The sequence below is a fragment of the Marinococcus sp. LNHM3E3-2.2 genome (genome assembly GCF_056034385.1).
Window position 1 is genome coordinate 230,687 of the sequence record NZ_JBQLIC010000002.1, and the last position, 57,671, is coordinate 288,357.

The 57,671-nt window shown below is 50.1% G+C and carries 53 protein-coding genes and 1 pseudogene (2 of these 54 running past the window's edge); 35 read left to right on the forward strand and 19 right to left on the reverse strand.

What is annotated here, in order from left to right; translation table 11 throughout:
* Nucleotides 1-159 carry the start of a DUF418 domain-containing protein gene (locus ACTRXF_RS03730; RefSeq protein WP_474277835.1) on the reverse strand. 1,041 nt of this gene lie to the left of the window's left edge, so only the first 159 of its 1,200 coding nucleotides appear in the window; it begins with the start codon at nucleotides 157-159; its stop codon lies beyond the left edge, outside the window.
* A gap of 227 nt (nucleotides 160-386) precedes the next feature.
* On the opposite strand from ACTRXF_RS03730, the gene ACTRXF_RS03735 reads away from it, so the two are divergent.
* From ACTRXF_RS03735 to ACTRXF_RS03745, 3 genes are all read left to right on the forward strand, one after another.
* Nucleotides 387-716 (forward strand): hypothetical protein, encoded by a 330-nt coding sequence (locus ACTRXF_RS03735; RefSeq protein ID WP_474261335.1) that lies wholly within the window; start codon nucleotides 387-389, stop codon nucleotides 714-716.
* Nucleotides 717-1,183: 467 nt separating this feature from the next.
* Entirely contained in the window at nucleotides 1,184-1,903 is a 720-nt protein-coding gene (locus tag ACTRXF_RS03740; RefSeq protein ID WP_474277837.1) for a Na-translocating system protein MpsC family protein, read from the forward strand.
* Between the two features lie 342 nt (nucleotides 1,904-2,245).
* Nucleotides 2,246-3,529, forward strand: a complete 1,284-nt coding sequence (locus tag ACTRXF_RS03745) for an Nramp family divalent metal transporter (protein WP_474277839.1) — start codon at nucleotides 2,246-2,248, stop codon at nucleotides 3,527-3,529.
* Nucleotides 3,530-3,970: 441 nt separating this feature from the next.
* Here ACTRXF_RS03745 and ACTRXF_RS03750 read toward each other — a convergent pair whose 3' ends face one another.
* Nucleotides 3,971-5,686, reverse strand: coding sequence for a bifunctional metallophosphatase/5'-nucleotidase (locus ACTRXF_RS03750; protein WP_474277841.1), 1,716 nt, complete (start codon nucleotides 5,684-5,686; stop codon nucleotides 3,971-3,973).
* 209 nt (nucleotides 5,687-5,895) lie between these two features.
* Nucleotides 5,896-7,104, reverse strand: coding sequence for a multidrug effflux MFS transporter (locus ACTRXF_RS03755; RefSeq protein ID WP_474277843.1), 1,209 nt, complete (start codon nucleotides 7,102-7,104; stop codon nucleotides 5,896-5,898).
* Between the two features lie 205 nt (nucleotides 7,105-7,309).
* On the opposite strand from ACTRXF_RS03755, the gene ACTRXF_RS03760 reads away from it, so the two are divergent.
* Both ACTRXF_RS03760 and ACTRXF_RS03765 read left to right on the forward strand, forming a co-directional pair.
* Complete coding sequence (locus ACTRXF_RS03760) at nucleotides 7,310-8,008, forward strand: TVP38/TMEM64 family protein (RefSeq protein ID WP_474277845.1); 699 nt, start codon at nucleotides 7,310-7,312, stop codon at nucleotides 8,006-8,008.
* A 35-nt stretch (nucleotides 8,009-8,043) separates the two neighbouring features.
* On the forward strand, nucleotides 8,044-8,835 hold the full coding sequence (locus ACTRXF_RS03765; protein ID WP_474277847.1) for an SDR family oxidoreductase: 792 nt from the start codon (nucleotides 8,044-8,046) through the stop codon (nucleotides 8,833-8,835).
* 3 nt (nucleotides 8,836-8,838) lie between these two features.
* Here ACTRXF_RS03765 and ACTRXF_RS03770 read toward each other — a convergent pair whose 3' ends face one another.
* Nucleotides 8,839-10,068, reverse strand: a complete 1,230-nt coding sequence (locus tag ACTRXF_RS03770) for an NADH:flavin oxidoreductase/NADH oxidase family protein (protein WP_474261341.1) — start codon at nucleotides 10,066-10,068, stop codon at nucleotides 8,839-8,841.
* A 78-nt stretch (nucleotides 10,069-10,146) separates the two neighbouring features.
* Nucleotides 10,147-11,166 carry a zinc-dependent alcohol dehydrogenase family protein gene (locus ACTRXF_RS03775; RefSeq protein WP_474277849.1) on the reverse strand — a complete coding sequence of 340 codons (1,020 nt, stop codon included), beginning with the start codon at nucleotides 11,164-11,166 and terminating at the stop codon, nucleotides 10,147-10,149.
* Between the two features lie 191 nt (nucleotides 11,167-11,357).
* On the opposite strand from ACTRXF_RS03775, the gene ACTRXF_RS03780 reads away from it, so the two are divergent.
* Both ACTRXF_RS03780 and yidA read left to right on the forward strand, forming a co-directional pair.
* Nucleotides 11,358-11,669 (forward strand): hypothetical protein, encoded by a 312-nt coding sequence (locus ACTRXF_RS03780; RefSeq protein ID WP_474277851.1) that lies wholly within the window; start codon nucleotides 11,358-11,360, stop codon nucleotides 11,667-11,669.
* Between the two features lie 18 nt (nucleotides 11,670-11,687).
* Nucleotides 11,688-12,503, forward strand: coding sequence for a sugar-phosphatase (yidA, locus tag ACTRXF_RS03785; RefSeq protein WP_474277853.1), 816 nt, complete (start codon nucleotides 11,688-11,690; stop codon nucleotides 12,501-12,503).
* 62 nt (nucleotides 12,504-12,565) lie between these two features.
* On the opposite strand, the gene ACTRXF_RS03790 is transcribed toward yidA, so the two are convergent.
* The gene (locus ACTRXF_RS03790; RefSeq protein WP_474277855.1) at nucleotides 12,566-13,531 is read right to left on the reverse strand and encodes a Gfo/Idh/MocA family protein; all 966 of its coding nucleotides are present in this window, start codon (nucleotides 13,529-13,531) and stop codon (nucleotides 12,566-12,568) included.
* A 98-nt stretch (nucleotides 13,532-13,629) separates the two neighbouring features.
* A complete protein-coding gene (locus tag ACTRXF_RS03795) occupies nucleotides 13,630-14,667 on the reverse strand; it encodes a potassium channel family protein (RefSeq protein ID WP_474277857.1) in 1,038 nt (345 codons plus the stop codon).
* Between the two features lie 144 nt (nucleotides 14,668-14,811).
* On the opposite strand from ACTRXF_RS03795, the gene ACTRXF_RS03800 reads away from it, so the two are divergent.
* From ACTRXF_RS03800 to ACTRXF_RS03820, 5 genes are all read left to right on the forward strand, one after another.
* Nucleotides 14,812-15,990 (forward strand): galactokinase, encoded by a 1,179-nt coding sequence (locus ACTRXF_RS03800; RefSeq protein WP_474277859.1) that lies wholly within the window; start codon nucleotides 14,812-14,814, stop codon nucleotides 15,988-15,990.
* Between the two features lie 17 nt (nucleotides 15,991-16,007).
* Nucleotides 16,008-17,516, forward strand: a complete 1,509-nt coding sequence (locus tag ACTRXF_RS03805; protein WP_474277861.1) for a UDP-glucose--hexose-1-phosphate uridylyltransferase — start codon at nucleotides 16,008-16,010, stop codon at nucleotides 17,514-17,516.
* A 15-nt stretch (nucleotides 17,517-17,531) separates the two neighbouring features.
* Nucleotides 17,532-18,533 (forward strand): LacI family DNA-binding transcriptional regulator, encoded by a 1,002-nt coding sequence (locus tag ACTRXF_RS03810; RefSeq protein ID WP_474277863.1) that lies wholly within the window; start codon nucleotides 17,532-17,534, stop codon nucleotides 18,531-18,533.
* Between the two features lie 89 nt (nucleotides 18,534-18,622).
* On the forward strand, nucleotides 18,623-19,192 hold the full coding sequence (locus ACTRXF_RS03815) for a DJ-1/PfpI family protein (protein WP_322525474.1): 570 nt from the start codon (nucleotides 18,623-18,625) through the stop codon (nucleotides 19,190-19,192).
* A gap of 99 nt (nucleotides 19,193-19,291) precedes the next feature.
* On the forward strand, nucleotides 19,292-20,089 hold the full coding sequence (locus tag ACTRXF_RS03820; protein WP_474277865.1) for a sulfite exporter TauE/SafE family protein: 798 nt from the start codon (nucleotides 19,292-19,294) through the stop codon (nucleotides 20,087-20,089).
* A gap of 42 nt (nucleotides 20,090-20,131) precedes the next feature.
* Here ACTRXF_RS03820 and ACTRXF_RS03825 read toward each other — a convergent pair whose 3' ends face one another.
* From ACTRXF_RS03825 to ACTRXF_RS03850, 6 genes are all read right to left on the reverse strand, one after another.
* Nucleotides 20,132-22,138 (reverse strand): methyl-accepting chemotaxis protein, encoded by a 2,007-nt coding sequence (locus ACTRXF_RS03825; RefSeq protein ID WP_474277867.1) that lies wholly within the window; start codon nucleotides 22,136-22,138, stop codon nucleotides 20,132-20,134.
* A 137-nt stretch (nucleotides 22,139-22,275) separates the two neighbouring features.
* Nucleotides 22,276-23,064, reverse strand: coding sequence for an ABC transporter permease (locus ACTRXF_RS03830; protein ID WP_474277869.1), 789 nt, complete (start codon nucleotides 23,062-23,064; stop codon nucleotides 22,276-22,278).
* A 4-nt stretch (nucleotides 23,065-23,068) separates the two neighbouring features.
* The gene (locus ACTRXF_RS03835) at nucleotides 23,069-23,698 is read right to left on the reverse strand and encodes an ABC transporter ATP-binding protein (RefSeq protein WP_474277871.1); all 630 of its coding nucleotides are present in this window, start codon (nucleotides 23,696-23,698) and stop codon (nucleotides 23,069-23,071) included.
* A 104-nt stretch (nucleotides 23,699-23,802) separates the two neighbouring features.
* The gene (locus tag ACTRXF_RS03840; protein ID WP_474277873.1) at nucleotides 23,803-24,894 is read right to left on the reverse strand and encodes a copper resistance D family protein; all 1,092 of its coding nucleotides are present in this window, start codon (nucleotides 24,892-24,894) and stop codon (nucleotides 23,803-23,805) included.
* Complete coding sequence (locus ACTRXF_RS03845) at nucleotides 24,891-25,451, reverse strand: copper resistance CopC family protein (protein WP_474277875.1); 561 nt, start codon at nucleotides 25,449-25,451, stop codon at nucleotides 24,891-24,893. Before ACTRXF_RS03845 ends, ACTRXF_RS03840 begins: the two co-directional genes overlap by 4 nt.
* 164 nt (nucleotides 25,452-25,615) lie before the next feature.
* Nucleotides 25,616-27,547: a BglG family transcription antiterminator gene (locus tag ACTRXF_RS03850; protein WP_474277877.1), complete on the reverse strand. Its 1,932-nt coding sequence runs from the start codon at nucleotides 27,545-27,547 to the stop codon at nucleotides 25,616-25,618.
* Nucleotides 27,548-27,777: 230 nt separating this feature from the next.
* Between ACTRXF_RS03850 and ACTRXF_RS03855 the strand changes: the two genes are divergently transcribed.
* The 9 genes and pseudogenes from ACTRXF_RS03855 (at nucleotide 27,778) to aroA (ending at nucleotide 34,891) form a co-directional block, all read left to right on the forward strand.
* The gene (locus tag ACTRXF_RS03855; protein WP_322525480.1) at nucleotides 27,778-28,089 is read left to right on the forward strand and encodes a PTS sugar transporter subunit IIB; all 312 of its coding nucleotides are present in this window, start codon (nucleotides 27,778-27,780) and stop codon (nucleotides 28,087-28,089) included.
* Nucleotides 28,090-28,101: 12 nt separating this feature from the next.
* The gene (gene celB / locus ACTRXF_RS03860; RefSeq protein WP_474261358.1) at nucleotides 28,102-29,421 is read left to right on the forward strand and encodes a PTS cellobiose transporter subunit IIC; all 1,320 of its coding nucleotides are present in this window, start codon (nucleotides 28,102-28,104) and stop codon (nucleotides 29,419-29,421) included.
* 21 nt (nucleotides 29,422-29,442) lie between these two features.
* The gene (locus ACTRXF_RS03865; RefSeq protein WP_079474600.1) at nucleotides 29,443-29,748 is read left to right on the forward strand and encodes a PTS lactose/cellobiose transporter subunit IIA; all 306 of its coding nucleotides are present in this window, start codon (nucleotides 29,443-29,445) and stop codon (nucleotides 29,746-29,748) included.
* Between the two features lie 95 nt (nucleotides 29,749-29,843).
* Nucleotides 29,844-31,238, forward strand: a complete 1,395-nt coding sequence (locus ACTRXF_RS03870) for a glycoside hydrolase family 1 protein (protein WP_474277880.1) — start codon at nucleotides 29,844-29,846, stop codon at nucleotides 31,236-31,238.
* Nucleotides 31,239-31,310: 72 nt separating this feature from the next.
* The gene (locus ACTRXF_RS03875) at nucleotides 31,311-32,639 is read left to right on the forward strand and encodes a 6-phospho-beta-glucosidase (protein ID WP_474277882.1); all 1,329 of its coding nucleotides are present in this window, start codon (nucleotides 31,311-31,313) and stop codon (nucleotides 32,637-32,639) included.
* Between the two features lie 120 nt (nucleotides 32,640-32,759).
* Complete coding sequence (locus ACTRXF_RS03880; protein ID WP_474277884.1) at nucleotides 32,760-32,888, forward strand: hypothetical protein; 129 nt, start codon at nucleotides 32,760-32,762, stop codon at nucleotides 32,886-32,888.
* Between the two features lie 12 nt (nucleotides 32,889-32,900).
* A pseudogene (locus ACTRXF_RS03885) lies at nucleotides 32,901-33,101 on the forward strand (YolD-like family protein); the annotation flags it as partial.
* A 68-nt stretch (nucleotides 33,102-33,169) separates the two neighbouring features.
* Entirely contained in the window at nucleotides 33,170-33,466 is a 297-nt protein-coding gene (locus ACTRXF_RS03890) for a hypothetical protein (protein WP_474261362.1), read from the forward strand.
* Between the two features lie 78 nt (nucleotides 33,467-33,544).
* Nucleotides 33,545-34,891 carry a 3-phosphoshikimate 1-carboxyvinyltransferase gene (aroA, locus tag ACTRXF_RS03895; RefSeq protein WP_474261363.1) on the forward strand — a complete coding sequence of 449 codons (1,347 nt, stop codon included), beginning with the start codon at nucleotides 33,545-33,547 and terminating at the stop codon, nucleotides 34,889-34,891.
* A gap of 45 nt (nucleotides 34,892-34,936) precedes the next feature.
* On the opposite strand, the gene ACTRXF_RS03900 is transcribed toward aroA, so the two are convergent.
* On the reverse strand, nucleotides 34,937-35,266 hold the full coding sequence (locus tag ACTRXF_RS03900) for a four-helix bundle copper-binding protein (RefSeq protein ID WP_474261364.1): 330 nt from the start codon (nucleotides 35,264-35,266) through the stop codon (nucleotides 34,937-34,939).
* A gap of 111 nt (nucleotides 35,267-35,377) precedes the next feature.
* Entirely contained in the window at nucleotides 35,378-36,469 is a 1,092-nt protein-coding gene (locus tag ACTRXF_RS03905; protein WP_474277886.1) for a nitric oxide synthase oxygenase, read from the reverse strand.
* A gap of 193 nt (nucleotides 36,470-36,662) precedes the next feature.
* Here ACTRXF_RS03905 and ACTRXF_RS03910 point away from each other — a divergent pair, with 193 nt between their 5' ends.
* Nucleotides 36,663-37,637, forward strand: coding sequence for an NAD(P)H-quinone oxidoreductase (locus tag ACTRXF_RS03910; protein ID WP_474277888.1), 975 nt, complete (start codon nucleotides 36,663-36,665; stop codon nucleotides 37,635-37,637).
* A gap of 36 nt (nucleotides 37,638-37,673) precedes the next feature.
* On the opposite strand, the gene uvsE is transcribed toward ACTRXF_RS03910, so the two are convergent.
* Nucleotides 37,674-38,633 (reverse strand): UV DNA damage repair endonuclease UvsE, encoded by a 960-nt coding sequence (uvsE, locus tag ACTRXF_RS03915; protein WP_474278111.1) that lies wholly within the window; start codon nucleotides 38,631-38,633, stop codon nucleotides 37,674-37,676.
* Nucleotides 38,634-38,801: 168 nt separating this feature from the next.
* On the opposite strand from uvsE, the gene ACTRXF_RS03920 reads away from it, so the two are divergent.
* The 10 genes from ACTRXF_RS03920 to allB all read left to right on the forward strand — a co-directional run bounded on the left by ACTRXF_RS03920 (nucleotide 38,802) and on the right by allB (nucleotide 51,005).
* On the forward strand, nucleotides 38,802-39,701 hold the full coding sequence (locus ACTRXF_RS03920) for an ABC transporter ATP-binding protein (RefSeq protein ID WP_474277890.1): 900 nt from the start codon (nucleotides 38,802-38,804) through the stop codon (nucleotides 39,699-39,701).
* Between the two features lie 2 nt (nucleotides 39,702-39,703).
* On the forward strand, nucleotides 39,704-41,302 hold the full coding sequence (locus ACTRXF_RS03925; RefSeq protein WP_474277892.1) for an ABC transporter permease: 1,599 nt from the start codon (nucleotides 39,704-39,706) through the stop codon (nucleotides 41,300-41,302).
* Nucleotides 41,303-41,329: 27 nt separating this feature from the next.
* On the forward strand, nucleotides 41,330-41,938 hold the full coding sequence (locus tag ACTRXF_RS03930; RefSeq protein ID WP_474277894.1) for a TetR/AcrR family transcriptional regulator: 609 nt from the start codon (nucleotides 41,330-41,332) through the stop codon (nucleotides 41,936-41,938).
* A 147-nt stretch (nucleotides 41,939-42,085) separates the two neighbouring features.
* A complete protein-coding gene (locus ACTRXF_RS03935; protein ID WP_474277896.1) occupies nucleotides 42,086-43,705 on the forward strand; it encodes a PucR family transcriptional regulator in 1,620 nt (539 codons plus the stop codon).
* A gap of 157 nt (nucleotides 43,706-43,862) precedes the next feature.
* Nucleotides 43,863-45,173, forward strand: coding sequence for a nucleobase:cation symporter-2 family protein (locus ACTRXF_RS03940; RefSeq protein WP_474277898.1), 1,311 nt, complete (start codon nucleotides 43,863-43,865; stop codon nucleotides 45,171-45,173).
* A 14-nt stretch (nucleotides 45,174-45,187) separates the two neighbouring features.
* On the forward strand, nucleotides 45,188-46,768 hold the full coding sequence (gene pucL / locus ACTRXF_RS03945; protein ID WP_474277900.1) for a factor-independent urate hydroxylase: 1,581 nt from the start codon (nucleotides 45,188-45,190) through the stop codon (nucleotides 46,766-46,768).
* Entirely contained in the window at nucleotides 46,769-47,119 is a 351-nt protein-coding gene (gene uraH, locus ACTRXF_RS03950) for a hydroxyisourate hydrolase (RefSeq protein ID WP_474277902.1), read from the forward strand.
* Nucleotides 47,120-47,146: 27 nt separating this feature from the next.
* Nucleotides 47,147-48,388: an allantoate deiminase gene (gene allC / locus ACTRXF_RS03955; protein ID WP_474277904.1), complete on the forward strand. Its 1,242-nt coding sequence runs from the start codon at nucleotides 47,147-47,149 to the stop codon at nucleotides 48,386-48,388.
* 14 nt (nucleotides 48,389-48,402) lie between these two features.
* Nucleotides 48,403-49,656: a pyridoxal-phosphate-dependent aminotransferase family protein gene (locus ACTRXF_RS03960; protein WP_474277906.1), complete on the forward strand. Its 1,254-nt coding sequence runs from the start codon at nucleotides 48,403-48,405 to the stop codon at nucleotides 49,654-49,656.
* A 14-nt stretch (nucleotides 49,657-49,670) separates the two neighbouring features.
* Complete coding sequence (allB, locus tag ACTRXF_RS03965) at nucleotides 49,671-51,005, forward strand: allantoinase AllB (RefSeq protein WP_474277908.1); 1,335 nt, start codon at nucleotides 49,671-49,673, stop codon at nucleotides 51,003-51,005.
* A gap of 20 nt (nucleotides 51,006-51,025) precedes the next feature.
* Here the strand turns inward: allB and ACTRXF_RS03970 are convergent, their stop codons facing one another.
* The 3 genes from ACTRXF_RS03970 to iolG form a co-directional block, all read right to left on the reverse strand.
* Entirely contained in the window at nucleotides 51,026-51,178 is a 153-nt protein-coding gene (locus ACTRXF_RS03970) for a hypothetical protein (RefSeq protein ID WP_474261377.1), read from the reverse strand.
* A gap of 107 nt (nucleotides 51,179-51,285) precedes the next feature.
* Complete coding sequence (iolB, locus tag ACTRXF_RS03975; protein WP_474277910.1) at nucleotides 51,286-52,083, reverse strand: 5-deoxy-glucuronate isomerase; 798 nt, start codon at nucleotides 52,081-52,083, stop codon at nucleotides 51,286-51,288.
* A 15-nt stretch (nucleotides 52,084-52,098) separates the two neighbouring features.
* Nucleotides 52,099-53,124 (reverse strand): inositol 2-dehydrogenase, encoded by a 1,026-nt coding sequence (iolG, locus tag ACTRXF_RS03980; protein WP_474277912.1) that lies wholly within the window; start codon nucleotides 53,122-53,124, stop codon nucleotides 52,099-52,101.
* A 258-nt stretch (nucleotides 53,125-53,382) separates the two neighbouring features.
* Here iolG and iolC point away from each other — a divergent pair, with 258 nt between their 5' ends.
* The 3 genes from iolC to iolD form a co-directional block, all read left to right on the forward strand.
* Entirely contained in the window at nucleotides 53,383-54,384 is a 1,002-nt protein-coding gene (gene iolC / locus ACTRXF_RS03985) for a 5-dehydro-2-deoxygluconokinase (protein WP_474261381.1), read from the forward strand.
* An 87-nt stretch (nucleotides 54,385-54,471) separates the two neighbouring features.
* Nucleotides 54,472-55,923 carry a CoA-acylating methylmalonate-semialdehyde dehydrogenase gene (locus tag ACTRXF_RS03990; RefSeq protein ID WP_474277914.1) on the forward strand — a complete coding sequence of 484 codons (1,452 nt, stop codon included), beginning with the start codon at nucleotides 54,472-54,474 and terminating at the stop codon, nucleotides 55,921-55,923.
* A 114-nt stretch (nucleotides 55,924-56,037) separates the two neighbouring features.
* Nucleotides 56,038-57,671 carry the 5' portion of a 3D-(3,5/4)-trihydroxycyclohexane-1,2-dione acylhydrolase (decyclizing) gene (gene iolD / locus ACTRXF_RS03995; protein ID WP_474277916.1) on the forward strand. Its footprint extends 286 nt past the window's final position, so only the first 1,634 of its 1,920 coding nucleotides appear in the window; it begins with the start codon at nucleotides 56,038-56,040; the stop codon falls past the right edge of the window.

The following is a 57,671-nucleotide window of genomic DNA, read 5'->3' on the forward strand; positions in this document are numbered from 1 at the left end:
TGTAGTTTCCGTCAGACTGGTATTTATCATATCTGCGTACTGGCTGAAGCCTAAAGCTTTAAAGGCGGCCATATTTGCCAGTATAATGCCGAGCAGGGCAAAGCCTCTCAGCATATCGATCGTATGTATACGTTCTTTTAGAGATACCGCCTGGGCCATCTGATTTCCTCCTTCTTAGGAACTGGATCCAGTATACCAAACCTACGTACAGAGAAAGGAAAGGTTGCGGTAATTCTTTAAAGAAAGATTACACGGGAAAAAATGAGGGTAGTAAAGAAGTATGGTAAATATGTTATTTCTCTACAGCTCTGTATAACGTTAAATGTACAGGGCTTTTATTCATAAATAACTATCAATCAAAGTAAATACAGAAAAGGAGAGATACATTGAGAACAATAGAAATTAATATTCAGGAAGATGAAATGCACGGCACGATTGATGAAACACACAAGTTCACGTTCAGAAAAATGGAAAACCGGTCTAAAAAAACATTTCCCTTTGGTTTATTTAAAGGACATGCAAAGGAACATTCAAATGCTGCGTACCTTGAAATTTATCAGGAAGAAAACCGGATGCTTTACTGGGAGCTTGAAGATTTTCAGGATAAGGACTCTCTTGTTTTTACCCGGGAAGGACTGCTCGAAGAAGGGGAATGGAAGCCGGAAGAACTTACGCTTGAGGGACTCCGTGTAGAATTTTACGAACCGGAATTATAACGCTTCGTACATAACAGGAAACAGCTTCTAAAGCTATACCTCCGCGTTCTTGTTATAGTAGTGGTTTGATACTTGGTTTTTTGGTTGGACTGCTGATCGGAGCTGTTTTTTGCCGTGATTTTTTTCATAAAACCCAGCCGGCTGCTCGCCGGTGAACGCAGGAATCGTTTCGATGTACGGAGTATGAAATGAATATGGAAAAAGAACCGGTGCTAAAAACAGTCTCCGGTTTTTTCTGTAGGTTTATTTTAATAAAATGCAAATTAAACGCAGATTATCGAAATTAAATGATTGAATGAAGCGCATGGGCGGGAAAGAGATAATAGAATATCATTTATCAAGGTGGTATTTTGTAGGCACAATGGCCGGCCTTCCCGGGGAGGTAGGCCTTTATTTTGCAATTCATACATAGATCTTTTTTTGAGATCTTTAAATTTAGCCGATATATATTAAGAGGAGGAGAGGGCATGGCGGAAAATTACTCAAGTGAAGACCTGCAGGAGCAACAGAAGCAGTTGGGAAGCTACCTTGGAAAGTTATTAAGGGATCACTTTGGGAAGGGACCTGAATCGGTCTACGTCAGCATTGATCCTCATTGCATCGTAATGCATATCCGTAAATTTCTGTCTCCGATGGAGCAGGTTATCATGGGACAGAGAAACCAGGAAGCTGTCGAAGAGCTCCGGGAGACAATGATGGAGCAGATCCTTCCTGAAGTGAAGCATTACCTGTCAAGGATCGCAGATATAGACGGCTGGGAGTTTTATTTTGACTGGAATATCGAAAACCGGTCGGGCATGATTACTGCCCTGAATTCGCAGGAATTAAAAATTAATAAAGACCAAAAACGACCGGAATACGAAGAAAATATCAAAAGAAAAGTAAACGACGTCAGTGCCAAAACAGAAAAAATTCCTGATGACATCGCGATGTACCAGATCAATGAACGAACATTAATAGCTGCTAGGACAGGCATTTTAATACTGATTGAAAAAGAATTAATCAATCAGGGTCACGGAGCGAATCTGAAAACGGCGAAGCGCCACCTGGAAAAACAGCTGTTAAACGAAATACGCTTTGATCGTCTGTTCGGGACGAAGGTACATGATATTTTTGTGGACTGGGATTTTTACAACGACACAAGTGTCGTAGTGTTTGTTACGGACCCGGTGACGGAAGCGAAATAACTGTAGGATATATGTAAAAGGCCATGCTGGAATAATCCGGCATGGCTTTTTTGTATGTCTGTCGGATTAATGGGCGGGACGCTCGACAGTACCAAGTCTTAGCAGGTTGCTGCCTTCTTTGTTCAATGGGGAGCCGGGACGAAGAGTGCCACGGAAACATTACTCAAGGGGGGAAGTAATAGTTTTTCCTATTATAAAAAAAATGTAAATTAAAATAAATTGAATGTAAGAACTGAAATTTGAATATATAAAAAAGAATGTAAGGTTCTCTCCCATAAATACAATCTTAGTGGTTTTTATATGGTTTTATATAACATATAAAAAGAAAATGGGAGTGGGGAAATGAAAGAAATAAAAGATTTACAGGAGTCTGTACCAGCAGACAGTGCAGAAAAAGTCTCTATAACTTGGGGAGAAAAATTGAAGGCTCTCGGCCCAGCTGCTATTGTAGCTGCTTGCATTTTAGGTCCGGGAACAATTACTACTGTCTCTGTAGCGGGGGCGAGTTATGGTTTTCAAGTAATGTGGATTTTAGTCATAGCATCTTTAGCAGCTTATTTTTTTCAGCGGCCAGTAGTGAAATTTACAGTGCAAACCCGAATGGCAGCGATGGAAGGTATTCGCGAATATATGGGAAAGGGATGGGCAATAACGCTTTACATAGCACTTCTTTTAGGTGCAATCGCATTTCAGGCGGGAAATTTTACTGGTGCTGCTCTTGCCTTAAATTTTTTTCTTCCCTCTATATCTGTAGTAGCTTGGGTCAGTATATTAGCTTTAATGGCTTTAGCTATTTCTTGGATTGGCGTTTATAAACTGTTAGAAAATATTAATAGAGTTTTCATCGGGTTGATGGTAGGAGCATTCGTATTGACCGTTTTTGTTTCAGGGCCAAGTATCACTGAGATATTTACTACCGGATTTTCATTTCAAATACCGGAAAGTAATTATTGGTTAATTTTAGCTTTAATTGCGACAACTCTACCGCCAAATACTGCTCTTGGGCTTTCAGCGTTTATTAAGAAAAAATACGAAAATGATTATGTAACCCCGCGAGCGAAACAGATGGCTCTTTCTTATTTCGATCTTCGTACTAATGTAGCAATAACTGCGATAGTAGCTATTTCTATATTAATTTGTGCCGGAGGAGTCATTTACGGCACAGGTGCTGTAATTGAAGGCGCTGGAGATATGGCTTATCAATTAACACCACTACTTGGTCAGTATGCAGGTGTGCTATTTGCAGTTGGACTTTGGGCAGCTGGTTTCTCTTCAGGGTTATTTAATATTTCTGTACAGCCGGCGCTTCTTGGTCAGGCAATGGGCCATTCAGAAGAACCTAAAGCTGTTGCAAATCGACTTATGATGTTGGTGGCAGGCGTCACACCGATTTTGATCGTTTTTGCTTTTGGAGAGACACCTATCCAGTTGATTATGACAGCCCAAGCTTTGAATGGGTTATTGCTTCCAGCTATTGTTGGTTCTATATGGATTTTGTGTAATAAACGTAGATATTTAGGTAAATTAGCTAATAATACATCACAAAATATTATTTATGGTTTAGTAATGTTAATGGTTTGTTTTTTAGCTATTCGCGTATTCTTAAATATCTTTGGTGTTATTTAAGTAAATTAGCCTGTATCGCAAAGCGGTGCAGGCTTTAAATTGCCCGAAATACACTTTTGCTGTGCCCGCACTGCCTGCACTTATAAATGAATTTTGAATTGCTTTCTGGGTCCCGGGCCAACGGCCTGGTATTTATGCAGTTGAATGCGGCAAAGTAAGCTTCTTTCTGTGTTCTTTTTTATGGAAGTAAATAAAAGCAGCAACGATCCAATGATAAATACCAATAGAGCAAAAATATAACCATTTCCGTGTTGAGTAAATAAATATCCAAAAAGCACGAAGCTGATAATAATGAACAAAAATCCCAGGGAATGCAGTCTTTGAATCATAAATATCACACCTTAAATTAGAATATATTTAATATGAATTATCTTCCGTCAAAAGCAGCTTGCAGTAAAAAATCAGGACCGGATTTCCCCGGCCCTGAAGAGTGTTACATTATTAATCCGCTTGAGCCTGATCTATGCATTCCTTTGCCGGCTCTGCTGCAGCAGGAACTTCCACATCTTTGCCGTTTTTATACTTTTGAAGTATAGAAATCAGCTGACCGCGGTTAAAGTCAGAGTCATTGTTGTTTGGATTGCCGTTTGGTACCAGTTCATGGACTTCATCGATAATACATTCTTTTGTGACGTTTTCAACGGGAGCTTCCGGTTCTTCAGCGGCCGGTTCCCCGGCTTCAAGGCTGATCCGCCCCTCTGTTTCATAATCCACGGCGCCTTCCGTTTCCATTAAGAATTCAGCATAGGTGATCATGCTGTTAGTCACAAGCCCGGCATCCGGCTGGATAATTTCCCCTTCGAAATTATAGCCGTCCCCGCCGTCCGCGAGGAAGTTTGGCAGCGCGACCGAGTAGGTTTCCGTGCTTTCGACTGGCTCTCCGTCAATAGTTAGTCCGGCTCCGTTAAATGCTCCGTCTTCGGTCGTATAAACGGTATAGTTCAGCCCGGACGTCTGCAGATCCACCTGCTCATTTCGGTTGTAGGACTGCTCGATTACATTTTCAAGAGCTTCTCCGGTCATATTCATTTCAACGATATTATTTCCAAATGGTTCAATGGAATAAATATCTCTTGCAGTAATATCTCCAGGGTCGATGCCAGCCCGCAGGCCTCCGTTGTTATAAACGGCAACGTCTGTATCTGTGGTGTAGCGCATGGAGTCGGTCCAGAAGTTACCAAGCGGGGCGTCTTCCTCATAGCGGCTGTCTCTCGACAGGCCGGTATTTGTTTCCCCAATCACTTCTCCGAGCAGTTCATCCGCTTCTGCTATATAATCATCTGCTTTCGCCTGAACGTCTTCATTTACCGCTTCTATGTTCTCGATGTCGTGCAGCTGACCTTCAGTGTTTGTTACTTCTCCGGTTTCATCATCAAGGGTAAAGGTCATTTCTCCGATAAAGTCGAGGCTGGAGCCTGCCTGGGCAATAGGTGTGCCATTCACAACGGCCGGCTCTTCAAGGACAGTATGCGTATGGCCGCCAATAATGGCATCAAAAAAATCTACGTCCTCTGCCAGCTGCTCATCTTCACTGTAGCCTATATGAGTAAGGCCGAGAAAAAGGTCTGCGTCTTCTCCAAGGCTTTCGTATGACTCCGCCACCCCTGCGTAATCATTGTCAAAGCTGAGGCCCTCGATGCCATCAGGCGCTGTGGCAGGCGGCGCCTGAGTCAGCCCAAGAAGAGCGATATCGACACCGTTAACGTTAATTTCATCATACGCGGCGGGTTCTTCAATAGGGATCGAGCTGTCTTCGATTGATGTATTGGCACTAATCCACGTGAAATCACTGTCTTCCTCATTTTGGGCGAAGACCTCCTGGCCATAATCGAATTCGTGGTTGCCGATCGTCATAGCTTCAAGTCCGACATCATTCATTAAGTCGACCATAGGAGCCCCATCCTGTAAATCGACTACCGGGTCTCCGCTGAAAATATCCCCGGGGCTGACAAAGACCACGTGATCAGATTCTGTTTTTTTCTCATCAATGTAACCGGCAAGCTTTCCCATATCCTCAATGGAAGAATGAATGTCATTGGCATGAATGACTGTTACCTCTGTTTCCCCCTCTGCTGCACCGGCATGAGCTGCGGGCAGTGCGAAAAAAGCGGCAGAAGCGCTGGCAGCAATCCCCCATCGTAAATATGAATGGTTCATGTAATTCCCCCTATATGTATAAAAGATCTTATTAAAATGTAAGAAAATTTTGATCTTTTGCCAATAAGCAGGAGTTACTGCTTGTAAACAATGAGAAAAAGAGAGAGCATGTACCCATGGCGCTGACAGACTTATACGACAGTATTTGACAAAACTCATAACCGTGCCCTCTATTTTTTTACATCCAAAGTCGTGATTCTTTTAGATTATTAAGCCGGCTTTTCTGTCGGTCCGCCTCGCTTAGCCATGAATACGTATGTTACGAGAGCCAGTGCACTCATCAAAAAGATGGTGAGCCCCATCGGAACGGCTGTCTCTTCACCGGCAATCCCGACCATAGGAGCCGTTACGGCACCGAGTACAAACGGCAGAAGACCTAAAAGCGCAGAAGCACTGCCGGCGATATGACTCTGGGTTTCCATCGCAAGGGAAAACGAAGAAGTAGCGACAAAGCCGATAGAAGTAACAAAAAACAGGATAGGCAGCACTATTCCCCAGAGCGGTCCTTCAAAAATAACGACTACAAGCAGGGCCAGTCCGGCCGCAAACGCCATTACAAGACCGGTTTCAAGAAATGTTTTTTCAGGAATAACAGAAGCAAAACGGCCGACCATAAACGTTCCCAGCAGAAGGCCGAGTCCGTTTAAGCCAAACAGAATACTAAATACCTGTGGGGATACGCCGTATATATTTTGATAAATAAACGGAGTGCCGGCTACGTAAGCGAAAATCCCACCGATCATAAATCCCTGGGAGAGAGCGTATCCCGAAAATTGCCGGTCTTTAAGAAGAGAAATAAAATTGCTGAAGGTAGCACCGAGGTTGCTTGGCACCCGGTCGTCTACAGGCAGCGTTTCGCCTAACCGAAACGCCGTAATCAGCAGCAGAATAGTACCGAGTACAGAAAGTGTTAAAAAGATTCCGGGCCAGCTGGTGAAAAGGAGCACTCCGCTCCCAATAGAAGGAGCGAGCAGCGGCACGAGATTGTTGACGAGCATCAACAGGGCAAACAGCTTCGTAAGTTCAGCGCCGTTGCTGACATCGCGGACTATTGCCCGGGAAATAACGAGTCCGGCAGATGCGGCAAAGCCCTGAATAAAACGCCCTGCAATCAATATGAAAATATTCGGTGCAAAAATACAGGCAGCTGAAGCAGCAATATAAACGATCAGGGCGACGATCAGCGGACGGCGGCGTCCGTACACGTCACTGAGGGCTCCGGCGACGAGCTGGCCAACGCCGAGCCCGAGCAGACAGGCTGTTAAACTCAGCTGTACAATAGAGGCACTGGTTTCGTAGGAAGCGGTAATATCAGGAAGGGCGGGAAGGTACATATCAATAGTCAAAGGAATCAGTGCTGCAAGTGCTCCGAGCAGGATAACAAAACGGGCCCGCTTGAAGCCGGTTAATTGGTTCATATGTAGACCGCCTTTCTAAGCGAAAATATAAATAAAGGAAAAAGATTAAACCTGCTTCAGCTTACCTAAAAAAAGTAGAGATGGAAAGTTTTTTGCCCGTCCTCATAAAAAGAGGCCGATTCTACAAGCATAATTTTTTGGAAAATAAGGCGTATGAAGCCGCTTCTCCGTTATAATAAAGATAGATATTGAGGAGGAAAGCGCCATGAAAACAAAATTAAAACACTACGCTCTGCGGCTGACAATTACGGTGAGTGCCGCTATTTTGATTTTGCTGCTTTCACGCTTTTATCTGCATCTCGATCCTGAAGATGTGAAAGGGTGGATGGAAAGCATTGGATTTTTAGGACCGGTCGTTCTGCTGCTTTTATTTGCGATCCGGCCGTACCTGCTGATTCCTCTCCCCGTGTTCGCCATAGCTTCCGGGTTTTTGTTTGGGCACTGGCTGGGCGCCCTCCTTATTTTTCTTGGGGCCGTTCTGGGTGCCTCCGTATCTTTTTTTACGAAAAGACGCAAGGCGGGAGATTTAAACTTAGACGATAAAAATATGGAGGAGCTCGATAAAATCAAGGAAGAGCTCGAGGAACACGGCTTCAAATTTTTATTAATGCTCCGGCTCATCCCGGTGCTTCATTATGATTTATTAACCTCCCTCAGCGCCCGCCTGGATGTAGAATGGCGGCAGTATCTGGGCGCCACTCTGATAGGTACTATACCGAGAGCTGTACTGCTCGGCTTTTTTGGTTCGAGTATTCTTTCCTTTGAGCCGATGAAAATGATTATCCTGGGAATCCTTGCGGTAGTGATAGCTGTGCTCGGCTATGTGCTTAAACGAAGGGTAGAGGACGAATTTAACACCGAAGAGCTAAAAGAAGAAACTAAACAGATGCAGCCGCCGGTATGAATGCAGCCCGGAGGCAGTAAAAAGGAGAGAAAAATATGGATCTGCAGCTTGCAGGAAAAACGGTGCTCGTACTGGCATCAAGCCGGGGCCTTGGAAAAGCATCGGCTGCCGCATTCGCAAAAGAAGGCGCCGACGTCATGATTACTGGCCGCTCGGAGGAAAGTCTGAGAGGAGCAGAAAAAGAGCTTCTGTCTCTAAGCGGCCACGGCCGGGTGGGTTACTATGTGTGCGACATTACGAAAGAGGCGGAGATAAAAGCGCTTGTGGAATACACTGTGGAAGCATTCGGTCCGGTCGATGTGCTCGTTAATAACGCCGGCGGTCCTCCTGCCGGCACGTTTGATGATTTTGATGACGATGACTGGCAGCAGGCGTTTGATTTAAACCTGATGAGCTTTGTACGCGCAATACGCGCAGTGCTGCCTTCAATGAAGCAGAGCGGAGGCGGACGGATTGTCAATATTACGTCTTCTTCGATGAAACAGACGCTGGACAATTTAATTTTATCGAATACATTCCGGGCCGGCCTGATGGGTCTGGCCAAAAGTCTCTCCCAGGAGCTCGCTCCGCACGGCATTCTCATTAATTCCCTGGGTCCTGGAAAAATAGCTACAGACCGGGTGGCAGAGATTGATAAAAAAAAAGCCGGACAGATGAATAAAGGCGCGGAGGAGGTGCGCAGGGACTCGGAAGCAGGCATTCCGCTCGGTCGATACGGGCAGCCGGCAGAGTTTGCTGCGCAGGTCGTTTTTTACGGATCCTTTGCCAACACCTATGTGACCGGCCAGACACTGCTCGTGGACGGCGGGCTGATAAAGGCGCTGTAAAGCTTATACTCTGCGCTGCCGGATAACATTTAAGCCATTTTTCATCAGAAGAAGTCCTAAAGAAAGAATGGGTGGGAAACCAGGGGCGGTTTTCCGGCCTTTACTAAGCCGGGCGAGCTGCTGGTTATACCAGGCAAGCTCCATAATCCCGAGGTTATCAATAAACGGAAGACCGGTTTTGACAGGAACAATCCGTGGGACCGGAGCTTTTGAAAGAAGCCTGGCCGGATAGTCCGGGCACGCAGCCATTGGTCTTGCCAGGCCGATGAAATCGGCTGCACCTGACTGGAGCGCGTTGTCCATCGCGGGACGGGTGCGGAAGCCTCCGGTTAAGATTACCGGCACCTCTGTGGTCTGCTTCAGGCTTTCGGCATATTCGAGGAAATAAGCTTCACGCCGAAGCGTAGAGGCAGAAGCATTTTTTCCGAATAACTCCGGACGTTCGTAAGTGCCTCCGGAGATTTCAATCATATCCACTCCAAGGCGTTCGAGCTCTTTAATTACATACCGGGATTCTTCCTCCGAGAAGCCGGCTTTCATAAAATCCGCACTGTTAATTTTTACTCCAACAGGAAATTCTGGTCCAGTAGCCTCACGAACAGCGTTAAAAATTTCGCGTAAAAAGCGGAAACGGTTGTTAATCGAACCGCCCCATTCGTCGGTCCGCTGATTATGACGGGGCGAGAGAAACTGGCTGATCAAGTAGCCATGGGCGGCGTGAATCTGAACGCCGGTAAAGCCGGCATGTTTGGCCAGGGAGGCGGTATGGGAAAACTGCCGGATGATTGTTTTTATTTCTGGATGCGTTAGAGCCCGGGCGTCGGGAAAGAAGCGCTGAATCCCTGAGTCAAACGGTACAGCCGAAGGGGCGACGGCTTCACGGGCCACGCCTTTTGGTACCTGTTTGCCCGGGTGATTAATCTGCATCCATAAATGGGTATCATTATGCGTGCCGGCACGGGCCCAGGCGCGGAACAGGCCAAGCTGCTTTTCGCTCTCAAGCACGACGTTTCCCGGCTCCCCAAGCGCCTGCTGATTTATCATCACGTTCCCGGTAATCAGTAAGCCTGCCCCTCCTTTAGCCCATGTGTGGTACAGCCGGAAGATGTCAGCATCCGGCAGGTGGGCTCTTGTAGCGAGGCCTTCGCTCATGGCTGATTTAACGAACCGGTTTTTAAATGTCACATTTTTATTATGTAATGTAAACGGGGAAGCGGCGGTAACGTCTGTCAACGAGATCCTCTCCTTACTATTCGAATGGGTTGGGAAAAATTAAGCGGAGCGCGTCACAGATGCGCTCCGCTTGTTTTATTACTGCTCGTGGGAAATAACAATTTTGCCGAAAAAGTTTTGGCTCTTCATATGGCGGTAGGCCTCCTGGGCCTGTTCAAATGGATAGACCGTATCAATGACCGGTGTCAGCTGATGGGCAGCGATTGCACGGTTCATGGATTCAAACATGTCCCGGCTGCCGACACCGATCGTTCTTGTGGAAGCTTTTCCGAACAGGTCGAAGTAATCAATTTTCTCCCCGGTTCTTGTGAGCACGCCGATTAAAGAGAGTTCCTCGCCGGGGGCGACTGCTTCAATGGACTGATGGAATGAAGCGGGACCAACCACTTCGACGACCCGATTGACGCCGCCGTTGGAAAGCTCTTTCGCACGTTTTCCCCAGTCCGGGGTATCGTTGTAGTTGATGATGTTGTTAGAGCCGAGTTCCTCGAGCTTTTCCTCTTTCCAGCTGCTCGAGGTGGTGGAGATAACGCGCAGGCCGAGGATTTTCGCCAGCTGAACGGCGAAGACGGAAACGCCACCGGTGCCAAGCGTCAGAACGGTATCTCCGGGACCGGTTGGAGACGGTCCGTGAAGGGCGTTCCAGGCAGTGACGGCCGCGCATGGAAGCGTGGCTCCCTGCTCGTACGTAAGATGATCAGGCAGACGCACAAGCTCTTCCGGATTGATGACTTTATAATCCGTCAGCCAGCCGTCACTGTGTGTGCCATACGGCTCCATATAGGAAGGACGCTTTCCTCCGAACCATTCCCGTGTGAAATTACCGGCTACCCGATCTCCAACGCGGAAGCGGCGAACGTCTTCGCCTGCTTCGACAATTTCACCGGCCCCGTCCGACAGCTGTACGAGATTATCCCGCAGCTCGCCCGGATAGTTTCCTTCGATCATCGCGAGGTCGCGGTAGTTTAAGGAAGTAGCTTTCACCCGGATAAGCACTTCTCCCCGCTGCACCTGCGGCATGGATTCTTCTGTCATCTCCAGATTTTCTATGCTTCTCGACTCCCGAAGACGAAAAGCCCGGTTTTGTGCTGATGCCATTGTATAGCCTCCTTGGATGTTTGGACTCCTTACTGTTCATTCCCCGGGGAATGATTTTTTAAAAGAGGCGGGCGTGATTTTCAGCAAAAAGTTATACTAAAAGCATGACCGGATATTTTTCTGTGAAAAACAGAGATATTATTACGTTTAATAAAGAAGAAGTCAGTCCCCTATAAAAAAGGAGGTCCGGGGTGCGGAAAAACACAGCTATGACCGAAGTAGAAAATGTGATTGTACACAAGGCAGCAGAGTTCCAGGGGTATACTGTTTTATTTTCGATCCACGGCCAGCGCTTTCAGTTTTTAATAGCCGATGGAAAGCCGCTATTTCCGTTAAATGTCCTTCATACGTTTACTGAAAAGGATATATGCGGCCAGTGTGGAAAAAAGGTGCTGCAGGTGCCGGTAGGCCAGCAGGTATGCAGAGCTCTTCAGCACCGGAAAAAAGAACTGCTCGCCTATATGGAGGAGCATTTCCTGTGGGGACCGGCAGGACATATTTAAATACGCAGGAGGATTAGTATGTACAAACTAATAGCCGTAGATATGGATGGGACTATGCTGAATGATCAGCATGAACTGACGCCGGAGGTGATTCAGGCGGTCCGGAAAGCGAAAGCAGCCGGCATCAAAATCGTCCTGTGTACCGGACGGCCGCTCCCGGGTGTCCAGCGTTATGTCGATCAGCTGTCACTTCGGGAAGAGGGGGACTATATTGCTGTATTTAACGGCGCGCTTGTCCAGGAGACATTCGCAAGCCGGGTCGTCAGTCAGCTCGATATGCTGTATGAAGACGTTATGGAGCTTGAGCATCTGAGCCGGGAGCTGCCCATAGCTATGCAGTACTTTAGTGAAAAGCATATTTACACGCCGCAAAAGGATATTGATAAATACACGGTGCTTGACGCTTACTTAAATAATATACCTTTACGCGTGCGCATGCTTGAAGAGGTCGGACCATCTGTGGCACTGCCGAAGGTGATGTTTGTCGGCGAGAAAGATGACATTGACCAAACAGAGCTTTTACTGCCGGAGAAAATTAAAGCGAGAAATGAAATCATGCGCAGCACACCACATTTTTTGGAATTTCTCCATCCAAAAGCAAGTAAGGGCAACGCAGTGATGGATCTGGCGGCCCGGCTCGGCATCGCCCGGGAGGAGGTAATGTGTATCGGAGATAACGGCAACGATTTATCTATGATAGAGGCAGCAGGGTGCGGGGTGGCGATGGGAAATGCCATTCCGGAAATCAAGGCAGCAGCTGATATTATTACACTGACAAACAATGAAAATGGGGTGGCAGAGGCCATTAACAATGTGCTGCTGGAGTCCCGTTAAGTAAAAAAGCCTTTATTCCGCGCGGAATAAAGGCTTTACTTGTATTTCCCGGGAAATCGGGATTATTCGAATGGATAGCGGAAATTCCACTGCCGCCGGGATTCGTCCATAAGTGCCATCACATCAGAGGAGTACTGCAGAATAGAGGCATAGTCCCGGCTGGAGACGGACCGTTCCATTTCCCGGATTTCATAATGCAGGGCTTTTGACGTCTCGCCCTGAGTAACGCGCTCGCTTTCTCCGCTTGTATACTCGATGACTGCCTCGTCGGCCCGCGGAAAGTTGTCGACAGTAATTGAGCCTTTATCGCCGGCAATAATCCCTCTCTTAGGAAGCCTGGAGCTGAAGGAAAGCTGGACTGTGGCCATCTGGCCCCGGCTGTTTTTTAAAACGATGCCTGACTGGTCATCGACGCCGCTTCCAGCCATTTCTCCAATGGTAGTTACCTCCTGCGGCTGCTCCTGCAGGAAAAAACGGGCAAAAGATAGGGCGTAAACGCCGATATCAAGCATTGCGCCCCCGGCAAGGTCCGGGTTAAAGAAGCGGTTGGTGGTGTCGTACTCTTTAATAGTACCAAACGTGACGTTAATAGAGCGCACGCTGCCGATTACCCCGTCTGCGATTTTTTGCTGCAGCTTACGGTGAAGCGGATGATAATACAGCGTCATCGCTTCAAGCAGCACCAGGTCCCAGTCTGAAGCAAGTGCCGCCAGTTCATCGAGCTGCTGCTTGTTAACAGTAATGGCCTTCTCGCAAAACACATGCTTCCCGTTTTCAAGGCACTGCCTGGCAATCTCGTAATGATTCGTGTGGGGAGTGGCGATATAGACGATATCAAGCGCTTCGTCTTCTATGAATGTCTCCAGCGAATCAAACGGATGTCCAATGTTAAAATCATCTGCAAAGCCTTTGGCTTTATCCATGGTGCGGGAGCAGACGGAATGAATGCTGCCGTGTTCCTCGTTCAATGCTTCGGCAAATTTTCCGGCAATATTGCCGGTGCCAATGATGCCCCAGTTAAAGCTCATATGCGTCACACCTTTTCGTTTAGTTATTTTACCCGGCTATTATAACGCAGCCGAAGGATGATAAGGAGATAATTTCCAGTTAAACAGTGCAGAATAATTTATTTTGTCTGTTTTCCGCTAATTTTATGGTACGTATCTTCGTGGCAGATAACGAAAAGCTGGGCGTCCTCCGGAATACGTTCGTCGAGCTTATGATTGATATTTAAATCATCGTGGTCTGAAACGAGCGTGGCACCTTCTTCGAGCAGATCCATGTAGGCTTCCCGGTATGTTCCCCACGAGGGGCGTTTAGGTATTTCATACAAATCCTCTCCGTGCTTCTTTGACAAAAGCTGTGACACGATCCTTGAGGTGCCCCGGCTGAAAGCCGAACGGACGGCCAGCTGGGAGATCATTTCTGAGCTGACGATAAATTCATCCACGTCCACATGGGTGAAGTTGTGAATATTATTTCGCTCCTTAACCTCTACGATGGTATAAATACCTTTAAAGTGACGCTGGATATTGGTGGCAATTAATAATGATTTGCCGTCGATATAGGAAGGATCATGAATATATTCTCCGCTGATGGTGATTTCATTGGGGAAAATAAATACCGCCCGGGCTTCACTGATATTTGCCTGCTCGAGTACTTCTTTTTCGGCCGGATTGCCGCGGACGTAAAACAGGCGGTCATGGTGATACGGTGTTTCTTCGTACTGATCGATAAGTACGATCTCAATATTTTTTTCCGTGTTTAAAATTTCCTGAATCGCGATTTTCGCGTGCTTGCTCCAGTCCGCAATGACGATATGATTTTTGCCGTTGTAATCCAATTTTCCCCGCTCCTTTCTGCGGTTGTATACATATATAAAATCAATAATTTTACTGATCACGATAGAGATCAGACCAATGCCGATCATGTACAGAAAAATTCCGTACAGCTTTCCGGGCACTGTCTGCGGAACGTAATCACCAAAGCCGACAGTAGTGACAGAAGTCATGACCCACCAGAAGCCGTTGAACGGGCTGCCGAATTCTTCAGGCTCTATGTAATAGATAGCAAAGGAACTTCCCCCAATCACGAGGGCAGTAATCATAAAAATAACCGCTGTATTTACATTAACCAGACGTTCAAACAATTTATTAAAAAACACCCGGGCCGCCTCCTCTCTGCTAAATTACCATTACCCCTATTCAGGCTGTGAAAATCTAAAATTTTAAAGTAAAAATTTTAGTAAAATATTTATTTCGACTTAGCTTTCCGCTATACTGATAAAAAGAATGAAGGAGGCTATTTCATGGATGCATCGGTATTGAAAGAATTTGAACAACAGTTTTCCCGTCTGGCGGAACGGCTGTTTTTTGCTCCTGGCCGTATTAATGTCATTGGTGAACATACAGATTATAACGGGGGATATGTGTTCCCGTGTGCGATTACAAACGGCACATATGCAGCAGCGGCCGGCCGTAGTGACCGAAAGCTGCGGCTGGTGAGCGGCAATTTTTTAAACGACGGAATGGTAACGCTCTCATTGGACGAGCTTTCGTTTCAGGAGGAACACGGCTGGGCGAATTATCCGAAAGGGATGTTTGCCATTCTGGCAGCGGAAGGCTATCAAGTCGAAACCGGCTATGATATTTATTTTTCCGGTAATATTCCAAACGGGGCCGGCCTATCATCGTCGGCGTCAATTGAGCTGGTTACAGCCGTACTGCTGAATGAGTGGGAGGGCTGGGGACTTCCCGTTAAAACCCTTGTGCAGTACGCCCAGCAGGTGGAAAACGAGTATATCGGCGTTCAGACCGGTATTATGGATCAGTTTGCGATCGGATTTGGCAAAGAAGGACATGCCATGCTGCTTGACTGTGGAACGCTTGAATATGAATACGCTCCGCTTCCGACAGATAAATATACTATTTTGATTATGAACACGAACAAGTCCCGGGAGCTTGCAGGATCAGCCTATAATGAGCGGCGGGCGGAATGTGAAGAAGCACTGGCAGAAATGCAGCAGCACCGGGACATTACGAGCCTTTGTGAGTTAACGGTAGAGGATTGGAATCAGCTCAGCCGGGAGGTAAAAAATGAAACAGTCCGAAAAAGAGCCCGGCACGTTATTCATGAGCACGACCGCACGAAGCAGGCAGCAGCAATGCTGAAGGCGGAAAATTATGAAGCATTTGGCCGGCTGCTTAATGAGTCACACCGCTCGTTAAAGGAGGATTATGAGGTGACCGGTCCCGAACTCGACGCGCTGGCTGAAGCCGCCCAGAAGCAGCCCGGCGTGATTGGTGCCCGGATGACCGGAGCAGGGTTTGGCGGATGCGCGATCGCTTTTGTGGAACATAGCCAGGCCGAAGAGGCAGAGAAAAGTATTGCAGAAGCCTATGAAAAAGAGATAGGCTTCAAACCTTCGTTCTACAAAGCTACTGCCGGCGGGGGAGCACGGGAGCTGGCACGTGCCGGACAAAAGTAAGCGAAAGGAGAGGTTTTATGGCTATACAGGTGGATTCAGCTGTCATGTCGCTCGTCGACTGGGCAGAGGAAAATAAATTAATTCATGCAGAGGATAAGGTGTATGCACGCAATCAACTGCTGCGGGAGCTTCACCTCGAAGCGATTGATGAAAATGCAGCTGGCGGGCCAAAGCCGTTTGAGGAACTGCTCGGGCAGCTCACCTCCTACATGGTGGAGGCAGGGATCGTGGAGGATTTGCTCGACAGGCGGGAACAGGCCAAAGCAGACATCATGAATATTTTCCTTCCCCGGCCTTCTGACGTCCAGCGGACCTTTGAAGAAAAGCACCGCCGGGACCCGGTCGAGGCCACCGATTATTTTTACTGGCTGAGCCGGTTCTCCAACTACATTCAGATGGACCGGGTAGCCAAAAACGTTCATTTCCCGTATGCATCTTCCTATGGGACGGTCGATATTACGATCAATCTCTCCAAACCGGAAAAAGATCCGCGTGATATTGAAGCGGAAAAGCAGAAAAGTGCGCCGGTGTCGTACCCGAAGTGCGTTCTGTGTAAAGAAAATGAAGGATATCCGGGACGGCTCGGCCATCCGGCCCGGTCGAACCACCGGTTAGTCCGGACAGAGCTTGAAGGGGAAACATGGTACCTTCAGTATTCCCCGTATATTTATTACCCGGAGCATTCCATTCTTCTCAGCGAATATCACCGGGATATGAAAATCAACCGGGAAACATTTACCAGGCTTCTTGGGTTTGTTGAGCAGTTTCCGCATTATTTTATGGGTTCAAACGCAGACCTTCCAGTAGTGGGCGGCTCGATTTTATCCCACGATCACTACCAGGGCGGAAGGTATACCTTTGCTTTGGAAAAAGCAGAGCCGGAAACCGTTTTTGAATCAACGAAATATCCGGATTTAACCGTGGAAATTGTTCACTGGCCGATGAGTGTGCTGCGGCTGCGCTCAGAGGAGCAGAAAAGCGTGGTTGAGGCTGCGGAGGCTGTCCGGAAAACATGGCAGGACTATACTGACGCGGAGCTTGAGATAGAAGCCTACTCCAACGGAGAACCGCACAATACAGTAACACCGATTGCACGGAAAAACGGTACGGTCTGGGAAATGGATATAGTGCTGCGCAACAACCGGAAGACAGAGCAGCATCCGTACGGCCTGTTCCATCCCCACGAGGAAGTGCATCATATTAAAAAAGAAAACATCGGACTGATTGAAGTTATGGGACTGGCTGTTCTCCCGGCCAGACTCCTCGGTGAACTCGATCAGATCACTGAATTTGCCGCCGGGCTTGGAGAGCGTGTGCCCGAACAGCACGAAACGTGGGCTGAAGAGCTGCGTGATAAGCTGCAGGGCCAACCGGAAGCTGAAGTACGGCTGGGAGTAGAACAGGCCGTAGGTGAAAAATTTATGGAGGTGCTGCACCATGCCGGCGTTTTCAAGCAGGATGCTTTTGGACGCCGCGGATTCCTCCAGTTTTTGTACACGCTCCCCTTAAAGCTCAAAGAAAAATAAAAGGAAGCTGATGACATGGCAACGATAAAGGATATCGCAAAAGAAGCCGGCGTATCGATAGCCACGGTCTCCCGGGTGTTGAACTATGATGACACACTGTCAGTAGCGGAAAGCACGAAGCAGCGTATTTTCCAGACCGCCGAAGCGCTGAACTATACAAAGCACGCAAAACGCAAACAGGCCGTTCAGGCCCTTACTATCGTTTACTGGTACACCGAACAGGAAGAGCTTGAAGACCTGTATTACCTGTCGATCCGCCTGGGCATTGAAAAGCGCTGCGATGAGCTGGGCATTCGGGCACGGCGCCTGCTGCTTGAAGAATTTTTGGAGCAGGAAACGGCTGAAAGTGAACCGGTCATCGCTGTTGGCAAATTCAGCCCGGAGCAGGCGGCACGTCTGCAGCATGTGAGCACGCAGCTCGTCTTTGTGGATTCTGCTCCTGACGAAGAGACGTTTGACGCCGTTATTGCCGATTTTCAGCGTGTAACGGAAAAAGTTCTTTCTTATCTTCAGGAGCTGGGGCACAAGCGTATCGGCTATCTGGGCGGGCGGGAGTCCTACCCGTCAGAAACCGCAACGATTCCGGATCCGCGGGAAGAGACCTTCCGCCGGCTGATGACTGAAAAAGACCGCCATACGGTGCCCTGGATACGAACGGGCCGCTTTACGGTTCAGGATGGCTATGATTTAACAAAAAACGAACTGGCCGCTGAGGCCGCAGAAACGAGACCGACAGCTCTGTTTGTGGCTAATGACACGATGGCAGTAGGATGCCTGCGCGCGCTTCATGAAGCGCAGATCAGAGTGCCGGAAGACATCAGTGTGGCCAGTGTCAATGATGTCAGTGTCGCTAAATTTGTTTATCCGCCGCTTACGTCCGTGAAGGTTTACACAGAGGTGATGGGGGAGACGGCGGTGGATCTTCTGCTTGAAAGGCTCGATGGACGAAGAACGGTTCCCAAAACGGTGCTTGTAGCCACCGAGCTGCAGAAAAGAGAAAGCTGCGGCCGTGCTTAAACTTTTATGCAGAAAACATATTTCTATTACATCAAAAGGGGTATAAAATAAAAGTAAGCTTTCCATCAATCAGAAAAGGAGCGTGTACGATGAGTGCGAAAAGAGTATTGATCGTGGCCGGTGATGCCGTGGAAGCGCTGGAGGTGTATTACCCTTATTTTCGGTGCATGGAGGAAGGTTTTCATGTGGATCTGGCAGCTGCCAGTGTCAAAAAGCTGCATACGGTAATTCACGACTTTGAAGACTGGGAAACGTATACGGAAAAACCGGGGTACGGCATCGAAGCGAATATCGCTTTTGAAGATGTAAACGTCTCTGATTACGATGCGCTGATCATCCCGGGAGGAAGAGCACCGGAGCACATCCGGATGAACAAGGACCTGCTCGAAATTGTGAAGCATTTCTTTGAAAAGGATAAGCCAATTGCGATTATGTGCCATGGAAGCCTTGTGCTGACACCAATCGCAGAGGTGGCAAAAGGAAGAAAATTGACCGCTTACCAGGCGTGCAAGCCGGAAGTGGAAAGCATGGGCGCAGAGTATATCAATGAAATGGATTATGTGGATAAAAACCTGGTTTCCGGACACGCATGGCCGGATCTGCCTGCCATTATGCGGGAGTTTGTGAAACAGGTAAATGATGCCCCGGTAACAACGTAGGACGGGGCTCGGGCGGGCCGGCTGGATAAGCCGGCTTTTTTTAATGGCTATTCATGCTAAAATGGAGCTGAATTACATAGAAGAAAAGAGGACAAGGAAATGATGGAAGCTGTTTTACTGCTGCTCACAGGCATATTTGCCGCTGCCTGCGGCTCGCTGGTCGGACTCGGCGGAGCGTTTATTATTGTACCGATACTTGCACTGTTCTTTCCGATGCCGGCCTCGGATATTGCCGGCACCTCGATGGCAGTTCTTTTGTTTACTGCCATTTCAAGCACTTGGACGTATTCGAAGCAAAAAAGGATTGATTATAAAAGCGGTGTCTATTTTGCGCTTGCCATGATGCCGGGCGCAGTCTTTGGCGCGTGGCTGACCCAGTTTTTTGATACAGATACGTTTTATACTGCGTTTGGCATCTTTTTGTTCTGTATGGCCCTGTTTTTGCTGTTCCGTCCGAAAAACAAACAGCGGAGCGCCGGCAGGCCGACGACAAGCCGGACGTTTACAGACCTTACCGGACATACATATGAATACTCATACAATCGATGGATTGGTCTGTCGATTGCGCTGGCTGTCGGCGTTATTTCAACGTCGTTTGGTGTCGGGGGAGGCTCTGTTATGGTGCCTACCATGGTGATGCTTCTAGCTTTTCCGCCCCATATTGCGACGGCGACCTCGATGTTTTTGATGGTGCTTTCGGCGGCAGTAGGAACGGCGGCGCATGCCTGGTTCGGCCACGTGCAGTGGGAGAGTGTGCTCTGGCTGGCGATTGGGGCTGTAGTCGGCGGCCAGATTGGTTCTGCGCTTGCGGCAAAGCTGCCGGGGGCTATTATTCTGCGCGTGCTGGCCATCAGTCTCATCTTTGTTTCGTTAAGGCTGATTTTCGGAAGCTCATAAAAAAAGATCCCCGCTCGCATCGAGCCGGGATCTTTTTAGCGTTTAGTCGTTTTCCGTTTGGAAATGGGAAACGATGGTATTTAATTCTTTGGACATCATATTCAGTGCTTCCGCGAGAGCGTCGATCTCTTCTACCGCCTGAAGCTGCGTTTCCGAGGCTGAGGCCACGCTTTGGGAGGTACCGGCATTGTGTTCAGAAATTGCCGAGATTTCGTCAAAGGAAGCGGTTATTTCCTGAGAGCTTGCCGCCATTTGCTCCGAAGTGGCTGCCACACTTTCAAGGCGCACGCTGACTTCGTTCGTATAATCCGAAATTTCCTGAAAAGCCGCCTTTGCCTGCTCGGTCATCTGCAGACCATCCTGAACCTCGCCGGTGACCTGCTCCATGGAGACGGCGGAATCCTGGATTTCCGTTTGAATCGTTGAAATAATCGAAGCAATCTGGGAGGAAGAGTCCCGGGACTGCTCGGCGAGCTTTCGTACCTCTTCGGCGACGACGGCAAACCCTTTGCCGTGCTCTCCGGCCCTGGCTGCTTCAATAGCAGCGTTTAAGGCAAGCAGGTTAGTCTGCTCTGAAATGGCAGTGATGACATTTAAAATGTTTTCAATTTCCCGGGAGCGGGCACTCAGCGTCTGGTTTACTTCATTGGAACGTTCGACAGAGGCATGAATGGAGCGCATTTTTTCCAGGGCGTCGCTCACCGTAACGAGGCCGCCGTTCGCTTTTTCTGTCGTCGAAGCCGCATGTTCGGAAATGGAGGTCGTGCTGCCCGCTACCTCCTGGACACCTTTGGAGACTTCCTCCATGGCCCCGGCGCTTTCTTTAATACTTACAGACTGCTGCTCCGAGCCTGAGGCTACCTGCTGCAGGGAGGCATTGACTTCGGTAATGGCCTGGCTGGATTTGCTGGAATTTGACAAAAGCTGTTCTGATGAGTCCTGAAGAAGACGGGAGCTCATATCAAACTGTCCAATCAGCTCCTTCAGCCTGGTGCTCATGCGGTTAAAATGCATGGCAAGCTGGCCGATTTCATCCCGCTGGTTCAGCTCAATATCATCACCGGTTAAATCATCATCGGCTACCTGCTTCACCCGATCGGTAATTAAACGGATCGGCTTTGTAATACGGCCGGCGATCAGAACGGCAGCACCAATAATGAGCAGAGCTGCCACGCCGATAATCGTAAGCACTGTCCACTTGAGGGCGTTTGTGGCTGCGAGGATCTCCTCCATTGGCGTCAGAAAGAAAATTTTATAGCCTGCTTCCTGAACCGGGGCAGCGGATACGAGTAATTGTTCATTGCCGTTTTCTATTGTCGTGGAGGATGCTTCCTCCTGATCCTGGGCAAGCAGCGACTGCCATTCACCGCTGATATCAGCCTGGCCGACCGGCTGGCCGATAAGGTCTTCCTGCGGATGAAGCTGAATGACGTTTTGATTATCCACGAGAATAGGCATAGCGCTGTTTTCCTTTTCGCTGCCTGTATAACGCTCCATTAAAGCATCAAAATTAACAGAGGCAGACATGACGCCGGCAATCTCCCCATTAGAGGCGGTTACCGGTGAAGCCACAACCACAATGCGGTTTCCGGTGGCATTGGAGTTAAGGACGTCGGAGATCGTAGTCTCCCCGTTCATCCCATTCTTAAAGTAGTCCCTGTCGCCGAGATCGAGCTCCCCTATGTTTTCTTCAGTAGTATGCGCCTCTACGATTCCACTTTTACCGGTAAATACGACCGTTTCAAACGTTTCATCGCGGTCAATGATCTGATTCATCAGGCTGAGGCGGGTATCGGTATCACCGCTGCTCATATCCTGCGTTCCTGCAGCGAGTACAATTTCATCAAGCCGTTTGACGAGCCAGCGGTCCATCTCCTCTGCTGCGACTTCAGAAGTCATGGTCAGTTTTTCTTCTTCTTCAGCCACTACGACACTGCTGCTTTCCTGAAAGACAAAAAAAGCGACAGCCGCAGCCGGAAGCAGGCCAATCACTAAAAACCATATGAGTAATTTTTTTCGAAGATTCGGCTGTAATAACTTTTCCTTCACGTTCATCCACTCCCCCAATATGTAAACAAATACCTTCTCTTACTTCATATCGGGTAAATGGAAAAAAAGTGAAGCCTTTCGAAAAAACAGCCTGAAGGAATATATGCCTCCGGCGTACAGCTGAAGCAGCCGCTCTATTACTCCTTCAGCTGCATACGGTCGTTAAAATACGTCTTGTAGCCGAACTGGGTAAATAAAATAACGCTAAGAGCGACAGCCCCGGTAATACCAAGAAGGATAGCGATCTGGTAGCCGATCGCTGTCACGGGGTTGACGCCGGAAATAATCTGTCCGGTCATCATTCCGGGCAAAAACACGATTCCCGCGCCGACCATATTATTAATCGTTGGGAGAATGGCCGCGTCAAAGGATTGATTTACAATTTTACGGGTGGCCTGGTTTGGTGTTGCGCCGAGCATAAGTGCTGCTTCCACCCGCGAGCGCTGGCTGTGCAGGTACTCTGTCAGCGTCTGGACCCCAAGGGTAATACCAGTCATGGAATTGCCGATAATCATGCCTGCAATTGGAATGAAATAGCGGGGGTTAAACCACGGAGCAAATTGAATGACTACGAAGTTGAAATACAGCAGGCTCAGGATGGTGCCGATGCTCATAGATACAGCAATTGCCCGCTTCATTTCCCGGGTTAAGGGGCTGCGGACGCGCTGAAAGATATTCCAGATCGCAAAGCCGAGCATCAAAAGGACAATCAGCGACGTAAGCCAGGGGCTCGGATTTTCAAATAAAAACATAAGCACGTAGCCCATTAACAGCAGCTGAAACGTCATGCGGAGCGAAGAAATGAGTATTTCTTTTTCCCGTGGGATTTTCCGCCAGCGCACAATGGCGAGAAGAAGAACGATAAACACGTAGGCGGCAAGGATCTGCCAGAACGACAGCTCGATAATAGAGGTGTTTTCTGTCATAGTGTCACTCCTCTCCCCGGGCAAATGAATCTGACTGAATAATGTGGTCGGCAAAGTGATCGGCCATCGCCGTCGCATGGCTGATAAAAATAATTCCTTTGGCAGAACGGCGTGCCTCAGCCAGGAATCGCTCCATAACGTTCCATTCCATATCTTCATCGAGCGCTGACGTCGGCTCGTCCAGTAAGTAAACATCGGGACCGGCAAGAAGCAGGCGGGCAAGAGAGAGACGCTGCTGTTCTCCGCCGGACAGATTTTCGGCAGGGTCACTAAGTTTTTTATCAAGCATGCACTGCTGTGCTGCTGCGGTAAGCTCTTCCTCAGAAGCTTCTTCCCTGTCGCTGAACAGTATTCCGGCCTGAAGGTTTTCAGCAACCGTTTCTCCAAACAGCACCGGCTGCTGGGGAAGCATCATCACCTGCCTGCGCAGTTCTATGGGCTCCCAGTCGGAGAACGCCTTCCCCTGATAGGAAACGGTGCCGCGTTCCGGGGTGATCAAATAATTAAGAAGACGCAGAAGAGTTGATTTTCCGGAGCCGCTCGGACCAGTAACGGCAGTGATGGTATCTGTCGGTATGGTCAGCTTTTTTGTGTTAATAATATTTTTGTATTTTACGTCGTTCAATTGAAACATAAAACAGCTCCTTTCATTAACATTAATTATTACCCGGAAATAATCGGTGTGCAAATAAAAAAGCACCCATGAACATTCCATGAGCACTTGGACAGCATGACTGTTCAGGCAAAATCCAGAATATATACGAGACCGGTATATGCACTCAGCACGAACATACAGCCGAGAACGAAAACGCTGAAAGGCGAGCGTCCGCGATGAAAGCTCTGCACCATCAGGTATAAAAATCCAATGGATAACAGCACGCTTAAAATGGTGATGGGATGCAGCTGCAGCTGAAAAAAAGGATTGTCCGTTATAGAAGCAGGGTAGAGCACGTGAAACAAAAAGGCCGGGTTTTCATAATGCAGACTGCCGCCCGGCTCCTGCTCGGTCATAAAAGCTGTAATCACAAAGATGAGCATGGCGGTCAGGCTTTCTGCCCGAAGCCACTGCCGCGGATTGTAATCCTTGACCTGCTGCAGACGTTTGCGGATAAATATGCCGTTAAAAAGAGCAAAAATGAGAATAACAATATAAAACAAATGCTTCCATATGAGCGCTTCGCCGTATGGAAGAGCCCACGAACCGATAAAAGGGTCTGTCAAAAGCTGTCCCATGATTACGCCAGTAAAGGCGATAATAATGACACACATGACAGCGATCAGCGTGAACCATTCCAGAAAAGAAGCCCACTGTTTATAGGAAACGGCAAACCAGCTGACCATCAAAAGCGTGCCGATCCACAGACTCACGGCAAGCAGATGGAAAAAGTGAAGCGTTCCGCCGATGAGCGGGATTGCGTTGGCAGCGTGTCCGGATGCTCCCAGAGCGCCAATCATTCCCATAATAAGAACGAGTCCGACCACAGCAGCAGCACGAGGCATGCCGGTGGAATGGAAGAAAAGAATAAATATCCCGAGCAGAAAAAAGCTCAGCACAAACAGTACTACCCAGCTCTGGCCTACTTCGTACTGGAACAATATGCGCTCGAGGGCTCCGAAAAAAGGCATGTCCCTGCCCGCAGCTACCGTGCGGGTGAGCTGGGCGATGGGGACGAAGGAAACGAGAGGCAGCAGGGCTGCAGCTGCTGCCGGAACGAAAAACGGAATAGAAAGAGCCGGCCGGTGCGTAGAAGGAATAAGCTGAAGTAAAAGCGTACCGGCGAGTACAGCGAAAAACAAATACTGCAGAGCGTTGCCTGCTGCAAGAATCATGTCCGGCGTTTCAGGCGGAAGAGAAACAGTGCAACGATGGCGGCGACGAGACCGAGGCCGATGAGGCCGATGGTTATGCCGAATCCGGAGCCGGCTTCTTCTTCATTAATGGCGCTTTCGGTTTCGCCTTCGGCGTTTTCTTCCGCTCCTTCCGCGTTGTTTTCAGAAGAGGAGTTGTCACCGGAGGCAGCCGCCTCTTCTTCGGATGCTTCTTCTACAGTGAACGAAGAGCTGTCCTCCATAATGTGGCCGTCTTCACTGACAATATCAAAAGAGGCTTCATATTCTCCTGCGTCAAGCGGCTCTTCCATGGTTACATTCAATTGGTCCTCTGGTTCGATGGAAACGTCGGCGGTCTCCACGTCGTTTCCTTCGGCATCTTTGACCGTGACCCCGTTGTAGTCTTCGATAGGGCCGTCAAAATAAAACGTGATGTCTTCCGGTGCCTCTACCGTGGCTCCGTCTTCAGGGTCGGAGCTTTCGAGGTGTGTATGTGCTTCAGCCACTGTGGGCGAAAGCAGGAAGCCTGCAGCTAAGCAGGCGATTAAACGGCGCATAGGTTTTTCCTCCTTTTATATGAACGAGAACGTGATTATAAACTTCTTCTTCCTTTATAACAAAGAATACGTTCAGAAAGGAGGAGAGGATGTGAATAATTTACGAAAATCGTTTTTGAAGAAGGAAAAAGGCAGAAAAAGATTATTTTCTCTGCCAGATCGACTCATGAGGAGGCGAGGAGCTGGAGAAACCCTTCAGAAGTTTCTGCTTTTAACAGCCTTTGAATTAATTTCGGCTGTTCAATCACCCGGCCGAGCAGCTCATACATCTCCTGAAGGTCTTCGGTGCTGTCTTTTTTAACATTTAACAGGCAGACAAGCTGCACAGGCCGCTCACCCCAGCGGACAGGTTTATCAAGCGTGCAGAAGGCCAAGAAGGTCTCCTCGGTCTTTGGCGTGACCGGATGAGGAATGGCGACAAGGTTGCCGAAGGCAGTTGAGGCCACATGCTCCCGTTCGAGGACAGAATCGAGAAAACCATCATCAATTAAGCGCCGGGAGGAAAGCTCCCGCTCGAAAAATTCGAGCACTTGCTTTGAGTCAGAAAGAGGCTGGTGTAAAAAGACCAGCGAGTCCCGTAAATACGTGCGGACGGCAGGCTCCTGGGAAATAAAGCTTTCAATCGTACGCAGGTCGGTTTCGCCGAGAATTGTATTTACCTGCAGGACTGGTACAGGAAGCTCATCATAAATAGGGACGGAACTGATGATCACGTCTATGTGGTCAAAATTCATCTCCCGCAGGCGGTAGTATTCTGTCGTCCCCATGATGTGGAGGCGTTTTCCGAATTTTGACTGGAGCCGGTAGTAGAGCAGCTGGGCGCTTCCGCGTCCGGAGGCGCAGACGATCAGGCAGCGGGCAGGCGTCGTTTCCATTTTACTGCGCTCAAGAGCAGCACCGATATGGAGAGCCAGATACCCAATTTCATTTTCATCAATGCGAATATCGTAATGCTCTTCGAGAGCGATACCGGCGATTACCCCGGCTTCAAAGGCGAGCGGGTAGTTGGCCTTAATATCGGCAAGCATCGGGTTACGAACGTTCATATTGTAACGGAACCGGCTGATGGCGGGCTGCAGATGAAGCGCAAGGGCGATGATAAGCTCCTGATCGTGCTGGAGCTTCAGATGCAGCTCGTTGTCAATATGAGAGAGCAGAAAAGCGACCATGTCATACGTATCGGTATCTAAGGAGTTTTTAACCGCCTCAGCAGTGCCTTCTTCGTTGTCAAACAGGCGGGTGCCGAGCAGGTGAAGCGTAATATAGGCAATCTCTTCTGCCGGGAAGGACACCTGCCAGGTCTGGTTGATTTCTTCAACAATGTTTTTGGCTACCTGATATTCACGCTTTTGCGTCAGTTCATCAAATTCTGCGTGATACATCGATACGTAATGCTCGTCCTGGATGCGCTGGTAGGCAATAAGAATATGGTTGAATAAATTGTGCAGGGCAATATCGGATAAAGAAATGTGCTGCATTTTAATCTGCTCTAAAATAATGCTCCAGATGCTTTTTCGTTCTTCTTCGGAAAGGTGAAGAAAAGGCAGCGACTGATCGTGGCGCGGCTGCTCGTTCTGCCGGTCGAAAATATATTCAGCGATGCAAAAGCGCATACGCATCTCGCTTCCCTGAAGATGCAGGCCGTCATTGGCTGTCCGTTCGAGAGCAATATTATACTCCTTTAAAATCTCCCTCACCTTTTTCAGGTCATTCTGTACCGTGGAACGGCTTACAAACATCTCATCGGCAAGCTCATCCAGCTTGATAAAGGAACTGGCAAGAAGCAGCCGCTGAATTAGATACGCGACCCGTTCTTCGGGCAGATTGGGGAGAGCCTGTGAATCAGGGGATGCCGGCTGCAGGTACTCCTTTACATATGCACGGAACTTATCATTGTCGATGATCTTCAGCTGGTAACCCCTTCCTTTAATGGCTTCAATTTCTGCTCCGTGCGACTGAAGCGTTGTCTGAAGCCCTTTGATGTCCTCCCGGACGGTCCGGCTCGACACCTGTTGCAGAGATGCGAGGTAGCTGCCGGTCACAGGGACGCCGCTTGCAACCAATTCTCTTAAAATGCTGTTGCTCCTTGTAGTCATGTCTCTTTAACCCCCTTAAAAGGTAAACATGTATGTAAGCGCTGCAGAAAAATTTCATGGCCTGCAGTGCGCAATTAGGGATACTATAAAAGTAGCACAAAAGAAACAGGAAGGAAGTGCAAATCATTTCCGCTTCCTAACGGAAGAACATTCTCTATCTGTGAAAGCGCTATTTTATTATATTGAATATATCAACCGCACATCATTTTATTTTAATTGGAGGAATATCAATGAATATTTTATTAGCATGCTCCGCCGGAATGTCGACAAGTCTTCTTGTTTCAAAAATGAAAGAAGCAGCCGAAGAGCAGGGGGTCCAGGCAGAAATATGGGCAGCAGCCCAGGACAAAGCACCGGAAGAAATCAAAAAGGCGGATGTCCTTTTGATCGGCCCGCAGATGCGTTTTATGAAGAAAAAATTTGGTAAGGTTGCCGATGAACAGGGGATTCCGCTTGATATTATTGATTCTGTCGCTTACGGACGGGTAGACGGAAAAGCTGTACTTGATCACGCCATGAAGCTGTTAAACGAGCAAAAATAGGGGGGGAGACACATGAATCGTTTTATGGAGGTATTGGAAAACATTCTAATGCCAATCGCAGAAAAGTTAAATAACAACCGTCATCTGACGGCCTTGCGCGACGGGTTTTTGATTGCCCTGCCGTTAATCATTTTTGGCTCCATTTTAGTTGTTCTCGCCAATTTTCCTTTTCTTGACCAGTTGATCGGGGAAGACGCCTATGCAGCCTATCAGGCAGCGCTTGGTCCGGCTTCGGCATCCACGCTAAGTATTATGGGACTTTTTGTTATCATTGGTATAGGGTATAAATTAACAGCCTCTTACGGCGTGGAAGCACTCTACGGCGGGGTTGTTGCTCTGGCTGGTTTTATCATATTAACACCGCAGACCTTCGAAGACGTTGAGGGAGTTATACCTACTTCCACTCTCGGGGCGGAAGGCATGTTCGTCGGTATACTGACCGCGTTTCTCGCAGCCGAGCTGTACCGCTACTTTGTACAGAAAAACCTGACGATCAAAATGCCGGCCGGAGTTCCGGAGGCTGTCTCCAGATCGTTCAGCGCCTTAATCCCAGTGTCATTGACCTTATCAGTATTTCTCGCTATCCGTATTTTGTTCAGTCTTACCCCGTTTGAGTCTGCCCAGAACTTTATTTACACCGTGTTACAGGAACCGTTAACCGCGCTTGGCAGCGGGCTGCCGGCTACGATCATAGCTGTTCTTATGATTCAGGTATTCTGGTTTTTCGGCCTGCACGGACAGATTCTGGTTAACTCCGTGTTCGACCCGATCTGGTACGCGCTGAACGAGCAGAACCTGAGCGCATTCCAGGCTGGAGAAGAGCTTCCAAACGTTGTAACAAAGCAATTTATTGATACATTTATTGTAGGAATGGGCGGCTCCGGCATGACCCTTGCGATTGTGCTCTGGCTGTTCATGCTCGCACGCAGCAAACAGGCAAAACAGCTCGGTAAAGTCGGTGGGCCTCCAGGATTCTTTAACGTTAACGAACCGATTATTTTCGGTCTGCCGATCATTATGAACCCACTGGTATTAATTCCGTGGCTGGTGGCTCCGGTCGTGATCGCAGTCATCACATATGTAACGATGTCGATCGGTCTCGTGCCAAAGCCGGCAGGAATTATCGTTCCGTGGACCACCCCGATTTTCTTAAGCGGATTTCTGGCTACTGGGAACGCCTGGCAGGGGGCAGTCCTGCAGCTGTTTAACCTGGCTGTGGTGTTTATCATCTGGTTCCCGTTCCTGCGTATTCTGGACCGTCAGTATTTCCGGAACGAAGTAGAGGCAGAAAAAGAAATGACAAATGCAGACAACAAGCAAAAAAGCGGTTAAATCAGGATAGGAGTGGAGAATATGGAAGCGTTAACAGAAACGGCGTTTCAGATTATATTATACGCCGGCAACGGCAAAGCAAACGCCATGGAAGCGATCCAGGAAGCGAAGGCGGGAAATTTCGACCGTGCAGAAGAACTGATTAAGGAAGCAGGGGAAGAACTTGGAAAAGCACATTCCTATCAGACTAACCTGCTCACGAAAGAAGCAAGCGGCGAAGATTTTTCCGTTAATGTCATGCTGATTCATTCGCAGGATCATTTGATGACCTCCATGACGGTCAGAGATCTGGCGGAGGAGATCGTGGAAGTGTACCGCACTCGTTAACTATGAAAAAGGAGCCTGGCAAAAAGAAAAAGAGGGCCGGGTTCCTGCTTATTATAAAACATATTCAGGCCCAACCATTTTAGGAGGTACCATCTATGGCAGAACAGTTCACGTTTCCAGAAGGATTCTGGTGGGGGGCGGCCACATCCGCCACTCAGATTGAAGGCGCCGCGAAGGAAGGCGGTAAAGGGAAAAATATTTGGGATCAATGGTTTGAAGAAGAGCCGAATCGTTTTTTTAACGGGGTCGGCCCCGGCACCACGTCCGACTTTTACCATCAGTACAAGGACGACATCGCCCGGATGAAGGACATTAATTTTAACTCCTTTCGCCTGTCGATCTCCTGGTCCCGGCTGATACCAGACGGCTCCGGGGAAGTGAATCCGGAAGCCGTTGATTTTTACAACAACGTTATCAACGAAATGATTGCGCAGGACGTGGAGCCATTTGTCTGTTTATATCATTTTGATATGCCGATGGCGATGCAGAAGATTGGCGGCTGGGAAAACAGGGAGACGGCGGAATACTTTGGCCGTTATGCCGGCATCTGCTTTGATCTGTTTGGCGACCGGGTAAAAAAATGGTTCACGCACAATGAGCCGATTGTTCCAGTGGAGGGCGGCTACATGTATGACTTTCACTATCCCAACGTCGTCGACATGAAGCGGGCGGCCCAGGTAGGCTATCATACGCTTCTTTCCCACGTATTTGCGGTGAAGGCTTTTCGCGAAAAGGACCGCGCTGGCGGGGAAATCGGCATCATTTTAAACCTGACGCCCTCGTACCCACGAAGCAGCCATCCGGCAGATCTGAAGGCTTCCCGGATTGCAGATTTATTTTTCAACCGGAGCTTTCTTGATCCAACGGTGCTCGGGAAGTATCCGCAGGAGCTGATTGACCTGCTCGGGGAGCACGGGGTGCTTCCGCACACCGAGAGCGGGGACAAGGAGCTGATTCAGGAAGGGAAAGTCGACCTGCTGGGTGTGAACTACTATCAGCCTCGCCGGGTTAAAGCGAAGGAAAATCTCCCGAACCCAGGTGCTCCGATACTGCCGGAATGGTTTTTCGACCACTACGAAATGCCCGGCCGGAAGATGAACCCGTACCGCGGATGGGAGATTTATCCGAAAGGGGTCTATGACATCATGATGAATCTCCGGGATAACTACGGGAATATTCCGTCGTTCATTTCTGAAAACGGCATGGGGGTACAGGATGAAGCCCGATTTATGGAAGATGGGATGATTCAGGATGATTACCGAATTGAGTTTATTCAGGATCATCTCGAATGGCTGCACCGGGCCATCGAAGAAGGAGCTAACGCCAAAGGCTATCATCTCTGGTCGTTTATCGATAACTGGTCCTGGATGAATGCATATAAAAACCGCTACGGTTATTTTTCCGTCAATATTGATACAAAGGAGCGCATGCCGAAAAAGAGTGCCTACTGGATCACGGCCGTTCACAAAAATAATGGATTTGAAAAATAACATTACGGGGCCGTCTGTCTACACGCAGGCGGCCCGGTCTATATAAATATATGCATAAAAAGGAGTGGGACGATGAAGGAAGGTATTAAGATTGTAACGATCGGCGGGGGCTCGAGCTACACGCCGGAGCTTGTGGAGGGATTTATTAAAAGACACAGCGAACTGCCGGTGAAGGAACTGTGGCTCGTTGATATTCCGGAAGGAAAAGAAAAATTGGAGATCGTAGGAAGGCTCGCCCAGCGCATGACAGCCGAAGCAGGAATTGATATGACAGTACATCTTTCCTACAGCCGGGAGGAGGCGCTTCCGGGAGCTGATTTTGTCACCACCCAGTTCCGGGTCGGCATGCTTGAAGCACGGGCGAAGGATGAGCGGATACCGCTTTCCTATGGCGTGATTGGCCAGGAGACAAACGGGCCGGGGGGTCTGTTTAAAGGACTGCGGACGATTCCGGTTATTATTGACATTGTGCACGACATCGAGCGGCTTTGCCCGGACGCGTGGCTCGTCAACTTTACGAATCCAGCCGGCATGGTAACAGAAGCGGTGCTGCGCTATACAAACCATGAACGCATTGTTGGCCTCTGCAATGTGCCGGTGGGAATGCAGATGGGGGTGGCCGAAGCGCTTGGAGTAGATGGCAGCCGCATACAGATTGATTTTGCCGGGCTGAACCATATGGTGTACGGGCTGAATATTTACCTTGATGGCGAAGATATAAAGCAGCAGGCGCTCGAAGCAGTGGCAGACCCGGCGAATGCCTCCACAATGAAAAATATCGCAGCGCTTGGCTGGGAGCCCGAATTTATACGGGCTCTGCAGGTGCTCCCCTGCCCTTATCACCGGTATTATTATAAAACAGAAGAAATGCTGGCTGAAGAACAGGAGGCTGCCAAAGAAACCGGCACCCGGGCCGAAGTTGTCCAGGGAGTGGAGGAGGAGCTTTTCACCCTCTATGCCGATGAAACGCTCCGGACGAAGCCCGAGCAGCTTGAGCAGCGCGGCGGGGCATATTACAGCGAAGCGGCCTGCAGCCTGATTAATTCGATATATAATGACACCCGGGACATTCAGCCGGTTAATACGAAAAATCGCGGTGCGATTGCAGGGATTCCAGCGGAGTCGGCGGTGGAAATCAGCTCCGTCATTACGAAGGACGGTCCGAGGCCGATTGCTGCCGGAGAGCTGCCGGTGGCAGTCCGGGGGCTCGTGCAGCAGATCAAGTCGTTTGAACGGGTCGCTGCTGAAGCGGCGGTAACAGGAAACTACCAGACGGCTCTTCTGGCGATGACGATTAATCCACTCGTTCCGTCCGATACGAAAGCAAAACAAATTCTTGATGACATGCTCGAAGCCCATAGAGAGCATTTGCCGCAGTTCTTCCAAACAGAAAAGGCTTGAAATGATTAAGGTCTCCTAATGCAGGAGGCCTTTTTTATCAGAAAAAATTTCCACATTTTGAAGATAAACCACAAAAAGAACAAACGTTCGTGTATACTAAAGCGAAAGGGGGCGTTACGGATGAAAGAAAACAAATTAACCCCGGGGTCGAATATGCGCTGGGAATCCAGCCGGATGATTCTGCCGGAGCACCGGGAAATGTGGCTGCGTCATCAAAAAGAGGACCGGATGAAGTTCAGGCCGCTCTGAGATGAGCAGCAGCTTGAGGAATTTTCCCATTGCCTTCAGGAAGCTCTGACGGCTGGGACAGAAGTGACGCTTCACGTATTTGATCCTTATGCAGAAATAAAAATGACCGGAAAAATTCTGCATCTGGATGCGCTGAACAAAGCAATCAAGATAGAGGCAGGTGGGGACGTCCGGCATGTGAGCGTGGAGGATATTATGGATCTGGAAACGTAACCGCACGTTTTTGAAATACGCGTAAGGGAAAGGAAGACAAGAAAAGAACTCAAAAGGGAGAGGATGAAATGAAGGATAAAAAATTCAGCAGAATTTCTTTAACGTCTTCTCTGGGAGGTCTCGGACTGATTGCTGTATCGATTATTGTTTCAGCGGTATTTTCCCTTCCCGACAACAGTCCCTTTGTACCGTTATTCGGTTCGCTGCTGACGATCGGCATTCTGCTGCTTGCGCTCAGTGCATTTATGAGCATGATTGCTTTTTCGCGCCGTGAGCCGGGATGGATGAAGCTGAGCGGCTGGATTGTTATGGCGGTGCTTCTGCTCTGGTTTATGGTCAGTCCGGCACTTACCGGGGTGGTATAAGCCTTCGGAAAAACGCTGGTTGCGCGCAGTACTGGTTCATGGTGTAATGTAGAAAAAGATGCAGAGGACGGATGTTTTATGAGTACACCAGATTTTCGGGCCCGCTCGCCGTGGGCCTCATTAACGGATGTAGACAAAGTACACGTTTCCCCGGTTTCGCCAGGGTCGATCCAGACCTCTTTAACAGTGCCTGGGAGTAAAAGCTTTACGAATCGGGCACTGATCATGGCCGCGCTGGCAGAAGGCACGTCCACCCTTTCAGGCATTTTAAAAAGCGATGATTCGTACTGGTGTCTTGGTGCGCTCCGGGCGCTTGGCGTGAAGTCCGAAGTGGAGGGCGATACGGTTACGATTCATGGATGCGGAGGCCGGTGGCCGGAGGAGGACGCAGAGCTTTACATAGGCGCTGCCGGTACTACGGCCCGTTTCCTCCCGGGCCCGCTTGCAGCAGCGGGGAGCGGGGTTTACAAGGTGGAAGCGAGCAAACGAATGAGTGAACGTCCGGTGGAGCCGTTAATGGAAGCCCTGGAAACGCTCGGGGCCGACGTTCATTACATAGATAAAAAGGGGTTTTATCCGCTTGAAATTCATGCGGGCGGGCTCCCTGGGAAAGAAGTGACCATTTCCGGCAAATTATCGAGCCAGTTTATCAGCGGCCTGCTGCTCACGGGTGCCTATACAGAGGAAGGCCTGCGTATCCGGATTCCGGATTACATTGTGCAGCACGCCTATGTACACATTACGCTTGATTTAATGAATCAGTTCGGGGTACCGGTCACGTACAACGAGGATTTAACCGATATGCAGGTGCCGGCAAAAAGCTTTCAGGGCCGGAGCATGGCGCTTGAAGCAGATGCGTCGACGGCCAGTTACTTTATGGCCCTTGCGGCACTAACGGCCGGAACGGTCCGCATTAATAATTTAACAATGGACACCAACCAGCCGGATATAGGAATGGTGGATGTGTTTGAAAAAATGGGCTGCCGTGTGGAAAAAGGTGACACCTACATTGAAGTCACAGGTCCCGAACAGCTTTCGGGAGGATTTGAGCTCAGTATGAAGGAAATGTCCGATCAGACGCTGACCGTTGCTGCCCTGGCCCCGTTTGCCGATGCACCGATTACGATCCGGGACGTAGAGCATATTCGTCATCACGAATCAGACCGCATTCACGCAGCGTGTACAGAACTTCAGAAAATGGGCATCCGGGTGGATGAATACTCGGACGGGCTGAAAGTATATCCGGGGACGCCGATCGGCGTGTCGCTTCACTCATACGATGATCACCGGGTGGCTATGGCCCTTTCGCTGATTGGAGCAAAGGTGCCCGGAATTCATATTGAAGACCCGGGGTGCGTGTCGAAAACGTGTCCGACCTTCTACGATTTGTTTGAAGCAGCCGGTGTACCGGTGAAATTTTCATAAAAAAGAAGCCCTCTCCATTTTTAGGAGGGGGCTTTTGTGCAGAAATTATGATGCGGCAAGCTCCCGGCATGCTTTTTCACAGCGGTAGCAGGCATCTGCGCAATCTTTGCAGTGCTGATGGTCATGCTTGGCACATTCATCTCCGCATGCTTTGCAGGCCTCTGCACACAGCTGAGCGGTCTCTTTCATCAATGGACTGTTGGACTGTATTGCTTTAGCTGTCAGAGCACAAATGTCTGCGCATTCACGGTCGAGACGTATACATTCGGCCATCATTTTCACGTCGTCTTCCTGGAGGCAGTCGTTAAAGCACTGATTGCACTGCTTCATACATTCGATGCATGCTTCGAGGCATTCCTTCTGTGTAGCGTTCATATTTATCACCCTTTCTAATATTAGATACTGGTATAGGGGTTCCCGGAAGGGGTATTTATTCAAACGTAAAATATGGGGAAGCCTGCCTGCTTCCCCTGCTGCTTTGCATCATTATTTATAGGGGTGCTGCTGGTAAAAGAAATTCGGCGTGTGCATGATATTGCGGTAGGAGCTGTGGAAAATATGAGTAGCGGCCGGCGATACCGGCGAGATTAGCCACGTCCAGTCTCCGGTTACTTCCCGGCCTGCTTTTTGTTCCTGCTGCTCAAACCGTCTGAACTGCGAGGCGGCCGTGTGATGATCCACCATGCTGACGCCTGCTTTTTTATATGAATGAAGCACGGCGCGGTTCAGCTCCACAAGCGCCCGGTCCTTCCATAAGCTTCCCGCGTACGTCCGGTCGATGCCGAGTACGTCTGCAACCCGTGGCAGCATATCGTAGCGGTCCCCGTCTGCGAGGTTACGGGCACCGATTTCCGTTTCCATGTACCAGCCGTTAAACGGCGCGGCCGTATACGTGATGCCGCCGATCTCCATTTTCATGTCCGAAACAATTGGGACAGCATACCATTTTAAACCGAGAGTAGAGAAAGCATCGCTATCCGGATGGCTAATCGGAACCTCGAGTACTTCTTCGGCTCGGAGCGGAAACCACCGGGGGTCGCCTTCGTTTACCTGAACAACCAGAGGAAGAAGATCAAACGATGTTTCTTCGCCTTTCCATCCCAATGATTCACAGTATTTTGTAAAGGGTACAGACTGCGGGTCGCCAATGATTGTCCCGTCCCGCTCGTAGCCGGCGTAGCGGATCAGCTGGTAGTTCCATATGCGCATCCGCTCCTGCCCGTTTTTGACCGAAGGAAACACGGAGATAGTCGGAATGATTTTCCCGCCATTTTCTGCGTAACGGATATGGTGGCGGAGCGCTTCGGCTGCCTGCTCTTCGGTGCGCACGTACCGGCAGTCGAGAACCTGGAGGCTCTTCCAGAAAAATCTTCCGATGCAGCGGTTGCTGTTTCGCCAGGAGACCTTCGCTCCGAAGGATAGCTCCTCAAACGTGTGCTCGTAATGCCCGGAAGCTTCAATTTCCTGCTCTACATTATCCCAGCGGGCCTGAAAAATTTCTGATGACTGATCTGTTTCCCGGTAATATTGCTCTATAAATGTGTAAGCGTCCTGTTTTAATGCTTGTATATTAGTCATTATTTGTCTGCACCTCAGCTTTTGCCTTTTTTCCAGTATAAAGGTATTAGCTGCTATTATCGAAAAATCAATCCTACAAAAGCTATTTCCCGGGAAATAAATAGATGCAGCAGTAGATAAACGCACAAGTTGACACGGTCTTTAAGGAAGCGAATACTGGAAACGAAAGATTAAAGGAAGTGAGTTGATAGCAATGAAAGCAGTAATTACTACAGAAACCGGTGGGCCGGAGGTCCTGCAGATTCAGGATCGGCCTGCTCCCAAACCGGAGATGGATGAGGTGCTGATCAGGGTAAAAGCAGCAGCCGTGAACCGGACCGACATTTTAAACCGGGAGGGCAAGGCCGGGTATATCGAAAACCCGGTGCTCGGAATTGAAGTGGCAGGTGTAGTGGAAGAAGCAGGTACTGAGAACCCATTTTCCCCGGGCGACCGGGTGATGGGGCTTGTGAATGGCGGCGGCTACGCAGAATATGCCGTCATGCGGGCCGACCGGGTGATGCGGATACCCGAGGCGTTCACGTATGCCCAGGCAGCAGCCGTGCCGGAGGTATTCTTAACGGCCTACCAGACGCTTTACTGGATCGGGCACCTGAACCAGCATGAATCCGTCCTGATTCATGCCGGGGGGAGCGGTGTAGGCACGGCAGCCATTCAGCTCGCAAGCCAGCTTTCGTCGGCCCGTGTACTTACTACCGCCGGAGCAGAAGAAAAACTGGAATTTATTCAAAAGCTCGGCGCAGAAGTACGCATCAACTATAAAGAGCAGAATTTTGAGGAAGAGGTGCTTGCGGCTACCGGTGATAAAGGTGTAAATGTGATTTTGGATTTTGTCGGGGCCTCCTACTGGGAACAGAACCTGAAAAGCATTCAAACCGATGGACGCTGGGTTTTAATTGGCGTGCTTGGCGGGGCGAATGTGCCGAATGTGAACCTGATGAAGCTGCTGATGAAGCGCGTGCAGCTGACCGGGACGCTGCTTACGCCGCGGAGCGACGAGTATAAAGCCGAGCTGAGCAGGGATTTTGTAAAGCACGCAATGCCGTATCTTGAAGACGGCTCCATCCGTCCTATCGTGGACACGGTGTTTTCATTTGAACAGATTGCAGATGCGCACCTCCACATGCAGGACAATAAAAACATCGGAAAAATCATATTGGAATGGTAAAAAAGAGCCTGGGTTCAGGCTCTTTTTTATGGCTCTTTATTTCCACTGGAGCTCTGCACCGCCGGTCCGGGTCACGTTCCGCCGCGAAGCGAGATCTTCGACGAGCTGCAGAAGCGCGTAGTCCTTCTGTTTTGCTTCAATCATGCCATCAATGGGCTCGCCGATCTGCTTTAAGGCCTGAAGAAAAGGAAGATTGAACTCCGGATCCACGTAGTCGGCATGGCTGCGGAAGGCCTCGGGTGATTTCGGCGAGGAAAGATGGATTTTTGGCCGGCTGCCGGTGTGGGCCCACGTATCGATAAACCGGGGCAGCAGCTCCTCCAAATGTTCCTCCTCAAAATGGTTGGCCTCGAAGTGATGATAATCAAACATCATTGGAATTTTTTCCTTTTCACAGACAGCGAGCACGTCGCCTGCTGTGTACGTTTTATCATCATTTTCCAGTGTCATCCGTGCCTTGATTTTTTCGGGCAGCTGCTGAAGGTTTTTGTGAAACCGTGCTACCGCCGCTTTTTTATCCCCGTAGGCCCCCCCGACATGCAGGTTGATCCATGCCCATTGTTCGAGTCCCATGGCTTCAAGCATATGGTAATGGTACTCCATGTCCTGCACGGCATTGGCGGTGACATTCGGCTTGTCGCTTGTAAATAACGTAAACTGGTTCGGGTGAAAGCTCGGGCGGATATTGTGCTCCCGCACGAGTCTGCCGATTTCCTTGTATAAATCCGCAAAAGGCGTTATGTAATCCCAGGCGGCGTCGTCATGAGTGGCAAGCGGCGCAAGCGAGGAAGAAAAACGGTACAAAGGAATGTCGTGGGCGATATTGTAATGAAGCATGCGGATCGTGTGCTTCAGGTTCAAACGGGTGACCTCGTGCAGCTTATCCTCGCGGCTGCTCCGGTCCATTTTCCGCCAGCGCGTCAGTGTCATTGTTTTGCCCGGAGAAGCGTTCCAGAGAGCAAGAGCCTGGGATACGTATCCGAGTCGTAAGGTCATCATACATATTGCCTCCAATTTCAGATCTGTGTTACACATACCCAAAAAGCTGCGAACGTAGTCTTCAAGGGAAGTGGCAAAGAAAATAAACCGTGACTTAATTGAACGAAAGTTGTAAAATAGTTTAAACGATAATAATAAAAAAGTTCAATTTAAGGGGGTGCAGATGTGAATGAACTGGTGAAATTAGAGGGTGTATCAAAATATTTTGGAAAGCATGCGGCGCTTGAGCATGTGGATTTGATGATCCGTCAAGGAGAAACGGTAGGGTTTCTCGGTCCGAATGGCTCCGGGAAGTCTACTACGATCCGGGTGATGCTTGGTCTGCTGAAAAAAAGCGGCGGTGAAGTGAAGCTGTTTGGCAAAGATGCGTGGACTGAGGCTGTAGATATTCATAAACGGGTGGCTTATGTACCGGGTGATGTGAACGTCTGGCCGAATTTAACCGGCGGCCAGGTGATTGATGTTCTTGGGAAGCTGCACGGTGATTTTAATGAAGAGAAACGCCAGCAGTTGATTGAACGCTTTCAGCTCGATCCGCGGAAAAAAAGCAAAACGTATTCGAAGGGAAACCGGCAGAAGCTGGCACTCATTACGGCCTTCGCCTCGGAGGCGGATCTGTATATTTTTGACGAACCGACTTCGGGTCTGGATCCGTTAATGGCTTCTGTTTTCCGGGAATGCGTGCGGGAGCTGCAGCAGGAAGGAAAGGCGGTACTTCTTTCGAGCCACATACTGGCAGAGGTGGAAGAACTGTGTGACCGGGTGAGCATCATAAAAGAAGGAAAAATCATTGAATCCGGAACGCTTGAGGAGCTTCGGCATTTAACCCGTATTTCCATTACGGCAGAAACGAAGCAGACGGTCGCTTCTTTAGCGGAACGAAGCGACGTCCACCAGTGGAAGGCAGACGAATCGAAGGTGCATTTTTATGTGGATGCAAAAGGGCTGGCGCCGGTCATGCAGGAGCTTGCAGCAGCGGAGGTAGTTTCACTGGAATCCAGGCCGCCGACGCTCGAAGAAATTTTTCTTCGCCATTATGAATCGAAGGCAGGGGAAGCAGGATGAACATGTCCATGTTCACAGGAACGGGCAGGCTGTTTTGGGTAATGCTCCGGAAAGAAAAAGTGCGGCTGCCCATTTGGGTCGTTTCGATTTCGGTGCTGTTTCTGCTCAGTATTCTCAGCTTTCCGGAAACGTATCCGACGCAGGAAGACCGCCAGGGCCGCGCCCTGCTGCTGGAAAGTCCGGCACTCCGGGCGATGGCGGGTCCTGGGTACGGGCTCGAGAACTATACGTTCGGAGCGATGATTACGAATGAGATGTTTTTATACGTGGCGGTCGCTGCTGCGTTTATGAGCATCTTTATGATCGTCCGCAATACAAGGGCCGAAGAGGAAAGCGGACTATCGGAGCTTGTGAAAGCACGGGTTGTCGGCCGGGTTAGTATATCCACGGCTGCTTTTTTGCTGATGGTACTCGCGAATCTTTTCATCGCCGTCATTATCATTGTCGGCATGCCTTATACGATAGAAGGGCTCAGCTGGGCAGGGGCTTTGGGCTTTGGACTCGGGGTTGCCGGTGTCGGAATTATATTTGGCGCCATCAGCCTGTTGATGGCTCAGGTGAGCGAAAGCGCCGGAGCGGCATCCGGCATCAGCTCTGCACTGCTTGGTTTGGCGTTTTTATTCCGGGCCGCCGGCGATGTGGCTGCTGTGGATGTGTGGCGGTGGCTCTCTCCGATTGGATGGGGCCAGGCGATGCGCGCCTTTGTGGATGAGCGCTGGTGGCCGCTCGGTCTGTTTGCCGGGGGTATTATACTACTCGCAGTGGCAGCTATTTATGTAGACTACCACCGGGATGACGGGGCCGGGGTGCTGAGGGTTCAGGGCGGGAAAGCCCGGGCTGGCATTGGTTTGACTCACCTGCTTGGTCTGCAGAGATTTTTATTTCGCTGGGTTTTTCTGAGCTGGGCAGCAGGCGCGGCCCTGTACGGTATGGCGATGGGGGCCATCAGTGAAGAAGCTGCGGACTTTTTTGCGGATAATCCCATCGGGGAAGATTTTCTCGTACAGGCCGAAGGAGCCACGCTTGCAGAATCGTTATTTGCCACTTATATGGCCTTTCTCGCCATGCTGGCGGCTGGCTATGCGCTGCAGGTGATGACCAAAATGATCCGGGAGGAAAAGAGCGGCCGGGGAGAGATTTTGCTGGTACAGTCTGTACCGCGTCCGCGGTGGATGCTTGATTATCTCCTGATTTCCTGCGTGGGGAGCTTCATGCTGCTTGTGATCAGCGGCATCGGCGCAGGGGCGCTTTACGGCTACTATACGGACAGCTCAGAGGGGGCATGGAAGGTGTTTTTCTCTGCCATCGCACAGACGCCGGCTGTCTGGGTATTTATTGGGCTGGCTGCTTTATTAATGGGCCTGTGGCCCAGGGCGCTGTCACTCGTCTGGCTTGTGTATACAGCATTTACACTGATCGGGCTTATTGGGCCGCTGCTTCAGCTGCCGGACTGGGTAAGTGATATTTCACCATATGCGCAGATCCCGGGCGTGCCTGCAGAGGAATGGACAGGCTGGTCGACAGTCATTCTTCTGGCCGTATTTGCTGTTTTCGCCGCAGTCGGAATGTATACGATCAGAAAAAGAGACTTAATCCTTTAAAGTAAGGATAGAAATGGGGAAGCAGCAGTGGCGCACAATAAAAAACGGCGAACAACAAGAAAAAAGAAAGATCTGGTCGACACCGCGCACCGCCTGTTTCTGCAGGAAGGGATAAAAGCGGTCACCATCGAGCAGCTGTGCGCGGAAGCAAGCGCGAGCAAGGCCACATTTTATAAATACTTTACAGACAAAGAAGGCATTTTAAGCGAAATGCTCGACGGCGTGATGCAGGAGTCCAAAGACAAAATGGAAGAACTGATCGGGCGAAGCAGAAAGCATGGGATGACCGAAGAGATGCTTTTGAAGATATTTGATATGAAGGAATACGAATCATTTTTTCAATCAAGCTTTCTCACGGAATTAATGCAGGATTATCCGCATGTACTGGCCGATTACAGCAGCCGTGGCGAAAAGATAGTCATGCCGGTGTTCCGGGAGCTGGTGGAGCTGGCAAAAGAGCAGGGGATTCTCCGGGAAAATATTAATATTGATTTTTTCATGTCGTATGCCATCTCGCTCCGGCAGATGGTGGCCTTCCGGATTCAGCAGGGGGAGGACGTCCCGGGGAGCATGACGCTTGAAGAATACCAGACGCATTTTTATGATTTGTTTTTGTACGGTATCGTTAAAAGATAAGCAGAAGAGCTGCCGGTTGCCGGCGGCTTTTTTTGCGGCAGCTGGAATTTCCACTGGTAGGAGCATTACTTTTTCTGCTACAGTAAAAGTTAAAATAACCAGTTGTTTCAGAAATGATTGGATATGTATCACAAGGGGGCAGAAACGGTGAACATAGGAGAAACGCTGCAGCGACCGGTTTGGAAGGATGCGAGACTGCTTGCCGGAAAAGACGGGGACATCCGGGAGATCCGGCAGGTAAACATGATGGATGCGCCGGATATTGTTGATTATCTGCAGGAGGATGATTTGCTGATAACGACTGGCTATCATTATAAAGATCGTCCTGAGGAATTGAGTATACTCATCGAGCGGATGGACGCTGTAGGATGCGCCGGCATTGGGCTGAAAATCGAGCGTTTTCTCCAGGAGCTGCCGGAGAGCGTCATCGAAAAAGCAGACGAGCTGCAGTTTCCTATTATTGCCCTCCCGGAAGATATCGGTCTTGGAGCAATGGTCAATGATATGCTCAACGACATGCTTTCGGTACGGACAAGAGAGCTGCGCGAAGCGTTAAACATCCACCAGCGGCTGACCGATCATGTAATGCATGGAAAAGGCCTGACAGCACTCCTTGAAGAAGTATGCGAATACATCGGATTTCCGGTTCTGCTGCTGGATGCCTACGACCGTCCGATCTATGCAGGCAAAGGAATGGAAACAGCGCAGGGAGTAATTGAAGCGCACCGCAGGGCAAAACGGGATTTATTTTTAAGCGGAAGTACATACAGCAGCTTCTGCGTGTGGGAAACAGCGCAGACGTACACACTGTTCCCAGTACGGACGCATGAAACACGCAGCGGATGTCTTGTGATCGGCGGAGAAATTCCGATTTATGATAACGGACTTGTGCTGATTATCGACCAGGCTGTGAATGTTATCGGGTTCGAACGAATGAAACAGAGTGCCATCGCTCAATATGAACGGAGAGCCCGTGACGAATTTTTTCAAAATTACATTAACGGAGGCTATTCGTCCGATGAAGAAGCGCGAAACCGGGCGGAGGAAATGGGACTGCCAAACAACCGTAATTATGGCTGTGCCGTCGGTATGCTTGACCCCGAGCCCCGGCTTCCGGTCACCTATACCCAGCAGCAGCGGGAAATGGACCATATGTATGAATACATTGAAGGGGAATTGGGCAAATGGCGCTCCCCGGCCTGGTTTTTCAAAAAAGAGCGGCAGTGTATTATTTTGTGGGAGGAGGAGCAGCTGCATGCAGACACTGATGAAGCTTCAGTGGAAGCACTGCGGCAGCTGCAGGAGGGGATTCAACTGTTTTTTGACCGCTCGATATCCTTTGGCATCGGAAATGCGGCGAGGACGTTTCTTGACATCCCGGCGTCCTACAAAGAGGCGGAAAACACCTTGTACAACAGCCAGCTTACCGGAGAGCGCGGTTTTATACGCTCCTACTATACAAAGGACATCGCCCAGCTTCTCCGGCTGCTGCCCACCGAAGAGCTGGCCTCGTTCAGCCACTCGGTCCTGCAGGAATTAACGGAGGGGAGCCAGGAGGACCAGGGGCTTGTGCAGACGTTATCTGTCTACCTGGAGTCGCACTGCCATGTGGCTGATACGGCCAAACGGCTTTACATTCACCGCAATACGGTGCTCTACCGCCTGGAAAAATGTGAGGAGCTCTTAGGGGTTTCCCTGAAAAATCCCGAAACGACGATGCGGCTGCGCCTGGCACTGCGGGTGCAGAACGTCCTTTCCTCGGAATAATGTAAGATAATCTGCACAAAGCCATTCATTTCCTTAGCGATTATAGATACATTGACTAAAATATTTTGATAATTTTATATAGAACGTCTAATGAAACGAGTCCGGGCCTCCTATAAGATGGATAGTAAGGTAACAATAAAAGGAGGAACACCTAATCATGGCTAACGGAACCAACGGGCTTCGGACTTTTTCATTGGGACTTCAGCATGTACTTGCAATGTACGCCGGAGCGATACTCGTTCCGCTTATCGTAGGACGCGCACTGGAGCTTTCAGCAGAACAGCTGGCATACTTAGTGGCAATTGACCTGCTTTCCTGCGGCGTAGCAACCCTGCTGCAGCTGTGGAGAGGAAAACATATCGGCATCGGACTGCCTGTCATGCTCGGCGTATCATTTGTAGCAGTGACCCCGATGATCAGTATTGGCACCAATTACGGCATAACAGCTATTTACGGATCGATTCTTGTGGCTGGACTGTTTGTCGTTATCTTCGCCAGATTTTTTGGAAAATTACAAAAGGTGTTCCCGCCGATCGTGCGCGGCACTGTCGTAACGATTATCGGGCTTTCGCTTATTCCTACCGGTATCAGAAACATGGCGGGCGGAGAAGGAAGCGAAAACTTCGGCTCCCTTTTTAATCTGCTTTTATCAGTCAGCGTACTCGCCGTGATCATTCTTTTATTCCGGATGTTTACAGGGTTTATGAGATCACTTGCTGTCTTAATCGGTATTGCCGGCGGCACGATAGCCGCGGCAGTGATGGGACAGGTCTCCTTTGGAGAAGTGATGGAAGCCTCGTGGTTCCATTTTCCTCAGCCGCTGTACTTCGGGGTGCCGACATTTGAAATTGGACCGATTATCACGATGATTATTGTGTGCAGTGTGATTGTCGTTGAAACGACCGGTGCCTACTACGCAGTCGCCCGTATTACGGAGCGTGAGCTAAACGAGGATGACCTGGTCCGGGGCTACCGTTCCGAAGGGCTTGCAGTCATTATCGGCGGCTTGTTCAACGCTTTTCCCTACAGTACATTTGCCCAGAATGTAGGTCTGCTGGAGCTTTCAAAGGTAAAAACGAGAAACGTTATTTTCTCTGCGGCTATGACACTGATCGTCCTGGGGCTGATTCCAAAAGTTGCCGCCCTTGTAGTCATCATTCCAACGCCGGTGCTTGGCGGGGCGACCGTCGTCATGTTTGGAATGGTTGTCGTTGCAGGCCTGCAGATGCTCCGTGAGGTCGATTTTAATGATCAGTCGAACCAGCTGGTGGTTGCCTGCTCCGTGTCGCTTGCACTGGGCGCCACAGTAGTGCCCGAGCTGTTTTCAAGCCTTCCGGAAGGGCTTGCCATCATCTTCGGGGATGGCATTATCACTGGTAGTTTAGCCGCAATTTTCATCAATCTCCTATTTAATATACGGTGGAAGGGGGAACATGTATATAATGAAGAAAAACAAAGTAAAGCTTGAAGGAGGAGTAGTGTATGCTGACCATTGAACAAGTAAACCAATTATCCCGCAGGGAATTTATCGACACTTTCGGAGGGGTGTATGAAAATTCTCCGTGGGTGGCAGAGGCAGTTGAACCGGTGAGACCAATGGAATCTGTTGAAGACCTGCATCAGCGGATGGCAGGTGTAGTTATGACATCCGGGGAAGAGAACCGGCGCGCATTGATCCAGGCGCATCCTTCTCTCGGAGAAAAGAAACCGATGAGCGGGGCATCCACTGCCGAGCAGGAAAGCGCTGGCTTAACGGAAATGGAAGAGGAGCAGCAGGAAGAGCTGCGGATATGGAACGAGCGTTACCAGGACAAGTTTGGCATGCCGTTTATTATGGCTGTGAGAGGAAAGACGGCAGAGGATATTTTACAGGCAGTACAAACACGTATGGACCATACCCAGGAGGAGGAAAAACGCCAGGCTCTCCGGGAAATTCACCGCATAGCTTTTCTGCGGCTTGAGGCCATCATTGAAGAGGAGCAGACGGAAACGGTGACTGCATCAAACGAAAGTGTGGACAACACGGGGAGCAGTGCCCCGGCCGAAGAGCATGAAGCTTCTGCAGCACTTGCGACAGAGCCGGCCCGCATGTCGCAGACAGTGACAAGAACAGGCAGTAAAAAGCGGAGAACGATGAGCTACGGTAAAGGTGATGTATTCGCCTACCGGACGTTTTCGATTCCGTTTACAGATATCACGCCCATACCGGAATCTCCGTATGAAGGCACAAATAATACAATTTTCGGTTTGAATGTCTCCGTTAATATTACCGGGGAAGCCTTTCTTCCAAGCTTTACTGAAGGCGACAACAGTATGGTGGTGGCGACGGACTCCATGAAAAACTTTATTCAGCGTCACCTTGGCAGCTATGAAGGCGCAACGGTGGAAGGGTTCCTCGCTTATGTCGGGGAAGCGTTTCTCGAAAAATATGATCATGTTGAAACCGCGGAAGTATACGCTGACCATCTTCCTTTTGAAAAAGTAAATGTAGACGATACGGGATACAAAAGTGGTGTAGTGTTTAAAAAATCTCATAACGAAAAACCTGCAGCGATGGTTAAAGTAGGCCGGACCTCGTTCGGGGCTCCGGAAATTATTGAGCAGGAGAGCTACGTAAAGGACGTCCAGCTCGTGAAAGTAGTGGACAATTCATTTGTCGGATTTATCCGGGATGAATACACGACGCTGCCGGAGGACTCCAACCGCCCGCTGTTTATTTATTTAAATATCGGCTGGACATATGAAACGCCGCAGACTGCCTTCGGACAGAACGGGGAAGGCTACGTAGCTGCTGAGCAGGTGAAGGACATTGCAGCTGCTGTTTTCCATGAAACACAGACGGCCTCGATTCAGCAGCTGATCTATTATATCGGCCGCCGGGTGCTTGAGCGGTTCCCGCAGCTCCAGGAGGTCTCGTTCGAGTCGCAGAACCATACGTGGGATACTGTGGTCGAAGATATTCCGGGAAGCGACGGCAAAGTATACACAGAGCCGCGCCGTCCGTACGGATTCCAGCGCTTTGCGGTACACCGCGAAGATCTGGATCATGAAGGGGAAGTATAAATGGGACTCACAACACATGTGCTTGATCTGGCTTCCGGCCGTCCAGGCGAAGGTATAGCTTTAACGCTGTACCGTCTGGATGGCAGCCGGAAAATTAAAGAAGCAGAACGGATCACCAATGCAGATGGGCGGGTGGATGAACCGCTGCTGCAGGCAGATGATATTCAAACAGCTGCGTACGAGGTGGAATTTCAAACAGGGGAATATCTCCGGGAGAAGGGATGGACAAAGGAGGAGCCGCATTTTCTGGAAACGGTGGCTCTCCGCGTCACGCTTTCGGCGGAAGAAACGTCCTATCACCTCCCGCTGCTGTTGTCCCCCTATGGCTATCAAACGTATCGGGGAAGCTGACTAAAAGCCAGGCAAAGGAGGGACCGTATGGCTGTTCATTCTTCAAACATAATTCAGGATCAAATTGATCAGCTGCTGGAGTGGCTTGCCGGATTTGGAAAAACAGAAGACGGCGGTGTGACGAGGCTTTTATACGATGAATCGTGGCAGCAGGCCCAGGAAGCAGTAAAGGTGAAAATGGGGGAAATGGGTCTTGAAGCCCGGTATGATGCCGTCGGAAATGTATTCGGACGCCTTGAAGGGACAGAAAAAACGGATAAGATCGTTATGACCGGCTCCCATATTGATTCCGTCGTAAACGGCGGCATATATGACGGCGCTTACGGTGTGGCTGCTGCAATGCTTGCCGTAGAAAGGCTGAAGCAGACTTACGGGCGGCCGAAGCAGAGCATTGAAATCGTATCGTTCTGTGAGGAGGAAGGAAGTCGTTTTCCGGTCACGTTCTGGGGCTCGGGCCATATTACCGGAAGGCTGTCTGAGGGTGAAACAGAGACCCTGAAGGATACAGACGGTATCTCTATTGGCCAGGCGATGCGGGCATGTGAATTTGAAGCTCCGGCCTCGCTTCCGCTCAGGCGTGAAGACATTGACTCCTTCATTGAGCTTCATGTGGAACAGGGAGGCACATTGAAAAAGACGGATGCTTCTGTTGGAGTGGTGTCAGATATTGTCGGACAGCGCAGGTACCACGTTACTGTCGAAGGGGAAAGCAATCATGCCGGAACCACTCCCATGCCGGAACGCAAGGATGCGGTGGTATTAGCCAGTGAACTGATTACAAATATCACCGCGATGGCGAGGCGGAAGGACGAAAGCATGGTGGCTACAGTGGGCAAAATGGAAATTGCGCCAAACGTACCGAACGTCATCGCGTCTAAGGTCGTTTTCAGCCTGGATGTCCGTCATCACAGCAAAGCACTGCTCGAAGAATTCGAGCAGGAGCTCGAAAATCTGTACGCTGCGCAGGCTGAACAGTGCGACATGAGCGTTTCTTCAAATTGCTGGATGGAAGTAGAGCCGGTGCCAATGAGCAGAGACGTATATGAAACGATGCACAAAGCTGCTGAAAGCCTGCATATTTCATCGCAGCTGATGATCAGCGGAGCCGGGCACGACGCCCAGGTCATGGGCAGCTATTATCCGACTGCACTGTTGTTTGTGCCAAGCGAAGCCGGTGTGAGCCATTCCCCGAAGGAATATACCAAATCCAGCGATTTGGAGCAGGGAGTAAAAGTGCTTGAAGAAACACTGTTTCGTTTAGCGTATTAGAAAGGAGAGTAAATATGGGCTATCACCAGGAAATCCAGCCGCCGCTCCGCACGATCATGACACCGGGTCCGGTGGAGGCGGACCCCCGGGTGCTCCGTGCCATGAGCACGCCGGTAGTCGGACAGTTTGATCCAGCCTTTACGAGTATTATGAATGAAACGATGGAGCTTCTTCGCCGCATCTTTCAAACTGAAAATGAATGGGCCTTTCCGGTGGACGGTACCTCCCGTTCGGGTATTGAATCGGTGCTTGCGAGTGCGATTCACCCGGGGGACCGGGTACTCGTGCCGATTTACGGTCGGTTTGGGTATCTTTTAACTGAGATCGCCGAACGGTACGGCGCAGAGATCCACACGCTCGAAAAGGAATGGGGCTCGGTCTTTTCCCCAGAAGAAGTCATCGAGAAAATGGACCGTGTGAAGCCGGATATTGTTGCGATGGTGCACGGCGAAACGTCGACCGGCTGCATTCAGCCGCTTAAAGAAATCGGCCACGCCTGCCGGGCACGCGGGATCTACATTGTAGTGGATGCGGTGGCTACAATTGGCGGTGTCCCGGTCAAAACAGATGAATGGTGTCTGGATGCGGTCATCGGCGGGACGCAGAAATGCTTCAGCGTTCCGTCCGGAATGGCTCCGCTTACGTACAATGAACGCCTCGAGCGCCGCTTTCAGGCGCGGAAAAAAGTGGAACGGGGGATTGCGACAGAGGCAGATAAGCAGCCGGAGGCACCGATGATCCGGAGTAATTACTTTGATCTCAGCCAGCTGCAGGACTATTGGGGTCCGCGGCGCCTGAATCATCATACCGAAGCGACGTCGATGGTTTATGCGCTTCATGAAGGCTCGAGACTGATCGTCAACGAAGGGATCGAATCCCGCTTTGCCCGGCACCGCTACCACGAAGAAGCGCTGACAGCCGGTTTAAAGGCAATGGGCCTGTCGCTGTTTGTTGAAGGCGAACAGAAGCTGCCGGTCGTCACCTGCATTAATGTCCCGGAGGGCATTGACGCAGATGAGGTCCGCAAAATGCTGCTTGAACAGTTCGGGATTGAAATCGCGTCGTCCTTCGGACCACTGCACGGCAAAATCTGGCGCATTGGCTCCATGGGCTACAGTTGCCGGAAGGAAAACGTGCTGGCTGTGCTCGGAGCGCTCGAATCAGTGCTTTTATACGCTGGGGCCCAGGTGAATCCCGGCACTGCCCAGCAGGCAGCCCTCTCCTTTTATATGCAGAAAAAAGATACAAAAGCTACGGCTGAAGTATAGGAGGACACATAAAAATGCATGATCTGCTGATTAAAAATGGGACCGTTGTCCGCCCAGCCGGTACAGAAGTAACTACGGTGGCAGTCTCAGACGGAAAAATAGCAGCCTTTGGCGTTTCTGAGGAAACCAAAGCACAAAGCGTAGTAGATGCTGATGAAATGCTCGTCATGCCGGGAGCGGTAGATGTTCACGTTCATTTCAGCGAGCCCGGCCGGGACTGGGAAGGCTTCGAAACAGGCTCCCGGATGCTTGCAGCGGGTGGCATCACTACGTATATGGATATGCCGTTAAACGGTATTCCTTCTACGATCACGACGGAAAATGCCGAAGAAAAAGCAGCGCTTGGCCGGCAGAAATCCGTCCTGGACTTTGGGCTTTGGGGTGGCCTCGTGCCCGGGGGAGTAGAACATATTCCGGCTATGGCGGCGCGGGGCATACGTGTGTTCAAAGCCTTTATGTCGCCGAGCGGCAACCCGGAATTTGAACGGGCGGATGATGAAACGCTGTTCCGGGGGATGCAGGTGATTGCCGAGCACGGGGGAATGCTCGGTCTTCATGCAGAAAGCGCACCGGTAGTGAGTACGCTCAGCCGGCAGCTTGAGGAGCAGGGGCGCACGGAAGCGGATGATTATTTGGCTTCCAGGCCGGTGGAAGCAGAGCTCGAAGCGGTGCAGCGCGCCCTCGTTTTTGCGAAGCAGACAGGCTGTCCGCTGCACTTTGTACATATCAGCTCTGCTGAGGCGGTCCAGGTGATTCAGCGCGCAAAAGCAGCCGGACAGGATGTTACGCTCGAAACCTGCGCCCATTATCTGATGTTTGACCACGAAGCACTGCGAATGCGCGGAGCTGAAGCAAAATGCGCGCCGCCATTACGGGAGGCCCCGGTACAGCAGGAGCTTGTATCCAGATGGAAGCAGGGGGATATAGATATGGTGACCTCCGATCATTCACCGTGTCCGGAAGAGTTGAAAGGAGGCGGGCTGTGGCAGGCGTGGGGAGGTATTTCGGGCGGTCCATACACGCTGTTGAGTGTACTCGAGCTCACAGCGAAGCACGGCCTGCCATGGGAAAAAGCAGCAGCTTGGACTGCAGAGCATCCGGCGTACCGTTTCGGGCTGCATCAAAAGGGGAGCCTGGAAGAAGGGAAGGATGCAGACATCGTGCTGATCGACATCCACGAAGAAACGACAGTGACGCGCGGAACGATGCACATGCGTCATAAGCACAGTTTGTTTGAAGGGCATCGTTTTCCACACCGGATTCATTCAGTCTGGCAGAGGGGCACAGAAATTTATAACGGAAAAACTGATACATTTACAAACAGACAAGGAAGGTGGCTGCAGGAATAATGATCCGGCAGCCACTTTTTTCAGCGCAGAAGGCGGTTAATGAATTTACGTGCTGTACGGTTGGCAGAGCGGCGCGCGAGGCGTTTACCCAGAGATCCGTTTTTGGCTGCCTTTACATCACCAGTCACACGGTTCGCCTTTAAAATCGTACGTGCGATCTTTTGAAAAGCCATATGGACACTCCTTTCCGTGAACTTCTTGTTGTATAGTATATATCCTTATTTGCACAAAAATAAGCCTCCAAATGAATTTCATTTGAAGGCCTGAAGGCGGAAATGGTTTATTTCAGGAGCCATTCGTGATCCGGATCATTATGGAACTTCCACTGGCGTACCGGCCCGGCCATGACATTTAAATAATAAGCCTGGTAGCCTGCAGGAGCTGCCACCGGATGGTAGCCTTTAGGTACCATCACGACATCGTTGCTGTTTACGACCATCGTTTCATCAAGATCTCTCGGATCGTCGTAAACGCGGTGAATCAGAAATCCGCCTTTCTCCGGGTCCACTTTATGAAAGTACGTTTCTTCAAGATAGGACTCGTGCGGAAGATTTTCGGTATCGTGCTTGTGCGGCGGATAGCTCGACCAGTTTCCTTCCGGTGTATACACCTCCACTACGAGCACGCTCTCGGCTTCTTCAGAATCCGGGAGGATATTATGCACTCTCCGGGACATGGAGCCGGAGCCGCGGTCTTCTGTTCCTACATCATCCGGACCGATCAGGCGGGCGTTGTACTTTCCGGTTGCCGGTGCCTTACAGACGGCGAGTTCAATATCTGTAGTCGCCTTGACCTCGAAGCGGTCTTTGGCCGGAACGTATACTGAATACGGCGGAATTTTTTCGAAAACACTCATGCGCTTGCCGAGGTTTTCAAAGGATTCAGTGCTGGTCTGTATGTCTGCTTTGCCGCTTAACAGCACGAGGCATGCTTCGTTATCTTCGGTGTCAGCCTGAATGCTTTCGCCCTCCTGCACACGGTACACCTGGAAGCCGACATAACTCCATCCGGCGCTCTCCGGGGTAACATCGTGAATTTTTTGTGCGTTGGTGTCTGGTTTTACAACTAAGTTTGGCATACATAAACATCCTTTCTAAGAGGTTTCAATTGTTTCGGATTCCACATCAGCAACATATACGGTTTTCTTCTCTTTCCATGCTTTTGCTGCAGCCAGTGCAGCCGTCTGGGCGGCAATGCCGTCATCACCGGTGCAGACAGCCGGGGTGTTGGACTGCACGGATTCAGCGAACATTGCAATTTCGCGCTGAAACGCTGTTTGATAACGTTCGAGGAAGAAATGCACCGGCTTTTCCGATTTAATAAAATCGTCCTGCCACCACTCCACCTGATGGATTGGCTGGTTCGGCACTGTGGCTGCCCCGTTGGAGCCAAACAGCTCGAGACGCTGATCGTAGCCGTAGACCGCCCGCCGGCTGTTTTCAATCACACCGACCGCCCCGCTTTCGAATGTTAAAGAAATAACAGCCGTGTCAATGTCGTCGTAATCGTTGAACCGCTTATCGGTCAGCGCACCGCCGTGCACAGAAATCGCTGCGATATTTTCTCCCATAATATAGCGGGCCATATCAAAGTCGTGAATGGTCATGTCCACGAACAGTCCTCCGGATTTCGCCACGTATTCCATGGGAGGCGGGGAAGGATCGCGTGAGACGATCTGAAGCATCTCGGGGGTGCCGATCTGGCCGTTAATCCGCATCTTCCGCACCTGCTGAAAGGAAGGATCAAAGCGGCGGTTGAAGCCGAGCTGAAAAACAAGGCCCGCTTCTTTAGCCGACTTGACGACCCGGCGGGATTCTTCAATATCAAAGCTGATCGGCTTTTCACAGAAAATATGTTTCTTGTTTTGAATGGCCTTATCAATGAGAGAGATATGCTCCGAGGTGGCAGCGCAGATGAAGACGGCATCAATTTCGGGATCGTGAAGAATATCTTCAGCGTTAGACGTAACATACTGCGGAGAAAAGGCCTGCTCGATTGTTTCAAGAGCAGAGGTGTTTATATCTGCGACAGCCCGGAGAGCAGTGGCCGGAAGATAATGAAGGTTTTCTATATGCAGCCGGCCGATGCGCCCGGCGCCGATAACACCTATATTAACCATATGCAGAACCTCCATAAAATGTATTTTGAAGAAAGCGCTTAACTTTAATGTGAATTATACATTAATGAATCGCTTACATCAATCAAAGAATGAGATTTTTCAGAAAACATGCAGCAGCGTTCACCATTAATATAGAAATTAAAGAAAAATCAAAAAAATACTTTACATCTGAATGCGCTTTCTTTAGAATCAAACGTATAGAAGAGGAAAGCGCTTAACCATAAATCGATTAAAATAACGAAGGGTGGTTATGTTTTAATGGAATTTCCAAAAAACCGTTCAAGGGATCTGGTTGGCATGGGCCGGCTGACGATTGACATGAACGCGAATGAAATCAACCGTCCGATGGAAGAAACGCGGACGTTTACGAAATATGTGGGAGGCTCTCCGGCAAATATTACGATTGGGGCATCGAGACTCGGTCTCAGCACCGGCTTTATCGGCAAGATAGCAGATGACCAGATGGGTAATTTTATCCGCGGCTACTTTGAAGAAAATAATATCAATACGGAAAATATAAAAACAGACGATACGGGGGCGGTGACTGGTCTTGCCTTTACGGAAATTATCAGTCCGGAAGACTGCAGTATACTTCTGTACAGAGACAACGTAGCGGATTTGAAAATCAGTCCGCTCGAAATTTCCGAGGAATACATTAAAAATACATCCGCGGTAATGTTTTCGGGCACGGCGCTTGCTGCGAGCCCTTCCCGGGAAGCGGTCTTTCTGGCGGCAGAATATGCGCATAAACACGGAACGAAGGTGCTCTTTGATATTGACTTTCGTCCGGCGACGTGGAAATCAAAGGAAGAAACCGCCACGTACTACAACCTGCTGGCTGAAAAAAGCCACCTGATTATTGGAACAAGAGACGAATTCAATATGATGGAAAACATGGAGTCAGAAATGGATGGAAGCGATGATAAGACTGCTGCGAAGTGGTTTAATCACTCGGCGGAGATTGTGCTGATTAAGCACGGAGCCGAAGGCTCGTTTGCCTACACAAAGGACGGGGACTATTTCACCGGGAAAACCTTTGAAACTGAAGTGCTGAAAACATTCGGGGCAGGAGACGCCTACGCTTCCTCCTTTGTTTACGGTCTGATGCAGGGGTGGGAAGTCGACCGGGCAATGGATTTTGGCGGTGCGTCTGCAGCCATTGTCATTTCCCGGCACAGCTGCTCCGAAGCGATGCCGAATGCGGAAGAAGTACAGGAATTCATTGATGAAAGTGTGAGAAAAGGTACCATAAAGTCCTAAGAGGACAGAATGCTCCGGTATAATCATGTGAAAGTACTTCAAAAAGCAATTCTATAATTTGTTTATATAGAAAGGACGATGAAGAATATGCAGGAACAAGCAGTAACCACACTGAAAAATTTTATCGGCGGCGAATGGGTGGAGTCCCGGTCGGCGACCGACAAGGTGTACAATCCGGCCACCAGTGAGGTGATCGCCCATGTGCCGCTCTCCTCGAAGGAGGAAGTGGACGAAGCCGTGAAGGCGTCGAAAGCCGCCTACCGGGACTGGTCGAAAAAGCCGGTCCCGCAGCGGGCCCGTATCCTGTTTGCCTACCAGCAGCAGCTCATCGAACACTGGGACGAGCTTGCCGAGATCATTACGCTCGAAAACGGTAAAAACCTGAAGGAAGCCAAAGGCGAAGTGCAGCGCGGCATTGAGTGCGTGGAATTCGCCGCCGGGGCGCCGACGCTGATGATGGGTGACCAGCTGCCGGACATTGCCACCAACATTGAGTCGGGCATGTACCGCTATCCAATCGGCGTGGTCGGCGGGATCACCCCGTTCAACTTCCCGATGATGGTGCCGTGCTGGATGTTCCCGCTGGCGATCGCCTGCGGCAACACGTTCGTGATGAAGCCGTCCGAGCGGACGCCGATGCTGGCAAACCGGCTCGCCGAGCTGTTCGAGGAAGCCGGGCTGCCGAAGGGCGTGCTTTCGGTGGTCCACGGCGCGCATGACGTCGTGAACGGCCTGCTCGAGCACGACGACGTGCCGGCGATTTCCTTTGTCGGCTCGCAGCCGGTGGCCGAATACGTGTATAAAAACGGCACCGCCCACGGCAAACGCGTCCAGGCGCTCGCCGGCGCCAAAAACCATACCCTTGTCATGGAGGACGCGGACCTCGATAACGCCGCCTGGCAGATTCTGAACGCCGCCTTCGGCTCCGCCGGGGAACGGTGCATGGCCGCCTCCGTGGTCGCGGTGCAGGAAAGCGTCGCCGACCAGCTGGTCGAAAAGATCCAGGCGTACGCGGATGATGTGACCATCGGCAACGGCCGCGAAAAAGACGTGTTCCTCGGTCCGGTGATCCGCGAAGGGCACCTCGAGAAAACGAAGGCCTACATCGACAAAGGCGTCGAAGAAGGCGCGACGCTCGTACGCGACGGCCGCCAGGATGAGGTCGCGAAGGACGGCTACTTTATCGGCCCGACCATCTTTGACCACGTACAGCAGACGATGACGATCTGGCAGGATGAAATTTTTGCGCCGGTGCTGTCCATCGTGCGCGTGCCGGACCTGACCGCCGGCATCGAATGGGCGAACGAGTCCCGCTTCGCGAACGGGGCGTGCCTGTTCACGAGCTCCGGCCACAGCGTCCGGGAATTCCGGGAGAATATCGACTCCGGGATGCTCGGCATCAACGTGGGCGTGCCGGCGCCGATGGCGTTCTTCCCATTTTCCGGCTGGAAGGATTCCTTCTACGGCGACCTGCATGCGAACGGCAAGGACGGCGTGGAGTTCTACACCCGCAAGAAAATGGTCACCGCCCGCTGGTAAACGTATAGCTTCAGCCCAATAGCACAACACCCGGACTGTCTTCTCTTTCCTTTCTATTCTGAGAGAGGAGAAGGCAGTTTTTTTCTATAAAACGACAACAGGAAGGGGATTTTTATGCCCGTATTAACGACAGCACAGGCAATCGTACGTTTTTTGGAGCAGCAGTATATTGAATGGGACGGCGAGGAAATTCCGTTTGTAGATGGAATGTTTACGATTTTCGGCCACGGTAACGTTCTTGGCCTCGGCCAGGCTCTTTCTGAAGCGAAGCGGCTCCGGGTGTACCAGGGAAAAAACGAGCAGGGGATGGGGCATGCGGCTATATCGTATGCTAAACAGAACAATCGTAAACGCATCATCGCCTGCACGTCTTCAGTCGGACCTGGCTCTGCCAACATGGTGACAGCGGCAAGTGTGGCGACAGTAAACAACGTGCCGCTGCTTCTTTTTCCGGGAGACATCTTCGCAAGCCGCCAGCCGGACCCGGTGCTGCAGCAGGTGGAGCAGCCTCACGACTTAACGCTTTCCACTAACGATGCATTCCGTCCGGTAAGTAAGTTCTGGGACCGTATAACAAGACCCGAACAGCTGATGAGCTCTTTAATACAGGCGATGCGTGTATTAACAAATCCGGCAGAAACCGGCGCTGTTACCGTGTCCGTCCCCCAGGACGTCCAAGGGGAAGCGTACGATTTTCCGGAATCGTTTTTCCAGAAACGTGTTCACCGTGTTTCGAGAAAAGTGCCGGATGAACGTTCGGTGAAGGAAGCAGCTGCTTTAATCCGGAGCAAAAAGCGTCCGTTTATTATTTGCGGTGGAGGCGTGCGTTATTCAGAGGCGGGAGAAAGCCTGAAAAAAATGGCTGAAGCCTGGAACGTGCCAATCACAGAGACGCAGGCCGGCAAGAGTGCGGTGGAAAGCACACATGAGTGGAATGTCGGCGGTCTTGGGGTAACCGGTAACCTGGCGGCGAATACGCTGGCTCCGAAGGCGGATGTTATTATTGCAGTAGGTACGCGTCTGGCTGACTTTACCACTTCCTCGAAGCAGCTGTTCCAGGATGAAAATGTCGAATTTATTTCAATCAACGTGTCGGAATTTCACGGGGTGAAAATGGATGCAGCCCCATTAATCGGGGACGCTCAGGCTGTAATTGACGCGCTGGTAAACGAAACCGGGGGCTATACGTCTGAATTTCAAAAAGAGACCGAAGAGGCAAAGGCGGTCTGGGCCAGGGAAAAAGAGCGGCTTTATTCTGTCCGCTACACAGAAGAAGGATTTACGCCGGAAATCGCCGGTCATCTTGATGAGGAGCTGCAGGAGTACCGTAAAGTGCTTGGCACGGATCTGGCGCAGACGACAGCACTTGGTATTGTGAACCGGGAAATCGATGAAGACGCTGTAGCCGTCGGAGCGGCCGGAAGTCTGCCTGGCGACATGCAGCGCCTTTGGGAGTCCAGCCAGAAATACCGGTACAACATGGAATATGGCTATTCCTGCATGGGGTATGAAATTTCCGGAGCGTTCGGGGCCAAGCTCGCAGAGCCCGACAAGGAAGTATATGCCATGGTCGGGGACGGCAGCTTTTTGATGCTGCATTCGGAAATGATTACAAGCGTCCAGGAAAACAAAAAAATTAACGTGATGCTGTTCGACAATTCCGGCTACGGCTGCATTAATAATCTGCAGATGGGCAACGGTATGCAGAGCATTGGCACAGAGTTTCGCCATCGTGATGAAGCAAAGGA

Coding starts and splice junctions, on each gene's coding strand:
- ACTRXF_RS03740 (WP_474277837.1), top strand. CDS start 1,184: ATGGCGGAAAATTACTCAAGTGAAGACCTGCAGGAGCAACAGAAGCAG.
- ACTRXF_RS03745 (WP_474277839.1), top strand. CDS start 2,246: ATGAAAGAAATAAAAGATTTACAGGAGTCTGTACCAGCAGACAGTGCA.
- ACTRXF_RS03750 (WP_474277841.1), bottom strand. CDS start 5,686: ATGAACCATTCATATTTACGATGGGGGATTGCTGCCAGCGCTTCTGCC.
- ACTRXF_RS03755 (WP_474277843.1), bottom strand. CDS start 7,104: ATGAACCAATTAACCGGCTTCAAGCGGGCCCGTTTTGTTATCCTGCTC.
- ACTRXF_RS03760 (WP_474277845.1), top strand. CDS start 7,310: ATGAAAACAAAATTAAAACACTACGCTCTGCGGCTGACAATTACGGTG.
- ACTRXF_RS03765 (WP_474277847.1), top strand. CDS start 8,044: ATGGATCTGCAGCTTGCAGGAAAAACGGTGCTCGTACTGGCATCAAGC.
- ACTRXF_RS03775 (WP_474277849.1), bottom strand. CDS start 11,166: ATGGCATCAGCACAAAACCGGGCTTTTCGTCTTCGGGAGTCGAGAAGC.
- yidA (WP_474277853.1), top strand. CDS start 11,688: ATGTACAAACTAATAGCCGTAGATATGGATGGGACTATGCTGAATGAT.
- ACTRXF_RS03790 (WP_474277855.1), bottom strand. CDS start 13,531: ATGAGCTTTAACTGGGGCATCATTGGCACCGGCAATATTGCCGGAAAA.
- ACTRXF_RS03800 (WP_474277859.1), top strand. CDS start 14,812: ATGGATGCATCGGTATTGAAAGAATTTGAACAACAGTTTTCCCGTCTG.
- ACTRXF_RS03805 (WP_474277861.1), top strand. CDS start 16,008: ATGGCTATACAGGTGGATTCAGCTGTCATGTCGCTCGTCGACTGGGCA.
- ACTRXF_RS03810 (WP_474277863.1), top strand. CDS start 17,532: ATGGCAACGATAAAGGATATCGCAAAAGAAGCCGGCGTATCGATAGCC.
- ACTRXF_RS03815 (WP_322525474.1), top strand. CDS start 18,623: ATGAGTGCGAAAAGAGTATTGATCGTGGCCGGTGATGCCGTGGAAGCG.
- ACTRXF_RS03820 (WP_474277865.1), top strand. CDS start 19,292: ATGATGGAAGCTGTTTTACTGCTGCTCACAGGCATATTTGCCGCTGCC.
- ACTRXF_RS03830 (WP_474277869.1), bottom strand. CDS start 23,064: ATGACAGAAAACACCTCTATTATCGAGCTGTCGTTCTGGCAGATCCTT.
- ACTRXF_RS03835 (WP_474277871.1), bottom strand. CDS start 23,698: ATGTTTCAATTGAACGACGTAAAATACAAAAATATTATTAACACAAAA.
- ACTRXF_RS03840 (WP_474277873.1), bottom strand. CDS start 24,894: ATGATTCTTGCAGCAGGCAACGCTCTGCAGTATTTGTTTTTCGCTGTA.
- ACTRXF_RS03845 (WP_474277875.1), bottom strand. CDS start 25,451: ATGCGCCGTTTAATCGCCTGCTTAGCTGCAGGCTTCCTGCTTTCGCCC.
- ACTRXF_RS03850 (WP_474277877.1), bottom strand. CDS start 27,547: ATGACTACAAGGAGCAACAGCATTTTAAGAGAATTGGTTGCAAGCGGC.
- ACTRXF_RS03855 (WP_322525480.1), top strand. CDS start 27,778: ATGAATATTTTATTAGCATGCTCCGCCGGAATGTCGACAAGTCTTCTT.
- celB (WP_474261358.1), top strand. CDS start 28,102: ATGAATCGTTTTATGGAGGTATTGGAAAACATTCTAATGCCAATCGCA.
- ACTRXF_RS03865 (WP_079474600.1), top strand. CDS start 29,443: ATGGAAGCGTTAACAGAAACGGCGTTTCAGATTATATTATACGCCGGC.
- ACTRXF_RS03870 (WP_474277880.1), top strand. CDS start 29,844: ATGGCAGAACAGTTCACGTTTCCAGAAGGATTCTGGTGGGGGGCGGCC.
- ACTRXF_RS03875 (WP_474277882.1), top strand. CDS start 31,311: ATGAAGGAAGGTATTAAGATTGTAACGATCGGCGGGGGCTCGAGCTAC.
- ACTRXF_RS03880 (WP_474277884.1), top strand. CDS start 32,760: ATGAAAGAAAACAAATTAACCCCGGGGTCGAATATGCGCTGGGAATCC.
- ACTRXF_RS03890 (WP_474261362.1), top strand. CDS start 33,170: ATGAAGGATAAAAAATTCAGCAGAATTTCTTTAACGTCTTCTCTGGGA.
- aroA (WP_474261363.1), top strand. CDS start 33,545: ATGAGTACACCAGATTTTCGGGCCCGCTCGCCGTGGGCCTCATTAACG.
- ACTRXF_RS03900 (WP_474261364.1), bottom strand. CDS start 35,266: ATGAACGCTACACAGAAGGAATGCCTCGAAGCATGCATCGAATGTATG.
- ACTRXF_RS03905 (WP_474277886.1), bottom strand. CDS start 36,469: ATGACTAATATACAAGCATTAAAACAGGACGCTTACACATTTATAGAG.
- ACTRXF_RS03910 (WP_474277888.1), top strand. CDS start 36,663: ATGAAAGCAGTAATTACTACAGAAACCGGTGGGCCGGAGGTCCTGCAG.
- uvsE (WP_474278111.1), bottom strand. CDS start 38,633: ATGACCTTACGACTCGGATACGTATCCCAGGCTCTTGCTCTCTGGAAC.
- ACTRXF_RS03925 (WP_474277892.1), top strand. CDS start 39,704: ATGTCCATGTTCACAGGAACGGGCAGGCTGTTTTGGGTAATGCTCCGG.
- ACTRXF_RS03940 (WP_474277898.1), top strand. CDS start 43,863: ATGGCTAACGGAACCAACGGGCTTCGGACTTTTTCATTGGGACTTCAG.
- pucL (WP_474277900.1), top strand. CDS start 45,188: ATGCTGACCATTGAACAAGTAAACCAATTATCCCGCAGGGAATTTATC.
- uraH (WP_474277902.1), top strand. CDS start 46,769: ATGGGACTCACAACACATGTGCTTGATCTGGCTTCCGGCCGTCCAGGC.
- allC (WP_474277904.1), top strand. CDS start 47,147: ATGGCTGTTCATTCTTCAAACATAATTCAGGATCAAATTGATCAGCTG.
- ACTRXF_RS03960 (WP_474277906.1), top strand. CDS start 48,403: ATGGGCTATCACCAGGAAATCCAGCCGCCGCTCCGCACGATCATGACA.
- allB (WP_474277908.1), top strand. CDS start 49,671: ATGCATGATCTGCTGATTAAAAATGGGACCGTTGTCCGCCCAGCCGGT.
- ACTRXF_RS03970 (WP_474261377.1), bottom strand. CDS start 51,178: ATGGCTTTTCAAAAGATCGCACGTACGATTTTAAAGGCGAACCGTGTG.
- iolB (WP_474277910.1), bottom strand. CDS start 52,083: ATGCCAAACTTAGTTGTAAAACCAGACACCAACGCACAAAAAATTCAC.
- iolG (WP_474277912.1), bottom strand. CDS start 53,124: ATGGTTAATATAGGTGTTATCGGCGCCGGGCGCATCGGCCGGCTGCAT.
- iolC (WP_474261381.1), top strand. CDS start 53,383: ATGGAATTTCCAAAAAACCGTTCAAGGGATCTGGTTGGCATGGGCCGG.
- ACTRXF_RS03990 (WP_474277914.1), top strand. CDS start 54,472: ATGCAGGAACAAGCAGTAACCACACTGAAAAATTTTATCGGCGGCGAA.